Raw genomic sequence first — 47575 nt, forward strand, 5'->3', positions numbered from 1 at the left:
GGCGGCACCACCCCGGCGACCCGGCGCGGCGCCGCGGGATAGCGGGCGACGAGCCCGACGAGGGCGCCCGCCCGGTCCAGCACCGGCGCGCCACCGGAGCCCGGCTGGAGGGCCGAGAGCAGATCGTCCCCGCGCGCCTCGCCGGGGGCGGCCTGGATCCCGTCCGGCCCCGGCGCGAGGGCGATCAGGCCGTCCCCGGCACCGACCGGCTCGGTCCGCGTAGCCGGCCGGAGCGGGGCAGGGGCTCCAGGCCCGTCGAGGAGCGCGAGGCCCGCCGGATCGGTCGCGAGAACCCGCGCCGGCGCCGACCCGACGCGGAGGTTCGCACACCCCTCGATCACGGCCGCGGCGGTCAGCACCCGGCCCGGCGCCACCGTGAGGCCGGCGCCCACTGCGGATGCGGCCGTGAGGGCGGCCGGCCCGGGTTGGGCGGGGGCACGCGGTAATGGGACTTGCGGTACGGAGGCTTGCGGTACAGGGACTTGCGGGCCGGCGGCGCGGAGCGGCGGCGCGGCGGCCGGGCCGGACGGCCCTGGCGCGGCCTGCGCCGCGGCGGGGTCCGGGAACGGCGTGAAGGCGTTCGCCACGGCGATCACGAGCCGGTCGACCTCCGGCGCCAGGGCGCGGTCGTAGCCGAGCAGGAACCCGCGCACGCCCTGCGGGCCGGACGCGTAGCGGATGTAAGACAGGCCCGGCCCGGTCTCCGCGGTGACCACCAGAGTGTCCGGCCGCCTGAGCTTGTAGGTGACCTTGCGGCCGGGGAGCGGCGCGGTGGCCTTCTCGAACAGGGCGTCCAGGGTCTCGGTGCCCGGCGGGAAGGCGCGGGATTCCAGGGTCACACGCCCGTCCGGGCTCTGCCAGCGGGTACCGGCGGGCAGGGCGGTGCGCTTCGTCAGCAGCCGCTCGGGCACCCCCATCACGGCGCCGGTTCCAGGGTCGACGGCACTCCGGAAGCGCGCCGCCGTCCGGGCCGCCGCACCGGCGGCCAGCAGAGCCGCCCGGCCGCGCGCATCGAGGGGATCGGCTCCGCCCGAGCGGTCGCGGTAGGCCTTGAGCGCCTCGAAGGTCCGCCGCCCGAACGCCCCCGACACCACGGCGTTGAAATCGCCGGTCCAGACCAGGGCGTCCTGGACCGCCTTGCGGTCGGCCTCCGGCAGGGACTCGAAGGCCCCCTTGGCGGCGTCGAAGGCAGGATCGGCCGGTGCCGGCCTCGGTGCCGCCCGGGACGGGACCGGCCGCTCCTGGGCAGGGTCCGGCTCCTGGGCGCGGCCGGGGCCTGTGCCGAAGGCGAGCAGGATCGCCAGCAAAGCCGGTCGCCGGGAACGGCCGACCGGTGCGACCGGAGGCCGGCACCGCGACGCGTCACCCGAATCCATCGCCGCCCTCCGACCCCCGACGCCCCGATCCTGGCAGAGGCCGCGGCGACAGGCCAGTTCAATCCGGTCAACCGGCACCGTGCGTCCGGAGCGGCGATGCGCTACAGGGCGAAGATCCGGCCCGGGGCGGCGGCCGGGTCACCGGATCGCAGGTCCGGCCACGCGATGCCGTCATGGTTCGACGCGGAGCCCGGCATGAGCGAGACGAACAACACCTTCAAGAAGGCGCCCAAGCGCAAACCCGTCAAGGGCAAGAGCATCAGCGTCTCCCCGGAGATGCGGCAGGCCTATGCCGACCTGATTCAGGAGCGCGCGGAGAAGCAGGAGGCCTACGGCCGTCACCTGCCGCAGGACGAGACGCGCCGCCGGTAGGGCGCGCGCCCCGGATCCGGCCTTCCGGCCGGTCCCGCTCTCGACCATCTGCACGACGGAGGCTGACCCGCGGGGGCGTTCCGGGCCGCGATCCCGCGCCGCCCCTCTCCCGGGCGCAGGGGGCGCCTGCGCATCGCGCGCTGCCCGGGCTGGAACCGAACCCCCAGGACCATCGGTTCTCCCCCGTCTCCGAACCTGCCGCCATCGGCGCCCTGCGCGCGGTCGCCGGTATCGCCCCCCTTCACGCCGCCCGAGTCCGCGCCCCGGCGCGGATCGCGGCGGCGTCCGAACCACGGAGGTCCCCGCACGTGGCCAGCCCCGTCGCCGTCCTCCCAGTCGGGATCGAGACCCAGGCGCAGCCGGGCGCTCCGGCCCAGCAGAACCGCCTCAGCGCCAGCGAGATCCGGGCGATCGTCTTCGGCCTGATGACCGCGATGCTGCTGGCGGCCCTCGACCAGACCATCGTGGCCACTGCCATGCCGACCATCGGCCTCGACCTCGGCGACGCCGCCAACCTGCCCTGGATCGTCACCGCCTACCTGCTGGCCTCCACGGCGGTGACCCCGCTCTACGGCAAGCTCAGCGACATCCACGGCCGGCGGATCATGCTGCTGATCGCCATCGTGACCTTCGTGCTCGGGTCGCTCGCCTGCGCGCTCGCCCCCACGATGGTGGCGCTGGCGCTCGCCCGGGGCCTGCAGGGCGTCGGCGGCGGCGGGCTTATCGCCCTCGCGCAGACGATCCTCGCCGACATCATGTCGCCCAAGGAGCGGGCGCGCTACCAGGTGGTGATCGCGGGCGTGTTCGTGACCGCCTCGGTGGCGGGACCGCTGCTCGGCGGCTTCTTCGCCCAGCACCTGCACTGGTCGCTGATCTTCTGGATCAACCTGCCGATCGGCGTCCTGGCCTTCGCACTCACCAACGCCAACCTGAAGCGCCTGCCGCGCCACGACCGCCAGCACCGGCTGGACTGGCCCGGGGCGGTGCTGATGGTGGCGGCCTCGATCACCCTGCTGCTGGCCCTGAGCTGGGGCGGCGTGCGCTACCCCTGGGGATCCGCGCCGGTCCTCGGCCTCCTCGCCGCGGCGGCGGTGCTCGGGATCGGCTTCGCGGTGCGGCTCGCCACGGCGGCCGAGCCGCTGATCCCCACGGAGGTGCTGAAGAACCAAGTGGTCTACAGCGCGACGCTGGCCGCCTGCTTCGCCATGGGCACCTTCATCGGGCTCACCATCTACGTGCCGATCTTCCTGGAAGGCGTGATCGGGCTCTCGGCCAGCGAATCCGGCCTGGCCCTGGTGCCGCTGATGGTCGGCACCGTCACGGGCGCCACCCTGTCGGGCCGGTCGATGCTGTACTTCCAGCACTACAAGCGCGTGCCGCTCGCCATGATGTGCGTCAGCCTCATCTGCTGCGCCGTCATCGCCTGGGCGGGACGGGCGCTGCCGTTCTGGCTCATGGAGGTGCTGTTCGCGCTGCTGTCCATGGGAATCGGGACGATCCTGCCCCTCTCCACCATCGCGATCCAGAACGCGGTGGCGCGCCACCAGCTCGGGATCGCCACCGCGTCGATGAACTTCTTCCGGTCCCTGGGGGGCGCCCTGATCGTGGCGGCGTTCGGCACCATCGTGCTCGGCGGCGCCGCGGGCGATGCGGGCCACGACGTGGAGAGCCTGATCCGCGGCGCCGATCCGGCCCGCCTCGCCCTGACCTTCCGGTACGTGTTCCTGGCGGCCTGCCTCGGGCTGCTCGCCGCCTTCACGTTCCTGGCACTCATGGAGGAGCGATCCTTGGGGGAGCGCACGTCGCCGAAGATGGATGGGGGCGCGCCGGACAAGCCGGCCTGAGGCGCGCCTCCCGCCCCATCCTGCGCGATCGGCAGCGGCCGCGGGCCGCGATGCCGACGCCGTCCGGCACGCCTTCCAGCAGCGGGTCGGCACGACCGCGGCGGAACAGCTTCGCCGGCCTGCGGGGGGCCGAGGCAGACGTCGCCCGCATACCGGCGGCCGCGGCCCTGCCCTTGATTCGCCCGGATCACCGCTTACCTCGGCCCCATCGGCTGCGGGCCCCTCTGGCGGGCGCTGCTCAGCGCCCGTGATGTCGGAGCCGATGCTTTCCATTCGGAATCAGCATCAGGTCCCGCACATGATGGACGTTCTCACCATCGCATGGCTCGGCAAGCCATTGTGGATGTGGCTCGGCTTCCACCTCCTGATCGCCTGCCTGCTCGCCTTCGACCTCGGTCTGCTCCACCGCGACAAGGAGCATGAGATCGGCGTCCGGGAGAGCTTGGCGCTCACCGGCTTCTACCTCGCCCTCGGCCTCGCCTTCGGCGGCTGGATCTGGTGGTATCTCGGGCCTCAATCCGGCGAGGAATACGTCACCGGCCTCGTGGTCGAGAAGTCGCTGTCGATGGACAACGTCTTCGTCATCGCCATGATCCTCACGGCGCTGGGCATCCCCCGGGCCGCCCAGCACCGGGTCCTGCTCTGGGGCATCCTGGCGGCCGTCCTGCTGCGGGGCCTGATGATCGGCCTCGGCGCGGCCCTGGTGCACGAGGTGCACTGGGTCCTGTCGCTGTTCGCCGCCTTCCTGATCTATGCCGGCCTGAAGATCCTGCTGTCGGGCGACGAGGAGGAGGGCGACTTCCAGAACAGCGCCGTCGTGCGCTGGTTCAAGACGACCTTCCGGGTCACCCCCGAGTTGCACGGCCAGCGCTTCGCGGTGCGCAAGGCCGATCCGAAGACCGGCCGGGCCGCGCTGTACTTCACCCCACTGGCGCTCGCCCTGGTGCTGGTCAACGGCGCCGACGTGATCTTCGCGGTCGACAGCGTGCCGGCGATCTTCGCGATCACCACCGACACCTTCGTGGTCTACACCTCCAACATCTTCGCGATCCTGGGCCTGCGCGCCCTCTACTTCGCGCTGGCCGCGATGGTCGACCGGTTCGCCTATCTCAAGACCGCGCTCGCCTTCATCCTGATCTTTATCGGCGCCAAGATCGTGGTGGCCGACACGTTCGGCCTCGTGACGGTCCAGCCGTGGGTGTCGCTGGTGGTCACCCTGACGCTCCTGGCGGCGGGCGTCGCCTACAGCCTGTGGCGGACCCGGACCGACGCGCCCGCCCTGGCGGAGCCGGACCCGCACCCGCACGAGGCGCGCGCCCACCGCGCCTGAGGCGGAACCGGCGGCCCGTCAGGCCGCCGGCAGCGCCGCGATCAGGTCGCGCAGGGTGGTGATGGTCGAGGCGTCGGCCACGCCGTCCACCCGCGCCTGGCGGAAATGGCGCTGGAACGCGGCGACCACCGCGTGGGTGCGCGCGTCGAACGAACCGGTCACCGGCAGGTCGTAGCCATACAGCGCGAACATCGCCTGCAGCGCCTCGACGGGCTGGCCCGCATCACCCCGCGCGAAGAAGCGGCCGTCCTGCAGGCGGGCGGGGGGCACGTGGTGGCCGAGTCCCGCCGCCGCGAGGCGGTCCCAGGGGAAGACCTCGCCGGGATCCTCCTTGCGCTCCGGGGCCACGTCGGAATGGGCGAGAACCCGCTCCGGCGGGATCGGCCAGCGGCCGAGGATGTCCCGGGTGAGTGCGATCACCGCGTCGACCTGCGCCTCCGGGTAGGGCGGCAGACCGCCGGCATGACCCGGATGGACGATCTCGATCCCGATCGAACGGGAATTGACGTCCCGCTCCCCCTTCCAGGCGCCGGCACCGGCGTGCCAGGACCTGCGGGTCTCCGGCACCAACTGGACGATGCCGCCATCCTCGAACACGAGGTAGTGCGCCGAGACCTCGCTCAGCGGGTCGCGCAGGCGCGCCAGGGCGGCGGCCCCGCTCTCCATGCCGGTGTAATGGAGGATCAGCATGTCGACAGGCCCCGCGCGGCGGGCGCCGTGGTTCGGCGAGGGCGCGACGCGGCGGGCGAGGGGGCTGTCGGGATCGAGGCTCATCGCAGCCCGCGCTCCTGCGCGATCCGGTCGTAGGCGGCGTTGATCGCGGCGAGCCGCCGCGTGGCGATGGCCACCGCCTCCGTCGGGAGGCCGCGGGCGAGCGCGCGATCCGGATGGTGCTCGGCCACCAGCGCGCGGTGGCGGGCCTTCACGGCGGCGTCGTTCGCCTCCCGGTCGAGCCCGAGGACGCGGTAGGGGTCGTCCGGCAGACGAACGTGCCGGGCGGCGATGCGCTGGAACGCGGCCTCGTCGAAGCCGAAGATGCCCGAGACCGCGCGCAGGTAGCGCTCCTCGGCCTCGTGGAGCGCCCCGTCGGCGCCGGCGATCTGGAACAGGCCGTCGAGCACGTCCTCCAGCAGGGCCGGCTCGTCGCCGAAGGTGGTCGCCAGCTGACGCGCGTAGGCCTCGAAACCGTTCGTGGTCTTCTTGGCGAGGTCGAACAGGCGCTCGACGCCCGGGCGCGCCGCCGGCTCCACCTGCACCACCCGGCCGAAGGCCTCGACCTCGGAGGGCAGCACGACGCCGTCGGACTTGGCCATCTTGGCGGCGAGCGCCACGAGCCCGGTGGTGAACACGACGTCGCGCGGCGTCCGGGCGAAGGGCGCGCCGACCCGGTCCATCAGGAAATGGCCCGCGACACCGCCGATCAGGGCACCGAGGGGACCACCGATCGCCAGGCCCAGGCCGGCGCCGCCGAGCTTGCCCCACACGCCCTGGGATCTGGTCGCCTGATTCATGGGCGGCCCGGTCCCGGTGCGGATCCTCGGCTCGGTGCGGTCATCGGGGACGGCGTCATTCCGGCGCCGGGAGAGCCCCGGCCGAGCGACGAAATAGCCGCTCCGCACGCCGCGAGGAAGGGCCGGGCTGTGCCCGGCCCCTCTCGGCTTTGCTCAGCGGCAGTAGATGTTGCCGTAGGCGTCGCGGTAGGTGCCGTAGGGGCAGCGCGGCGCGGTCGAGGCACCCACGATGGCGCCGCCGGCGCCGCCGATCGCGGCACCCGCCAGGGCGCCCCCCGCACGGCCTGTGGCGGCCGCACCGATCGCGGCACCGGTCAGCGCGCCCAGGCCCGCACCGCCCAGCGCCCGATCCTCCGGGGTGTTGCAGGCGCCGAGCGAGAGGGCGGCGATGGTGGCGAGGGCGGCTGCCGTCAGCTTCTTCATGGTCCCCAGAACTCCCTTGTGCATCCGGTCCGGCCGGTGGCCGTGAACGTGGCGGATCGCGCCGAGCTTAGCAGGAAAGGAATGTCGGCCCTACGGCTAAGGTTCCATCCGCCGCGTCCGGAGTTGCGCCGGGTTCCCGTCTCGCCCTATGCCACCTGGCAGGCGGCGCTCCGGCCGGGGTGCCGCGGCGCCACATCCGAGGGTCCCATGCCGACAGCCACCACGATCGTCCGCCGGGCGGCGGTGCGCGCCGACCGCGTCGCCGACACGGTGATCCTGGACCGCGCGGCCCGGGACGCCGTCTCGGGATCCCTGGTGGCCGAGGGCGGCCTCGGCTTCGACGTGGCGCTCACGAAGGCCGCAGCCCTGGAGGACGGCGACGCCCTGCGCCTCGACGACGGCCGGCTCGTCGCCGTGCGGGCGGCCGCCGAGGCACTCCTGGAGGTGCGCGCCGAGAACCCGGCCCGGCTGCTGCGCCTCGCTTGGCAGCTCGGCGGCAGCCACGTGCCCGCCGAGATCGCCGCGGACACGCTCTACGTCCCGGCGACGCCCGCGGCAGCCGAGCTGGTGCGCGGGCAGGGCTGCGTCGCGACCTCGGTCTCCCGCGCCTTCCGGCCCGAGCGCGCCGCCCACGATCACAGCACCTGCGGCCACGATCACAGCCATGATCACCACGACCACGCGCACCACGACCATGGGCACGGACACGACCACAGCCATCACGACCACGCGCACGGCCATGAGCATCGCCATGGTCACGATCATGACCACGATCATGGTCACGTGCACGGCGCCGGCTGCAGCCACGATCATTAGAGAGGGCGCCAGCCGGCGCACGAAGCCCTCCCTCCGGACAGACCTCCGAGCGGCGGGCCGACCGATCGGGCGCCGCTCCCGTTTCCGGCGGGGTCAGTCCGGACGGCGCCGCCCCGCGACCACCGCACAACTACGTAATCACTTAATATGGAACATGTATAACTCCGTCCTATCGGCCGTAAACCATTCAATTCATCGCAATATAACGATCAATTAAATTATATTCCAATCAAAAACACTCGAATAAATCGCAAGTACGCTTGATAATTTCTGTTGCATCGCGATCACAGACCGAAACGTCAGATCCGGATACCTCGGTTCCGCCATCGAATTCTCGGAACCAACCGACATGAAGAACATCGTGACGTCCGCGGCTGTCCTCGCCGCACTGAGCACTGCCGCCGCGGCCGCGGATCTACCCCGCCGCGCGCTCCCGCCGGCACCGATCGCGCTGCCGGTCTTCACCTGGACGGGCGCCTATTTCGGTATCAACGCCGGCTATATCGGGTCGACCAAGGACGACGTGAACACGGCGGGCGTGATCCGGACGAGAAGCGGACTTCCCCTCGCTGACTATTCGGCCCCCGCGCACCTGCAACGGGACGGTTTCACAGGCGGCGGCCAGGTCGGCTACAATTATCAGTTCACGCCCGGCGCGGGCTTCGTCGTCGGCGTCGAGGCCGATCTGGGCTATACGGGCCTGCGCGGGCGCGAGAACTACAAGAGCATCGTTCTCGGGACCAACAGCTTCCGGCAGTCCAGCGACTACCTCGGGACCGTGCGCGGCCGTGTCGGTTATGCGGTGGACCGCACCCTGTTCTACGCGACGGGCGGTTTTGCCTATGCGGGCGAGACTTACCGCACCAGCCTGTTCCAGACCGGCAACGTGCCGAACTATTACGGCAGCCGTTCGCGCATCGAAACCGGCTACGCGGTCGGTGGCGGCGTGGAGTATGCCCTGCCCACCGATTCCTTCCTGAACGTCCTGCACGCCAACGCGGTGACGGTGAAGGGCGAGGCGCTGTATTACGACCTCGGCAGCCGCACGATCCCGGTCCTGCCGACATTCCGGAACGTCAACGCCTTCGCGTCCCGCTATCCGAACGAGGGCGTCCTCGGCCGCCTGGGCCTGAACTACAAGTTCGGGAGCTACTGAGCGGCACCCCATCGATCCTTCGGCTGAGCATCCCCAGCCCGATCAGACTGGTCGCCCCGTCGAAGGTCGCCCCAGGACTCGCGCCTGGGGCGTTCTGCGTCCGGAGGGAGGCCCCGCTGCAACCGGACGTTCAGGGGCGCTTCGGCACCGGCCGCCGGCAATAGGATCGGGCGTCCTCTGGTGCGAGACCGTCCTGCGTGGCGACGCATTGGTCGAGGGTCAGCCCGATGCTGGTGGCGTAGGGCTCGTTGGGCGACAGGGCTCCGCGCGCGAGACCGGCCAGATAGAGCAGGAACGCGACGGCCGCGAGGATCAGCGTCGCGACCACGGCGCGGTTCAGCAGCATCGCCGACGCCCGCTCATGGGATTCCGACCAGCAGCAGCGCGAGGGCGAGCACGGCGAGCCCCGCGCCGATCAAAGCCAGGGCGGTGTGATCACGTCCGGACCGGCGCATGGGAGAACGACCCGGCCGGGTCATGATCCGCGGCCCGGGGCGAGGCCTTCGGTTCGGCTCACGGCAGCAGGCCACAGAGGCCCGTGGCCAACCCGAAGGTGAGCGAGAGCATCGCCGCACAGAGCAGGGCGCGATCGATCACGCGGGTGGCCCGATCCTCCGGCTGAATGTCGATCATCGCGCGATCTCCCCGGCGCAGAATGGGGGACGCCTGTTGCTGACCTGTGTCGGCTGATCTCGACCGGAAGGCCGTTCGTGCCCGGGTCGGCGATCCAGGCCGGATTTCGACGGGCCGGGCGCGACGTCGGAGCGCCGGAACACCCCCGATGCCCCGCGGTTGGACCGTCATCCCCACCGGAGATGTCGCGTGACCACGGACCCGCTGCACAAGTATCCCCGTCCGCCCTTCCCGGCACAGCCCCAGAGCTTTCCCGGGAAGACCGGCCGCATGGAGCCGGAGCCCGACCACGGCGAGGCCAGCTACAAGGGCTCGGGCAAGCTCACGGGGTTGGCGGCGCTGATCACCGGCGGCGACAGCGGGATCGGCCGCGCCGTCGCCATCGCGTTCGCCCGGGAGGGTGCGGATGTCGCCATCTCCTACCTGCCGGAGGAGCAGGCCGACGCGGAGGCGGTCGGCCAGTGGGTCGAGAAGGCGGGACGCCGCGCGCTGCTCCTGCCGGGCGACCTCAAGGATGCCGCCTACGGGCGCCAGATCGTCGCCCGCACGGTGGAGACGTTCGGGCGCCTCGACGTGCTGGTCAACAACGGCGCGTTCCAGCAGCCGAACCAGGACCTCACGGCGATCGACGACACCGTGTTCGAGGACCATTTCCGCACCAACGTGTTCGGCGCGTTCTACGTGACCAAGGCGGCCCTCGCCCATCTGAAGCCCGGCGCCTCGGTGATCTTCACCTCGTCGGTGAATTCCAAGCACCCGATGCCGTCGCTCATGGCCTACAGCGCCACGAAGGGTGCGCTGAGCAACATGGTGCTGAGCCTCGCCCAGCTGCTCGCCGAGAAGGGCATCCGGGTGAACGGGGTACTGCCGGGGCCGATCTGGACCCCGTTCATCCCCGCGGGGATGCGCGAGGATGCGGTGAAATCCTTCGGCAGCCAGGTGCCGTTCGGCCGCCCGGGCCAGCCCGCGGAACTCGCCTCGGCCTACGTGATGCTGGCCTCGGACGAGAGCAGCTACACATCCGGCGCGCTCGTCACGGTGGCCGGGGCCATGCCGATCCTCTGAACGATCCGGCCGGATGGGGGCGCACCGAGATGCGCGCCCCCGCCGGCCCTGCCACCCCGACCGCGCTCAGGCGGCGCGCATCTCGGCGAGGAAGCGCGTCACCGCGCCCCGCAAGGTCTCGGCGCTGTCACAGATGTCGCCGGCCGCCGCGCCGACCTCGCCGGCCGTGCGGCGCGTATCCTCCGCGGCCGCCGAGGCCGAGACCACGTTCTGGCTCACCGAATCGGTTCCCCGGGACGCCTCGTCGATGTTCTCCGAGATGTGACCCGTGGCAAACCGCTGCTGCTCCACCGCCGCGGCGATCGCGCCGGCGATGGCGTTCATCGTGTCGATCGTCCTGCCGATCGCGTGGACGGCATCGACCGCCTCGGTCGTCTCCCCCTGGATCGCCGCGATCTGCGCCGTGATCTCCTCGGTGGCCCTTGCGGTCTGCCCGGCCAGGCTCTTCACCTCGGCGGCCACCACCGCGAAGCCACGCCCCGACTCGCCGGCCCGCGCCGCCTCGATGGTGGCGTTGAGCGCCAGCAGGTTCGTCTGCTCGGCGATCGCCGAGATGATCCGCACGACCTCCCCGATCTTCTCCGCCGCCCCGGCCAGGCCGCGGATCTGCCGGTCGGTGCGCTCCGCCTCGGTGACCGCCTGTCCGGCGATCTCGGCCGACTTGGCGACCTGGATGCCGATCTCCCCGATCGAGGCCGACAGTTCCTCGGTGGCCGCCGCCACGGTCTGGACGTTGGCCGCCGCCTGCTGCGCGGCGCCGGCCGCCGAGCCGGCCTGCTGCGCCGCCACCGCGGCGGTGTCCGACATGGCCCGGCAGGCCTCGCGCATCCCTGCGGCCGCGCTGTCGACCCGGGTCAGGAKCCGGCTTGCCCCGTCGTCGAAGTCGCGGGTCGCCTCCTCCATCCGGCGGGCGCGCTCCTGTCGGTGCTGCTGCTCGGCGCGCTGCCCGGCCGACAGGGTCTGGGCCTGGATCATGCTGTCCCGGAACACGCCGGCGGCCTCGGCCATCTGGCCGATCTCGTCGCGCCGCCCCCGCCCCGGGATCACGACATCCATCTCGCCGGCCGCGAGCCGGCGCTGGGCCGCCGTGAAGGCGCTCAGGGGCCGGGTGATGCTGCGCGCCAGCAGGACGCCGACAACCCCGATCCCGATCGCGAGCGGGATCAGCCAGAGCAGGATGGTGAGCATCCGCGTCCGGCCCAGGGCCTCGATGTCGTCCACGTACAGCGCGGAGCTGATGACCCACTGCCACGGCTCGTAGGCGAGGGAATAGGCGACCTTCGGAGCGGGCTCGGTCTCGCCGAGGCGTGCCCACCGGTACTCGGTGAAGCCGCCGCCGGCCCGGGCGCGCTGGATCATCGTCCAGACGAAGGTCTTCTTCATGGCCTCGTCGTCGCGGGACCGGGTGCCCTCGATCCTGGGATCGGGATGAACGACGTTGCGGCCGATGTCGCCCGGGGTCGCGCTGTAGACGAAGACATAGTCGCCGCCGTTGTAGCGCATCGCCCGCAGGGCATCGCCGGCGCGCCGCCGCGCCTCTTCGACCGTGAACGCGCCGGCCTCGGCCTGCTGGGCCAGGGTCGTCACGATGTTGTGGGCCGACTGCACCTGGGCGCGGACAGCCTCCTTGCGGCCCTCCATCATCCCGTCGCCGATCAAGGACATCTCCGCGCCCACGATCTCTATAAATGCCAGGAGCATCCCTCCGATCAGCAGAAATACCTTTTTACCGATAGTCATTTCGCCAATTCTCCAAATAACATTATTTGCACTAAAATTATTTATTGGAAAGAATCAGATTTATGCTTCAGATTCTTCGAAAAAATATTTTATCATCGCGGGAGAACATTCCCATGCCATCCGGACATGCGAGACATGCTTCGCCGAGCGCTTCCAGGGCCGGGTGCCTGCGCCGGGGCACCGGCGTTCCGTATCCTCCGGCTGGAAACGTTGCCCTGCGAACACGTCCGACCTTCCGCTCGCCCCTGCATCCTGGAGCGATCAGAGCGTGCGGCTTAACCGTGCCGCGCGAATTCCGCCCGCGAACCAAAGCCTCATGTAAGGGTCACACGAACGCGAAAGTGCTTTGAAACCGCGCGCGTCATGCGGTCCTGCGAATTCTCGGGGAGGGCGATGCGAGGCGAACGGCTCGGCTATATCGATACAATCCGCGGCCTTGCTGCTCTGGCGGTGATCTATTTCCACTTCGCGGAGCATCTGCTGAGAACCGATCAAGTGTCGGGCGCAGTCGAGCGGGGAATATTTATCGTACTAACCCAGTATATGGATCTGGGTAAAGTCGCAGTCATCATATTTTTTTCCGTTTCCGGCTTCGTGATTCCTTATTCGTTCGACGCGCAAAGCCGAACGCCGGTCAGGGATTTTGCGATCAGTCGGTTCTTCCGCCTTTATCCAGCCTACTGGCTTTCGATTCCCTTGGGGATATGCGCCTTCTATGTCCTGCCGGGACGCGCTATTTCGACGACAACGGTGATCGCGAATGTGACGATGCTGCAGCAGTTTTTCGGCATCGATAACATTATCCTGCTGTACTGGACTTTACAGATCGAGCTGGTCTTCTACGCCCTGTGTGTGCTCCTGTTCCGCGCGGGCTCTCTTCAGCGGACGGCCGGCGTCGCGATCTCGGCAGGGGCGATGCTTTTGGCTGCCGTGGCGATGGCCGTGGCGCGCTACCACCTCGGCAAAGCCTTACCGGTCGCACTCCCGTTATCCCTTGCGATCATGTTCTGGGGCGCTGTCTGGCGCGGCTGGCTGATCGAGCAACGGGCCGATGCACGACGTGCCGCCCTGTACCTCCTCGCCCTGATCGCCCTTTCGGTACCGCTCATCTCGGTGCTCGCCTATGGGCGCGATCTCGGTTTTGGTCAGACTTGGTATCGCTACACGGCAACCTATTGGGCCGCTCTGCTCGTCTTCGTCCTGATGACCACGCGATGCAGGATCCATGGGCCTGTCTTCGCTTGGCTCGGTGCGATCAGCTACGGGCTCTACCTGTTCGGTCCCGTCGCGCAGGAGGTGGTGATCGCCGTCACGCGGTCGATGGGGATCGCGTCGCATGGCCATCTCATGATTGCAGCCGCGATGATCGTCGCCATCGCCCTTGCCGCTCCGGTACACCGCTACGTCGAGCGGCCCTGCATGCGCCTCGGTCGCCGCCTGGTGAGAGCCCTCGCGCAGCACAGGGCGAACGCGGAAGCCCTTTCCCTGGATCATCCGCAGCCCGCCTCGGCGCGTTGAGCGAAGAACAGCGAGACCGCGCGCACCTTCGACCCGTTCGGCCCCGCGTCTCACCAGCGCCATTGGGCGGCGGTTCCCGCGAATCGGCCGCCGAGCCCAAGCCGCGATGCGCCTGCCGGAGCACAGGTCGGATACGATGGCGCCGATCAGGGCGGCGCGGCAACAGGGTGGCGAGGGCCTGGCGCGCGGCCGTGGCGCGATTCCAAGGCCGGCCTCGTGACGAGCGACCGCGTGCAGTTGTCGCACAGCCCGCGGGCGCCGATCGGTGCGCTGGACCGGTCCGGCCCGCCGACGGCGGCGATGGACGCCTGCAACGCCCACTGAGGCCGCGGCGTGGGCGGGGCTGGTGGGCCGGGGCGAATGGAGCACGAAGTTCGAGATGCGCACGCCGCGCACCACGACTCAGATCAGCGTATTGCCGGCTACGCACGCACAGGCCGCGCGCCTTCCGGTTTCACGACGGCTTTGCGCAATTTGGTGAGGTCCCGTTTGTTCGGCCGGGCATGGCTCTAACCAAGCGCTGCCGTTCGACGCAGCGCTTTACCGGCATTTGAAAACCTGACCCGTTTTTCGACGGAAAGGACGCCATTGCAGGCATCTGCCGACTCGCGCAGAAGCCTTGTCGGGACTAGGATCGCGGCGCAGCCACAGACACAGACACCAGACTTGGATCATCCGACGATCGATGATGTTTCGATTTTACGCGTTTTTCGATCCAAGAAATTGCATTTTGTCTTTAAATTCATCGCGCGAAATAGGCTTTCTGATCGTTGCGATCGCGATCTCGCGATGCTGATCGGCAATTTGCTCCTGTCCCGTAACAAAGATCGTCGGAATGCCGCGCCCGAGCAGCCAAGCGGCTGCAGAAGGACCCGTACGCCCATCGGCAAGATCGATGTCCACCAGCGCAGCGTCAAATTCCAGACCCGAAAATTCTTCCTTCAGATCGGAAAAACTTTCAAAACCTGCTACGAAAACATATCCCAGATCCTCAAGGAGCTGTTCTATATAAAATATTACAAGAGGACTGTCCTCTAAGCATACTATCCGCATCTGTTTATCCGGATATTTTTCAACGGATGGTCCGCAGTGAACGCTCGATCGGACTACGAGTCGCTGGAGACCCGGGACAAGAGCCCGCGAGCATCACACGCGAGGCCCTCGGGGTTGAAACCGATCGTCGGCTTCTGGCCGAACATTCCCGTCAAAGCCGCTCGCAAGTAGCGGGTTCCATAGCCGACGCGCACGGGGGCCTCGACCGGCGGTCCATCACGCTCGCGCCAACGGATCGAGAATGCGCGCGGTTCTTCATCCGAAACCTGCCATTCGAAACGCACACGGCCTTCGGGGGTGGACAGCGCGCCATACTTGATCGCGTTGGTCGTCAGTTCGTGGAGACAGAGCGCGAGCGTCGTCCCGGCCTCGCGGTGTAGCATGACCGCGGGGCCGGCCGACGAGATGCGATCCTCGCCCGTCAGTCGATAGGGGCCGAAGGTGAGGTCGACGATCTCTTGAACCGCCACGTTTTCCCCGACGGCATGGAAGACGGCGGAATGCACGTTGGCCAGTGCGCCGAGCCGTCCTCTGAAATCCTCTGCAAATCCCTCGAGCGAGGTTGCGCCGCGATGGGTCATCTCGAAGATCGAGACGACGCTGGCGAGGATGTTCTTGACGCGGTGGTTCAACTCGCGACGCAACTCGATTTCGCGCGCGATGTGATCCCTGACTTCGCGTTGCCGAAGTCGGGCCAGCAAGGCGGACTGAACGCCACTGACCAACTCCACGGGACTTACGGGCCGTTGGTAGAAGAGGTGGCGTGCCCGCGGCCAGATCCGGCTCAGTTCGGCGCGCACGCGCATGTGGGGCGAAGCCCGATCGAGCAGCACGATGATCGGTATTTCGGACCAGGCCGGCTGCGAGGCGACATGGCTCGCGACCGCTTCCAGAACGGGTGGCGTCAGTGCCTCATGGGTCGCGACCAAGACTCCCGGCAACGTCGCGAGCCGGCCGGCGAGGTCGTCGATGCCGGTGGAGATCGCGACGCGGATATCGTTCTCCTCCAGTAGACGACCGAGGAAAGACGCGTCCTTGCGGTAGGGTGCCAGGACCAGCACGTGATCCAGCGTGGACAGATCGTCCAAATCCGAAGCGCTCACGCTTCCGGTAGCGGATTGTAGGGCACGACCGTCACCCCGGAACTCTTGATGAAGAGCTCATGGACATCGAGGTCGTGCGGGCCATGCCGCTTCTTAACCACCGTGATGTTGCGCCGCAGCCGGCCGTCATGCTCGGTGATGCGGAGCAGCAGGACGGTATCGCCGAGGAAGCTGACGTCGACATCGATCCCGACGTTCTGGCCCAGGAGGCCATGCTGGGCCACGATCAACATCGTGAGAACACCGGCCCGTGCGAGATATTTCAGAAGCGCCTGGATGTCGCGGACGGCTTTTTCCCGGTGAGGCAGAGAATTGAGATAGCCGGTGAAGCTGTCGATCACCACGACCCGGCTGTTGTCCTCGGTGACGATGCCCTGGACGATCTGTGCGAATTCGCCCGGCGAGATTTCGTTGGGATTGAAATCGCGGATGATCAGCTGACCAGATTCGTAGAACTGGCGCAGATTCATGCCGAGTCCTTCGGAGCGGCGGAAGAAGGTTTCCAAGCGCTCCTCGAACAGGAACAAGGCCACGCTCTCGCCGCGCTTCAACGCGGCTGTCGCGTACAGCGAAGCCATCGTGGACTTGCCGGTCCCGGACTGTCCGATCACGAGGGTTGTCGTTCCCGATTCCTGCCCCCCGCCGAACATCTCGTCGAGCGTGTCGACGCCCGATTTGATCAGTTCCGGGGCGCAGGCTTCGGTGGCCGCTCCCGGTACGATTCGGGGGAACACGACAACCCCCTGACCCTCGCGGATTGCCATGTCATGGTACCCGTCCGCGATCGGCACGCCGCGCATCTTGCTGACTTCGATCCGCCGACGCACGGCGCCGTACTCCTCGAGCGACTTGTCGAACCGGATCACGCCATGCGCGATGCCTTCGACCTCCTCGCCGTTCATCCCCTCACCGTTCTGCGTGTCGAGGAGCAGGGCGACCACGTTGCGCTTGGCCAGAAAAGCCTTGAAGCCGATCAGCTCCCTGCGGAACCGCGGCGTGTCGCCAGTGAGCAGCCTGATCTCCAGCAGCGAGTCGTAGACGAGGCGGCTGGGTTTGTACGCCTCGATCGCTTCTTCGATGGCCTGTCGCGTTTCGTCCAGGCGCAGTTCCGCAGTTTGAAAGATCGTTTGGTCTGAGGCACCACTGACCGCGTCCGAAGCGGACAGTTCCTCGACTCGTATGCCGTCGAGGTCCCAACCGTGCGACACGGCGATCGATCTGAGCTCCGCCGCTGTCTGCGAGAGGCTGACATAGATGCAACGCTCGCCCGCAGCGACGCCGGTCAGCAGAAATTGAAGAGCGGCCGTTGTCTTGCCGGCGCCGGGTGACCCTTGCAGCATGTACAAATTGGACGGCGGCAGTCCGCCGCGCAGAATTTCGTCCAGTCCCTCGATCCCCGTAGGGACGGGCTCTGGTGTTTTGGATTTTACCACTGAGGTCTCCTCGCCGCTGCTCACGAACGGCGCCGGGCCGAATATGGCTGATGTTTCGCTGGCTCGGTCTGAAAACGCAAGTAAACGTGCGAGGGCACCATCAGGAGCGGGCTTCGGAGTCAATCTGGACGGCTGACGCCGTCCGAGAGGGCCAGCACACAGGTCCGTCAAGCCGAAATGCCCGCATGTGCGTCCCGGGTCGTTCCGGCCTCGTTTGCTCTATGGTCCGGCTGTCTGGATCGTTGACCTCCGTGGCGGGTCCGACGCCGAGAGGGCTCGTCTGATCCGATCGGCGCTCGGCGGTCCGTGCCTCGAATCGGCCGGCGCGGGATACGCTTCGAGGCGTAGGCGCAGCATCATCTCGGGCAAGCGGGAGTGCCCCGTCCCTATGACCTGCAAAATGCCCCGCGTCGCGGGCGACGTCCGAAGGTCCGGAACGACGGAGCGTCCGAGCGCCCTTGAATGCCAGGGATGTGTGTACGGCTGCCGGAATGCCGGCGATTCGGACCTGGGTCTTCACCTGAGCGCGGGTACCGGACGCGTCGAAGTCCTTCCCCCGCCTCCGGATCCGGGCCGCGGCCGCCCGCGCGGCGGTCGAAGGTCCGGGCCTCGCGATGGACCGTGCCGTCTCTTTTGACGACGATCCGGGCATGATACCCCGTCGTCCCGTTCTTCCGCGCGCTCGACGATGGTCCCCATCGCGTCCCCCGCGGTGGTTCAGCACGGGGGCGAGCACGTACAGCACAGCTGTGCTGCGCGCAGTCCGAGGCCCGATCGGGCACGCCGGGTCCCGGCGAGGGACAGCACGAGAGCGACAGCAAGTGATTGCCGGACCGGAAAAACTTCAAAATCTCAGTGGATGGCGCTTTTCCGTCGCCCCGATGATGGACTGGACGGATCGTCACTGCCGGGCGTTCCACCGGACCCTCTCGACGCGCGCCCGGCTCTACACCGAGATGGTGACCACCGGCGCGGTCCTGCACGGATCGCGGGAGCGCCTGCTCGGCTTCGCGGAGGTCGAGCACCCGGTGGCGGTCCAGCTCGGCGGCTCGGACCCGGCGGCGCTGGCGCAGGCCGCGCGGATCGCCGCGGATTTCGGCTACGACGAAGTCAATCTCAATGTCGGCTGCCCGTCGGATCGGGTGCAGGAGGGCCGCTTCGGCGCCTGCCTGATGCGCGAGCCGGCCCTGGTCGGCGACTGCGTCGCCGCCATGAAGTCGGCAGTCTCCGTGCCGGTGACGGTGAAGTGCCGGATCGGCGTCGACGACCAAGACCCCGAGGCGGCCCTGGACGCCCTCGCCGATGCCGTGGCGGCGGCGGGCGTCGACGGCCTGATCGTCCACGCCCGCAAGGCCTGGCTCCAGGGTCTCTCACCCAAGGAGAACCGGGACGTGCCGCCCCTCGATTACGGCCGGGCGGCGCGGCTGAAGCAGCGGCTGCCCGGCCTGCCGATCGCGGTCAACGGCGGCCTGCGCGACCTAGACGCCGCGCGGGCGCGGCTCGCCGAGGTCGACGGCGTCATGGTCGGCCGCGCCGCCTACACCGAACCGGCGCTGCTGCTCGGCGTCGATCCCGGGTTGTTCGGCGTGCCGGCGCCGGCGCCCGACGCCTTCGCGGCGGTGGAGGCGTTCGAGCCCTACGTCGCCGCGCTCCTGGCCCGGGGCGAGCGCCTGCACGCGGTCACCCGGCACATGCTCGGGCTGTTCAACGGCCGGCCGGGGGCGCGGGCCTTCCGGCGCCACCTCTCCACCCACGGCATGCGCCCGGAGGCCGACCTCGCGACCCTGCGGGCGGCGGTGGCGCTGGTCTCCCGCGCAGCGCCCGAGGCCCGCGCGGCCTGAGCGCGTCCCACCGCCCCGTCAGGGCCGGCGCAGGATCAGGCGGTCGCCCCGGACCTCGTAGCCCGAGAGCCGCGTCAGGAAGCTCTGGCCGAGGAGGTTCGCGGAGAGCGCCCCGGGCTTGGCCACCATGGCGTTCACCCGCCGCTCGGTGATCGTACCGACGCTGAGCGAGTCGAGCTGGGTCGGCGCCGCGTAGGTGATGCCGTTGGCGGTGGAGACGCGGGCGGTGAAGTCGGCGGGGGCGGGCGTGAGGCCGAGGGCGGCGGCGTTCTCGGCGGTCAGCACGACGCTGCTCGCCCCGGTATCGAACAGGAAGAGCTGCACCCGGCCGTTCACCTCGGCATCGACCCGGAAGTCGCCGTCCGCCCGCCGGGTGATGGTGACGGACCCGTCGCCGCTCGACGTCGCGCTTCCCGGCCGGAGATCGCCGAGCACCCGGGCACCGACCTCCTGGATCCGGTCGCGGTAGCTGTAGCCGATCACCAGGGCGAGGCCGATCAGCGCCCAGGCCAGGAGCGCCTGCAGGTTCGCGCCGAGCCGGGCGGTGAAGGACCGCCAGAACCCGGCCACCACCAGGAGCAGGATCGTGCCGGTCCAGGCCAGGGTGGCCAGCTGGTCGGGTCCGATCACGCCGCCGACGCTGTCGCTGCCGTCGCTGAGGACCAGGGCGAGGACCACCAGTGCGAGGGCGGCGAGGCCGAGATAGATCATGACGGCACGGGTGCTTCCAGGGGCGTGAGGCCGGCCTCCCGCATCCGGGCCTCGAGCCCGGCCATGACCGCGCGGCGCTGCAACTCCGAAAGCGTGCCCCAGGCGGCGATCTCGTCGCGGGTCCGCCCGCAGCCGCAGCACAGGCCGCTCGCGGCGTCGAGCACGCAGACCTTGGTGCAGGGCGAGGAGGGCTTCGGCGCGGGCGGCATCCAAAACCCTTGGCCGGGCGATCGTGGCCGGGTCAAGACGCGGCGCGCATCCTCAATCCGCACCTCCCGCCATCGCCGCCACCAGGGCCAGCAGGGCGGCGATCTCCGAGACCTGCTGGCAGGCGCCGATCACGTCCCCGGTCTGCCCCCCGATCTTGGCGCGCGCCAACCGGGTCACGCCCAAAGCCGCGAGGGCGGCGCACAGGATCATCAGCGCGACGCCGCCGAACGGCAGGCCGAGCGGCACGGCAGCGAGCGCCAGGGCCGCGCCGAGGCCGGACGCGGTGGCGAGGCTCGCCCGATCCGGACGGCCCACCGCGGCGGAGAGGCCGCCCGGCCGCGCCGGCGCCAGCAGCACCATCGGGGCGAGGGCGGCGACCCGCGACAGGGCGGACGCCAGGATCAGGCCGGTCGCGGCCGCGTATCCGGTCCGGTCGAGGAGCGTCGCCAGGGCGCCGATCCGCAGGGCCAGCGCCAGGACCAGGGCCGCGCCCCCGTAGGCGCCGATCCGGCTGTCGCGCATGATCTCCAGGCGGCGCTCCCGGGTGGTGCCGCCGCCGAACCCGTCGGCGACGTCGGCGAGCCCGTCCTCGTGCAGGGCGCCCGTGGCCACCACCAGCACCGCGATGGCGAGCGTCGCGGCCAGGAACGGCCCGAGACCGATCCGCCAGCCGCCGGCCAGGACCAGCGCCGCGGGCAAGGCCAGGATCAGGCCGGCCAGCGGCAGCATTCGGGGCAGGGTGGTGAAGTCGGGGCTGCGGTGCGGGTCCGGCTCGCCGGGCAGTTGCGGCACCGGCAGGCGGGAGTAGAAGCGCAGGCACCCGGCGAGGTCGTAGAGGGCGCCGCGCCCGGGCCAGTCGGCCTCCCCGCCGGTCTGCCTGTCCATCGCGGCCTCTCGCATCCGCCCGCCACCGCGCGCCGGTGGAGCGAGCCCGACCAGTATAGTCGCTCCGATCCGGCCCCGTCTCCCTGTCCGGGAGTGCCCACAGGAAATCATCGCCGCCATGACAGACCCGGTGACAGACCCGATGACCGCTCCCGAACCCGGTCCCTTCGACGACATCCGCAACCTGCTGAAGGCGATGCCCGGCCCTGACGCGGAGGCGAAGGCCGCCGTCGCCGCCCGGGACGCGACCCTGACGAAGCCTGAGGGCTCCCTCGGACGGCTGGAGAGCCTCGTCTCCTGGCTGGCGGCGTGGCAGGGCAAGGCGCCGCCGAGCTTCGACCGGCCGCTGGTCTGCGTCTTCGCCGGCAGCCACGGGGTCACGCGCCGGGGCGTCTCGGCCTTCCCGGACGCGGTCAACCGGCAGATGCTCGACAACTTCGCCGCCGGGGGCGGGGCGATCAACCAGATCTGCGCGGCCTACGGTCTCGGCTTCAAGGTGTTCGACCTCGCCCTCGACATGCCAACCGGCGACATCACGGAAGCGCCGGCCCTCGACGAGCGCGCCACGGTCGCCACCATGGCGTTCGGCATGGAGGCGGTGGCCGCCGGCACCGACTGCCTCGGCATCGGCGAGATGGGGATCGGCAACACCACGGTGGCGGCCGCCCTCTACGCCGCCCTGTTCGGCGGCGAGGCCGCTCACTGGGTCGGGCGCGGAACCGGAATCGACCGGGACGGCCTGTCCCGGAAGGTCGCGGCCGTGGAGGCGGCGCTCGCGCACCATTCCGGGCATCTCGACGATCCGCTCCAAGTGCTGGCGCGCCTCGGCGGCCGGGAGATCGCCGCCATGGCGGGGGCGATCCTGGCCGCCCGGCTGCAGCGCATCCCGGTGGTGATCGACGGCTACGTGGCCACCGCCGCCGCGGCCGTGCTGCACGCCGCCGACCCGGGCGCCCTCGACCATTGCCTGGCCGGCCACGTCTCGGCGGAGGGCGTCCACGCCGAGGTGCTGGAGAGGCTCGGCCTGGTGCCGCTGCTGGCGCTCGGCATGCGCCTCGGCGAGGCCTCCGGCGCCGGCATGGCGATGGGCCTGCTCAAGGGCGCGCTCGCCTGCCACACGGGCATGGCGACCTTCGCGCAGGCTGGGGTTTCCGAGAAGGGCGAAGGCTGAGGCCGCAGGGGCATCCGAGCCCGCTCGTCTTTGCGAGCGGAGCGAAGCAACCCAGGGCAGCGGGACGTCGGCAAGCGTAGCGTCGCTGGATTGCTTCGCTCCGCTCGCAAAGACGGCGAGCCTTCAGGCCGGCCCGGATTCAGCCGGTCTTCTCGATGTTCCAGAAGAACTGCACGGGCGCCATGACCATGCCCTTGAGCTTCGTGCTGACGGCCATCGGCTGCTGCACGAGGCCCGCCGGGGCGTAGGGCACGACCTCGAAAGCGCGCTCCTCGATGCGGGCGGCCAGCGCCTTCTGCTGGGCCTCGTCGCCCGTGGCGATCCACGCGCTGCGCAGGGTCTCCAGGGTCGGGTCGTCCGGCCAGCCGAACCACGCGGCCTGACCGTTGGCCCGGATCAGCGGGTGCAGGGCCGGATTGAGCACGTCCGCCCCGGACCATAGCGTGTGGAACAGCGACCAGCCGCCGGCATCGACCGGTCCGCGGTTGCCGCGGCGGGCGATGAAGCTGCCCCAGTCGGTGGAGACCAGATCGACGTTCATCCCGAGCTGCTTGAGCAGATCCTGGGTCACCAGGGACTGGTTGTAGGCGATCGGCTGGTCGGCCGGGGCCAGCAGCACCACGCGCTCGCCCTTGTAGCCGGCCTTGGCCAGCATCGCCTTGGCCTTGGCGAGGTCCCCCTGCATGGCGGCGGCCCCGCCGGCGCCGGTCGACATCGGCGAGCCCGGCGTGAAGAAGGTCTTGGCCTCCCGGTAGTATTCGGGGCTGCCGACCACCGCCTGCATGTAGTCGTCCTGCTTCATGGCCATCATCACGGCCCGGCGGATCTCGGGATTGTTGAACGGCGGCTGCGTGTGGTTGAACCGCATCAGCAGGATCAGCCCGAGGGGCACGTTGCGGATCTCGATCCCCGGCTTGCCCTTGAGGACCGGGATCAGGTCGATCGCCGGCTGCTCGTACCAGTCGACCGCCCCCTGGATCATCGCGCCCACCGCCGCGGAGGCCTCGGTGATGGCCAGCCACTCGATCCGGTCGACCTTGGCGACCTTGCCGCCCGCCGCCCAGGAGGGCGCCTCCTCGCGGGGGCGGTAGCCGGTGTGGCGGGTGTAGATCGCGTTCTGGCCGGGGATCCATTCCCGCGCCTCGAAGCGCCAGGGGCCGGAGCCCATGGGATCGGCGATGGGCTTGGAGGCATCCTGCAGGGCGATCCGCTCCGGCATGATGAACGGCACGTTGGAGGACAGCTTGCCCAAGGCCGCCGGGAGCAGGGGGAACGGCTGCTTCAGGCTGATGGTGAAGGTCCGGGCGTCCTCCTGGCCGTACCCCTCCACGAAGCCCGCCAGGGTCTGGCCGAAGGCGTCCCGCTTGGACCAGCGCGCCACCGAGGCGATGCAGTCCTTGGCCTCGACGGGGGCGCCGTCGTGGAAGCTGAGGCCATCGCGGAGATGGAAGGTCCAGCGCAGCCCATCGGGCGCGGTCTGCCAGTCGCTGACCATCTGCGGCTGGATCCGGAAATTCTCGTCGGTGGCGAACAACGTGTCGTAGACGAGATAGCCGTGGTTGCGGATGACGTAGCTCGTGGCGACGATCGGATCGAGGGACGGCAGGGGCGTGGACGGGATGAAGCGCAGCACGCTGCCGCCGCCGGGCTGCGCCCGGGCGAGATACGGGCGGCCGATGGTGGCGGCGGCCGCGCAGGCGGTGCCGGCCAGGAGTTGGCGGCGATGGAGCGTCATGGCGGGCAAACCCTCTCCTGATCAGGCCCTGACGCCCGAGTTATTTTATACAATCTCAGCATCGGGGCGGCGCCGTCAAGGGCTCCGTCGCGCGCCCGGGCCTGACGGGGGGACGAGTCGATGATGAAGAACCGGACCCTCGCGGGTTCGATCGGATCCGAGATCCGGCAGCGCATCCTCGACGGGCGCTATCCGGCCGGATCGCAACTCCGTCAGGACGGCCTGGCGGCCGAGTTCGGCGCCAGCCGGATCCCGGTGCGGGAGGCCCTGTTCCAGCTCGAGGCCGAGGGCCTGGTGCGGATCCATCCGCATCGCGGGGCGACGGTGGCCCCGCTCTCGCCCGCCGATGCGGCCGAGGCCCTGGAGCTGAGGGCGGTCCTCGAACCGCGGCTCCTGGCGATGTCGGCTCCCCTGCTGACAGAGGCGGATTTCCGCCGCGCGGACCTTCTCCTCGACGAGTACGCCGCCGCCCTGAGCGCAGGCGCCACGGCGCGCTGGGGCGCCCTCAACACCGACCTGCACCTCCTGCTCTACAGCCGGGCCGACCGCCCGCGTGCCCTCGGCATCGTCGGCGCGCTGCTGGCAGAATGCGACCGCTACACGCGCCTGCAGCTCTCGACGGACGTGGCCGAACTGGAACGGGCCGACCGGGAGCACCGCGAGATCGTCCGGCTGTGCCGGAACGGTCACGTCTCGGCCGCCTGCGCCCTCTTGGTCGACCATGTCTGCCATGTCGCCGACGCCCTGATGGCCTTCCTGGGCGACGGTCGCGCGCTCCACATGCCCCGCGTGATTGTATAAAATCCTTGCCATCATGGACCGCCGCTGGCATGGACAGGCCCGCCCTCCGGTGCGGCTCCGTCGCCGGCCGGGATGACCGCCTCCAGACCGGACGACCCGCCGATGGCCTCAGACCAACAGATCTTCTCCGGCACGATCCCGGCCCTGATGACGCCCTGCCGGCCGGACCGCTCGCCCGATCTCGACGCCCTCGCGCGCAAGGGACGGCAGCTCGTCGATGCCGGGATGTCGGCGGTCGTCTATTGCGGCTCGATGGGCGACTGGCCGCTCCTGACCGACGCGGAGCGCATGGCGGGGGTCGAGCGGCTGCTGGCGGCCGGCGTCCCGGTCATCGTGGGGACCGGCGCCCAGAACCCGAAGCGGGCGGCCGCCCTCGCCGCCCACGCCAAGGCGGCCGGCGCCCACGGCCTGATGATCATCCCACGGGTCCTGTCGCGCGGCAGCGCGGCGGCGGCGCAGGAGGCCCATTTCTCCGGCATCCTCGATGCGGCGGTCGACCTGCCGTCCGTGATCTACAACAGCCCCTATTACGGCTTCGAGACCCGGGCCGACCTGTTCTTCCGCCTGCGCGACCGGTACCCGCACCTCGTCGGGTTCAAGGAGTTCGGCGGCGCGGCCTCACTCACCTACGCGGCCGAGCACATCACCGGCCAATCCCCCGAGATCACCCTAATGGTCGGGGTGGATACGCAGGTGGTGCACGGCTACGTCAATTGCGGCGCCCGGGGCGCGATCACGGGCATCGGCAACGTCCTGCCGCGGGAGGTCCTGCACCTCGTCGCCCTGTGCGAGAAGGCGGCGACCGGCGACGTCCAGGCCCGGCGGCGGGCGATGGAACTCGACTCGGCCCTCGCGATCCTGTCGAGCTTCGACGAGGGCACCGACCTCGTCCTGTACTACAAGTACCTGATGGTGCTGGAGGGGAACCCGGAATACGAACTCCACTTCAACGCCACCGACGCGCTGAGCGCCGGCCAGCGCCACTACGCGGAGAACCAGCTGCGCCTGTTCAAGGCGTGGTACGCGCGGTGGTCGGAGGAGGCCGCCGGGGCCTGATCCGCCGCCGCCGCGGCACGCAGGGCAGCCCGCCTTTGCGCGGGACGGCCCGTCGGCGCTATGGCGGGTGCGAGATCGGCCACAGCCCGCGAAGCCCGCCCATGAAGATCACCCAAGCCTTCACCTTCGAGGCCGCCCACCGGCTGCCGAACGTGCCCGAGACCCATCGCTGCCACCGGATGCACGGGCATTCCTACCGGGTCGAGCTGACGGTCGCCGGCCCGGTCGATCCCCATACCGGCTGGGTGATCGACTTCTACGACATCGAATCGATCTTCGGCCCGCTGCTGGCGCGCCTCGACCACCATTGCCTCAACGAGATCGCGGGGCTGGAGAACCCCACCGCCGAGAACATCGCAGCCTGGATCTGGCAGCGCCTGCAGCCGGATCTGCCGGGCCTCGCGCTGGTGCGGGTCGCCGAGACCCCGATGTCCTGGGCCGAGTACGATGGCGCGTGAGGCGGCGATCCCCGGCGACCGCGCGGCGCTGGTCCTGTTCTCCGGCGGCCAGGATTCGGCCACGTGCCTCGCCTGGGCGCTCGACCGGTTCGACCATGTCGAGACCCTGGGCTTCGATTACGGCCAGCGCCACCGGGTCGAGCTCGACCGGCGCGCGGCACTGCGGGCGGGCACGACGCGCCTCAACCCCGCCTGGGGGTCCCGCCTCGGGGACGACCACACGCTGTCCCTCGACGCCCTCGGGCAGGTCTCGGAGACGGCGCTCACCCGGGAATCCGCGATCGGCTACGAGGCGTCGGGCCTGCCCAACACCTTCGTGCCCGGCCGCAACATCGTGTTCCTGACTTTCGCGGCGGCGCTGGCCTACCGGCGGGGCCTCCGGCACGTGGTCGGCGGCATGTGCGAGACCGACTATTCCGGCTATCCCGACTGCCGGGACGACACGATCAAGGCCCTGCAGGTGGCGCTCAACCTCGGGATGGAGCGACGCTTCGTGCTGCATACGCCGCTGATGTGGCGCGACAAGGCGCAGACCTGGGGTCTCGCCGAGGCCCTGGGCGGGCGGGCGCTGGTCGAGCTGATCGTCGAGGAGAGCCACACCTGCTACCTCGGGGAGCGCGGACAGCGTCATCCCTGGGGCTACGGCTGCGGCACCTGCCCGGCCTGCCGGCTGCGGGCGGACGGCTACGCGCGGTTCATCGCGGCCTGAGCCCCTCCACCAGCACCGCCAGCGTCCCCCGGAAGGCGGCGGGGCTCGCGAACAGCCGCTCCATCAGCAGCGCCCCCTCCAGGGTGGCGACGACGTAGCGGGCGAGCGCCGCCGGATCCGCGCCGTCGCGGACGCTGCCGTCGGCCTGGCCCGCCCGCAGGATCGTCTCCAGCCACGCGAGGTGATCCGTGAAGAAGGCCGCGATGTCCTGGCGCAGTCGTTCGGGCAGGGCCTCGCCCTCGATGGCCAGCGCCGCGCAGAGGCAGCCGAGCCCCTGCTCGACACCGCCGAGGTAGAGCCGGCCATAGGCCTCCACCCGGCCCGGACCGTCGGGTACGTCGCGGCGGATCGCCTCGAGGGCGGCGGCGTAGCGGGCCGCGTAGGCCGCCACCAGGGCGGCCCCGAGATCCACCTTGGTGGGGAAGTGATGGTGGATGCTCGCCTTGCGGATGCCCACCGCCTCCGCGAGGTCGGCGTAGCTGAACCCGGCATAGCCCCGGCCCCGGACCAGAGTCTCGGCCTGCATCAGCAATTCGGCGCGGGTGTCCCTCATCGCGAACCTCGTCTCCCGGAGCGGGTCACGCGAACGTGCGACCCGCCCATGTCCCACCGCCTGTCTGTCACTTGACGGTCCCTGAATCTACCTACTTAATGGTAGACAACAAGATTGGGAGGGTTCGGCATGACGGCCTCCGCCGTCGATCCGTGGGAATCCGCCGTCGCGGGCCGCAGCACCGTGTCGCGGCGCGGCGCATTGTTCGGCGGCCTGTGCCTGTGCTGCCTGCCGACCCTGGGCCGCGCGGCCGAATCCTTCACGATGGAGGAGGTCGGCCCCGGCATCTTCGTGCGGAAAGGGCTCATCGCCGACGCGACGGCCGAGAATGCCGACGCCATCGCCAATGTCGGCTTCATCGTCGGCAAGAACGGCGTGCTGGTGACGGAATCCGGCGGCAGCCTCGCCGACGGCCAGTGGCTGCGCGCCGAGATCGGCAAGCGCACGCAGAAGCCGATCACCCACGTGGTGCTGACCCATGTCCATCCGGACCACGTGTTCGGGGCAGGGGCCTTCATGCAGGACAAGCCGGTCTTCGTCGGACACGCCAAGCTGACCGAGGCGCTGTCCGCCCGGGGCGAGTTCTACCGCAAGCGCCTGATCGACCTCCTCGGCGAGGACCGGACCGGGCCGGTGGTCTACCCGACGCTGTCCGTCGCCGACACGGCCGAGATCGATCTCGGCGACCGCCGCCTGACCTTTACGGCGCACGGGGCCGCCCACACCACCTCGGACCTGTCGATGATCGACTCCGGCAGCGGCCTGCTGTTTCCGGCCGATCTGCTGTTCGTGAACCGGATCCCGTCCCTCGACGGCAGCCTCCGGGGCTGGCTCAAGGAGGCCGAGCGGCTCAAGGGCATGGGCGCGACCCGCGCGGTCCCGGGCCACGGCCCCGTCGCGGTGGACCTCGCCCCGGCGCTCGCCGACCTCACCGGCTACCTGACCGCGCTCCGCGACGGCACACGGGCGGCGATCGCCAAGGACGTCTCCATCGAGAAGGCGGTATCGAGCGTCGCCGCGGATCAGCGGGACAAGTGGGCCCTGTTCGAGACCTACAACGGCCGCAACGTCACCGTGGCCTATCAGGAACTCGAGTGGGAATAGAGTTTCGGATCCCCATATCTGATGACTACGGGAGGCACGCCATGACCCACCGGATCGGAAAGACACTCTCCAACCTCGCACTCGGCGTCGCCCTAGCGGCCACCGCCCTGGCGGGACCCCTCGTCCACGGTGCGCAGGCCGCCGGCGCCTCCGACACCGAGCAGGAGCGGGCGGCCCGGTGGCAGGAGATCGCCAAGTCGATCTTCGGCGACCGCCAGATCGCGCCCACCGACACCCTGGTGAAGATCGACGCGCCGGCCCGGGCGCTGGACGCCGCCCTCGTGCCGATCACCCTGACCATGCCCAAGGACGGGCAGATCAAGGCGGTCTCGCTGATCATCGACGACAACCCGGCGCCCTACGCGGCCAAGTTCGAGTTCGGCCCGGCCGCCGACACGTCGGAGCTGAAGCTGCGCGTGCGGGTGAACAACTACACCGACATGCACGCGGTGGTGGAGACCCAGGACGGCAAGCTCTACGAGGCCAAGCAGTTCGTGAAGGCCTCCGGCGGCTGCTCGGCCCCCATGGGCATGAGCGACGAGGAGGCGATGAAGGGCATGGGCGACATGCGGATGAAGTTCGCCGAGACCGCACCCGGCAAGCCCGTTGAGGCGACCCTGATGGTCCGCCACCCGAACTTCTCCGGCATGCAGATGAACCAGGTCACCCGCGACTTCACGCCGGCCCGCTACATCGACAAGCTCACCGTCTCGGCCGGCGACCAGACGGTGTTCACCATGACGGGCGACATCTCGATCTCCTCGAACCCGGTGATCAACTTCGCGTTCAAGCCGGACGGCAAGCCGATCCAGGTGGCGGCCTCGGACAACCAGGGCGGCCGCTGGCAGCACAGCTTCACCCCGCCGAGCCCGACGAACTGACCATGCGCCGCTTCATCCTGGCCGGCCGGGCCGCGGCGGCCTGTGTCGCACTCCTGTGCCTCGCGGCCGCGCCGGCCGATTCTCCGGTCAACGTGCCGGAGCCCGAGGGGCTCTATGCCGGGCCGCCGAAGGGCTACACGCCGCCGACCCTGAAGGGGGCCGCGGTGATCGACGCCGACGGCCTCGCCGCCCTGATGGCGGGGCCGGACAAGCCGGTGCTGATCGACGTGGCGGCGCCGGACCGCAAGCCGTCGAACTTCCCCGCAGGCCGACTCTGGCTGCCGGTGCATCCCTCGATCCCCGGGGCGGTCTGGATGCCGGAGGCCGGAGCGGAGCCCCTGGCGGCCGAGCGCGAGGCTCTGTTCTACGCGCGGGTCGCGGCGTTGACCGGCGGCGACACGGCCAAGCCCGTCGTGGTGTTCTGCCACGTGGAGTGCTGGGGCAGCTGGAACGCCGGCAAGCGGCTGGTGCTGAAGGGTTATACCGGCGTGCGCTGGTTTCCCGAGGGCGTCGAGGGCTGGCAGGAGACGCATGAGACCGCGAACCTGCGCGTCGATCCGGACTGGAAAGCGGCCACCGAGCCGCAGGCGGGGCGCTGACCGGGAGCGTCGGGCGGTGTAAGGACGGGTGCGGACCGAACGCTTCACACGGAGGCGCCCCCTCGCCCATGCGGGCGAGATCGGGTGAAGGATCGGGTCGATCCGGAGCGCCCATCTCCGTGACCTCGTCCCTCCGCCGCACGGAAGCGGGGATCCGCCCTCCACCGGGGCGCCGAAAGGGATCTGAACCATGTCGCAGGTCGTGCAGTCCCGCCGGCTCCGGGCGATCGATATCGGCAAGCGCAAGGCCGAGGGGCGCAAGATCACCGCGCTCACCGCCTACCATGCCCACACCGCCGGGATCGTCGATCCCTATTGCGACTTCATCCTGGTGGGCGATTCCCTCGGCATGGTCATGCACGGGATGGAATCGACCATTCCCGTGACCCTGGAGATGATGATCCTGCAGGCGCAGGCGGTGATCCGCGGCACCGAGAAGGCGCTGGTCGTCGTCGACATGCCGTTCGGCTCGTACGAGGCAAGCCGGGAGCAGGCCTTCCTCAACGCCTCCCGGGTGCTGAAGGAGACCGGGGCCGGCGCGATCAAGATGGAGGGGGGCGCTCATTACGCCGAGACGGTGGCGTTCCTCGTCCAGCGCGGCGTGCCGGTGATGGGCCATATCGGCCTCACACCGCAGGCGGTGAACACGATGGGCGGCTTCAAGGTGCAGGGCCGGCTGCCCGACGACGAGCGCCGCCTCCTGGAGGACGCCCGCGCGATCTCCGAGGCGGGGGCCTTCGCGATCGTGCTGGAGGGCATCGTCGAGCCGGTGGCCCGCGCCATCGCGACCTCGCCGCGGGTGACGGCCGCCACGATCGGCATCGGCGCCTCGGCGGTGTGCGACGGGCAGATCCTGGTGCTGGAGGACATGCTCGGCCTCTCCGAGCGCACGCCGAAATTCGTCCGCCAGTTCGGGAGCCTGCGAGCCCATATCGAAGAGGCCGTGAAGGCCTACGCGGAGGAGGTCCGGGCCGGTCGGTTCCCGGCCGACGACCACACCTACGGGTAAGGCACGGCGATCCATGAACCGTCCGATCGTGCCGTCGGGTGCTCGCGCCGCGGGCCTTGTCATTGCGGTCGCGGTGTGCGCCGCCATCGCCCCACCCGGACCGGCATACGCGCTGCAAAACCCCGCCTCCGCGTTCTGCGCGACGATGGGCGGACAGTCGGTCCCCGCGACACTGGCGGATGGGAGCGCGATCGGGCTCTGCGCCCTTCCGGGCAGGAAGATCGTCGAGGAATGGACACTGTACCGGATGCTCCGCGGCATGAAGCCGAGGCCTGACACCAACCCGTTCCGCTAGCCCAGCTCCGGCCGGGCGCATCCGAGCCGCGGGCGCTCGGTCCCTGTCGAGGATGCCGGGACGGCAGACGGGGCGCAGTCCGGGCCGGGCGCGGGCCGGCGTGATTGATTTCGCCGGTCGGACAGTGCCACTCTCGTCGCCCGAGCCCTTCCGGACGGGACCGAAGACTCATGCAGCGGGCTCGATCGCGTCGGCTCCTCGCCCGCACATGCCTCGCCCTCGCCGTGCTCACATCCGGGTCCGGGGCCGGATCTGCCCAGACGGTCACGCGGGCGCAGGTCGAGGCGCGGCTGCCGGCGCTCGAAGCGATGGCGCAGCAGGCCGTCGAGGCGGGGGCCGTGCCGGGCCTCGCGATTGCCGTCGTCCACGGCGACGAGACGCTCTTTCTGAAAGGCTTCGGCCTCAGGCAGGCCGGGACGCCCGACACCGTCGACCCCGACACGGTCTTCCAGATCGCGTCCCTGTCCAAGCCCGTGACCGCGACGATCGTGGCGGCCCTGGTAGGCGAGGGGGTCGTCGACTGGGAGTCACGCGTCGCGGATCTCGATCCCGCCTTCCAGCTGCACGAGCCCTATCCGACCGCGCAGGTCACCGTGCGCGATTTCCTCAGCCATCGCAGCGGGCTGCCGGGCATCGCGGGCGACGATCTGGAGGGGATCGGCTTCGGCCGCGACGCGATCCTGCGGCGGCTGCGCCTCGTGCCGCCGGCCTCCAGCTTCCGCGCGGGCTACGCCTACAGCAATTTCGGCTTCACCGAGGGCGCGGACGCCGCCGCGAAGCCCACCGGCCAGCCCTGGGAGACCGTGGCCCGGGAGAAGCTCTTCGACCCTCTGGGGATGAAAGCCACCGGCACGACCCATGCGGCGTTCCTGAGCCGGACCAACCGCGCGGCGCTCCACGTCCGGGCCGACGGCGTCTGGACCGCCGCGGTCGCGCGGAATCCCGACGCGCAGGCGCCCGCCGGCGGCGTCAGCGCGAGCATCCGCGACCTCGCCCAGTGGCTGCGGCTGGTGATCGGCAACGGCCGCTTCGCGGGACGGCAGCAGATCGCGGCAGAGGCGCTGGCGCAGACGCACGCGCCGCTCATGGCCCGCGGCCGCAGTCCCGTCACCGGCGGCGCCACGTTCTACGGGCTTGGCTGGACCATCGCGTACGACCGCCACGGCCTCGTCTGGGGTCATGCGGGCGCCTTCAGCGCCGGCGCGCAGACCCTCGTGTCGATCCATCCGGAGGCCGGCTTCGGCATCCTCGTCCTGACGAACGGCTTCCCGTCCGGCGTGCCGGAGGGGCTCGCCGACAGCTTCGCCGACCTCGTCTTCGACGGCCGGGTCGGCCAGGACTGGGTGAAGGCCTGGGGCGCGGCCTACGAGAGCCTGTTCGCGCCGGGCATCGCGGCCGACACGGCGGCCTACGGCGCGCCGCCGGCCCGGGCCTCGGCGCCCCTTGCCCTCGCGGCCTATACCGGGCGCTATGCCAACGCCTATGTCGGCGACGCCGTGGTCACGGAGGCGGACGGCGTGCTGACGCTGACGCTCGGACCCGACGGCGCGCGCCGCTACCCGCTTCGGCATTTCGACCGCGATCTCTTCCTGAGCTTTCCCGACGCGGAGACGCCCGGCCGGCCCTCCGCCATCCGCTTCGCCATCGGACGCGACGGCCGGGCCGCCGCCATGACGGTGGACGCGCTCGACGCGAACGGCCTCGGGACCCTGGCGCGACGGGCGGATTGATCCCGGTCGTCAGCCCACCCGCCGCGACGGCAGCCGCAACCCCGGGGCGGGCCGCTCCAGGAGAACCTCCCGGCGGAAGCGCACGAGCCGCGCCGGACGGCCGGCGGCGCCGCTGGTGACGCTCTCGGTCTCCTCCACCAGCCCCTGCTGCGCCACGAGACGCCGGAAATTCTGCTTGTGCAGCTGCGTCCCCGACAGGGCTTCGACGGTGCGCTGGAGCTGGAGCAGAGTGAATTCCGGCGGCATCAGCTCGAACACCACCGGGCGGTACTTGATCTTGCCGCGCAGGCGCCCGATCGCGGTGGCGAGCACCCGCCGGTGGTCGAAGGCCATGGGCACGCCGGTGGGGTCGTTCGGCAGCGCCGGGCCGGCATTGCCCCGCGCCTCCGGGATCAGCCCGGCCTCGAACAGCAATTCGTAGCGCTCCAGCACGCGCTCCTCGTTCCAGGTGCCGCCATTCATGCCGAAGGTCAGGCCGAGGCGGTCCAGGCGCCGCGTCCGGGTGGCGCAGTCCTCGGGCTCCTGCGCCCAGGCGGCGAGGCGCGCCGCGATGGCATCGAGCTGGCGCGGGCGCCCCTGCCGGAAATCCTCGTAGGGCAGGTAGCGGTACCAGTTCTGCCACGCGGCCTCGGCGAGCCCGGCCGGCCGCTCCTCGCGGACGAGCGCCAGGTAGGCCACCGAGAGAGAGTGCACCCCCGACAGGGTCGCCGTGCCCGAACGGTCGCGGTCGCCGAAGGTGTAGAGCTGCTCCACGTAGCCGAGGCGCTGGTGCGTCTGCCGTTCCACCCAGGCGCGCAGGCCCCGCTCGAGGGTGGCGTGCTCGGGGACGAGGGGACCGGCCGGCAGGCCGTCGCCGCGACCCGGCGCCTGGTCCGGGACGCGGATCGTCAGGGCGCGCGGCTCCCCCCTGGTCGCGGCGACGATCACCGCGACGAGGCCTACCGAGGAGCGCTCCGGCGGGGCCTGCACCCCGCGGGCGCCCGTCTGCGCCGCGGCACCATCCATCGTCCCTCGACCGCCTCGCCCGGGGCTGCGCCATAACGGATCCTCTATAGGGGTACAGCATCGCGGCTCGTCAACGCCGCCGTATGACGCCCCAACGCCAAGTTGCTTGCCAAGGCCGCAGGCGCTGCCCAAACAGGGCGGGCCGGCGCGGGGCCGGCGGGGGCGGATCGAGCGACGACAGCGATGCCAGCGAGCGCGACTTTCCCCGCGACCCGGGACCGGGCCGTCGACCTCCGACTCTACGGCCTGCTCGACGTCGGCGTCTGTGGCGCCGACGGCGCCCGGCTGGCGCAGCTCGGTGCGGAGGCGGTGGCGGGGGGCTGCACCCTGCTCCAGTACCGCGAGAAGGACATCCCCGATGCCCGCGCCGCCCTGGCGCGGATCCGGGCGATCCTGGACGCCGTGGGCGGCCGGGTGCCGGTCCTCGTCAACGACCGCGTCGACCTCGCCCTCGCTGCCGGGGCGGATGGGGTGCATCTCGGCCAGAGCGACCTCCACCCGGCCGATGCCCGCCGCCTCCTCGGGGAGGGCGCGATCATCGGCCTCACCCTCAAGAAGCCCGCCCAGGCGGACGAGCTGTACCGGCTCCCCGTCGACTACGCCTGCATCGGCGGCGTGTTCGCCACCACCAGCAAGGACAATCCCGACCCGCCGGTGGGTCTCGACGGGTTCGCCAGCATCGCCTTCCGCGCCCGACTCGCCCGCGGGGCCGGCCTGCCCCTCGGCGCCATCGCGGGGATCGGCCTCGACAACGCCGCCTCCGTGATCGCCGCGGGGGCGGACGGCGTCGCGGTGATCACCGCGCTGTTCGGCGCGGAGCCGGTGCGCCAGCGCGCCCGCGACCTGCGGGCGCGGATCGATGCCGCCCTGGCGGAACGGGCGGGCGCGCGATGAGCGCCCCTCCGCCCATCGCGGTGACGATCGCGGGCTCGGATTCCGGCGGCGGCGCCGGCATCCAGGCAGACCTGAAGACCTTCTCGGCGCTGGGCGTCTACGGCGCCAGCGTGATCACGGCCCTGACGGCGCAGAACACGAAGGGCGTCCAGGGCATCCACGACGTGCCGGCGGATTTCGTCGCCCGGCAGATCGACAGCGTGTTCTCCGACCTCGCGGTCGCGGCCGTGAAGATCGGCATGCTGTCCCGGCCGGCGGTGATCGCCGCGGTGGCCGAGGGCCTCGCACGCCACGCCGGGGCGATCCCGATCGTCCTCGATCCCGTGATGGTCGCCACCAGCGGCGACCGGCTGATCACCGACGACGCCGTGGCGACGCTCCGCGAGCGGCTTCTGCCGCGGGCGGACCTGATCACCCCCAACCTGCCGGAGGCGGCGGTGCTGCTCGGCGAGGCCGTCGCCGAAGACGCCGCGACGGTGGTGGCCCAGGCGCGGCGGCTCTTGGCGCTCGGTGCCCGGGCGGTCCTGATCAAGGGCGGCCACGGCGCCGGGCGCGAGAGCATCGACCATCTCGTCACGGCGGACGGAACCCTGCGGACTCTGGCGGCGCCGCGGATCGCGACGGCCAACACCCACGGCACCGGCTGCACGCTCTCGGCCGCGGTGGCGGCGGGGCTCGCCCACGGCCTGAACCTTCCGGAAGCGGTGGCGGACGCCAAGGATTACCTCACGGCCGCCCTCGCCGCGGCGGACCGCCTGTCGATCGGGACCGGGCACGGGCCGGTGCACCACTTCCACGCCGTCTGGCCGTAGACCGACCCGAAGCCGCTGCTTTCCGGTGCGGGAGGCACCCGTCGCCTTGCACCCGGGCAGCGATTGCGTTTGAAGAAGCGTACGATCGTTCGGATAACGGAACGGCGCAGGCGGACCGGTGACGATGCAGGATCAGGCGGAACGGCCCGAAAAGGCGCGCGGGCGCGACCTGCTGACCGGCGCGCAGGTGCTGTCCGGCCAGCTCGGCAAAACCATCCAGCGGTTGCGCAAGGCCTACAATCTCTCGCTCTCAGAACTGGCCGAGCAGTCGGGCGTAGCGAAGTCGATCATCAGTCAGATCGAGCGCAACGAGACCAACCCGACCCTGGCGACGATCTGGCGGCTCTCCCAGGCGCTCGACGTCTCCATCGAGCGGGTGCTGGCGGCGGGCGACGAGGAACCGTTCATCGAGAAGACCTCCCGGGCGGACACGCCGATCCTCGTCTCCGAGGACGGGAAGGTGCGGCTCGCGATCATCGGCTGGCTCAAGACGATCGAGTGGCTGCAATGGTACGAGGTCACCGCGGATTTCGGCGGCGTCCTCGATTCCGACCCGCATCAGCGCGGCTCGGTGGAGTCGCTGTCGGTCACCGAGGGGGCGTTCGAGGTCGAGATCGGCGGTGTCGTGCAGCGGGCGCGGGTCGGCGAGACCCTGCGCTACCGCTGCGACCGGCCCCACCTCGTGCGCTGCACCGACGGGCCAGCCCGCGCCACCATGGTGGTCATTCTGAAGGCCGCCGTGATGGAGTGAGCGGCCTCACGGGCGCGCGGCGCCCGGCGCGGTCGCCAGGAGGGCGCGCTTCGCCAGGAGGGCGCGCTCGCGGTAGTCCCGCGGGCTCAGGCCGTAGCGTGCCTTGAAGCGCCGGGAAAAATGCGGCTGGCTCGCGAAGCCGCAGCCGAAGGCCAGGATGCCGAGCGGCATGTGGAGCAGGCCCGGATCGGCCAAGCGCGTGGCCGCCACCTGCAGCCTGCGGCTCCAGATCCAGTCGGAGACGTGCTGGCCGCGTTCGTGGACAAGGTCCTGAAGCCGCCGCAGCGACACGCCGGCCGCCGCCGCCAGTCGGGTCGGGTCCAGGGCCGGGTCGTGGAGGTTGGCCTCGAGATAGGCCTTCGCGCTCTGGAGCGCGACGCTGCCTTGAGCCGATTGCGGCGTGCCCTGCGCGAGCCGCTCCGCGAGGCTGGCGACGACGAGGTCGAGCCCGGCCGCGACCATGCGCTCGGCCGCCTGCGGCGTCAGCCGATCGGCCTCGCTGAGCAGGCTCCCCAGGAACGACCGGGTCAAGGTCGCGATCGGCAGGTCGCCGCCCACGGTCACGCCGGCGAACCGACTGGCGGAGCCCAACTCGTCCTCGAGCCGCTCCCGCGGGATCCCGACAGCCAGGACCTCGCTGTAGCCGGTGTGTTCGATGGTCCAGGGGGCGTTCGCGTCGCGGATCGAGAAGTCGCCGATCCTGTCCGTGCCCGACCGATCGTATTGGTCGGCCCGCACGGAACCCGTGAGCACCGTGCTCAGGAAGAGATGATCGGTCTTGTTGTTCTCGTGCCGGAGCGTCCGCGGCGTTGTCACCGCACGCAGGTTGCGCAACGCGAACTTCGTGAACAGCAATCCGCCGATACTTGCCCCTTCGATCGTCGCGTCGAACGGTTCGTCGTTCGGACAGTTTTGGGCCATCGGGACGAGACGATCTTCGCAGACTTCTCGCCAAAGGCGAAACCGATCTTTCTCCACTATGCTTTGGGTTGAAAATATCGTCTGCATCACTGCAGAATTATGGGCGCGCCGGATGAGATCTGCAACCGCGGGTGTTCGATAGACGCATGCCCAACCGACGCGGCGCGCGGATCGATTTGTCGAGTCCGTGATGGTCGGCCATCGCCGCGAGTGCCGCAGCGGCCACGACGGATCGTCAGGCGGTGCAACCGGCCGGCGGCCTCGGCGGACGGGGCGCCCGAGAGCTGCGCCCAGTCCTCACCGTCCCGTATTCACCCAGCGCACCACGTCGGCGAGGACGGTCACCAGCGCCTGGTCGAGGGCGCGGGCGCCGCTGCCGGCGTCGATCTTCGACACCGGCACCCGCGCCGTGAAGATCCGGGCCGCGGCCACCTTGCCGGTGCCGTCGGCCACGAGCTTCAACGACAGGTCGACCACCGCCTCGCCGGTCGCCGCCTGGACGTCGAAGGCGCGGATTTCGCTGATCAGCTGATAGTCGGCGGCGATCTTGTCGCCCGGCCGGCTCACCGAGCGCAGCCGCCCGGAATTCTCGAGGCTCTGGATGATGCGCGTCTGGATCAGGCGCGGCAGCCGATCGGCCCACTGGCCGCCGCCCAGGAAGGCGAGGGCACCCCCGGGCTCGCGCACGATGATCCGGTCGGCCTCGAAGGGCTGGATCCCCACCGGCTCCGAGACCACGATCGAGCGCCCGGCCGCGATGGGCCGGCTGCTTGGGGGCAGGGCCGCGAGGTCGAAGGTGAGGGGCACCGCACCGCCGCCGCAGCCGCCCAGGGGGGCGGAGAGCAGCGCGGCGGCGAGGATGTGGGACGACCGGACCATACACATGACCTGAAGGACCCCGCCGACGGACGGCGGAGCTGTAAAAGCTATGCGGTTAAAACTAATCCGCTGCGGCGTCGGTGCCGTGCGCCGGGACACATCGGCCCGGCACTGCACGCTTTCAGCGACCACCGTTGTATTCGGGCAACGACGGCTTGCCGCCGAAGATCACCTGGCTCGGGTCCCGCTCCAGGCTGCGCACCGTGCGGTTGAGGGTGCTAAGGGTCCGCTGCCCATCCCCCGACAGGGCCTCCACCTCCCGGCGGCCGCTGCCGCTGAGGCGGCCGAAATTGGTCGTGATGCTCGCGGTGCGCTTGTCGAGGTTCTCCGACATGGTCCGGAACGCCTTGCCGGCGTCGCGCACCGAGACCGCCGCCGCGCGGATCTCCGCGAAGGTGCTGGAGCCCTCCTGGCCAGAGGCCGAACCCAGGAAGCCCTGGGCGCCGTTGAGCACCGCGTCGATCTTGTCGGCCGAGGCGTTGAGCTTGGCGGCGAGGGTGCGGGCATCGTGCAGACCGGCCTCGATGTCGGGGCTGGCCTTGGACAGGGCCGCGGAGAAGCGGTCGGCGTTGTCGACCACGCGGCCGAGCTTGGCGCCGTCCACCGCCTTGACCAGGGCGGAGATGTTGGGGCCGGCATCGGCCAGCGTCTTCGAGAAGGTCTCGACATTGGTGAGCGAGCGATTGATCGCCCCCTCGTTGGCGGAGACGAGCCGGTCGAGGCGGGCCATCATGTCGTCGGCCCGCTGCGCCACTTGGCGCGCCAGCGCCATCATGTCCTGCATGTCGGAGGAATCGGCGAAGATGGTCGGCGGCTCGCCGTTGGCCATCGGGGTCAGCACCGGCGCGTCGGCGTTGCCGCCCGACAGGGAGATCACCGAGACGCCGGTGAGCATCGCCGAGTCGAGGCGGGCGCGGGTGTCGGCCCGGAGCGGGGTCGCGGGGTCGACCTTGATCGTGGCGAGCACCCGGCGGGGATCCTGCGGGGCGAGGCGGATATCGGTGACCTCGCCGACCTTGATGCCGTTGAAGTTCACGCTCGAGCCGCGCGACAGCCCCCCGACCGAGCCGGAGAAAACGATGCGGACGATCTGGCTGACCTGCCGCGACGAGCCGCCGGAGAGCCACAGCACGGTGCCGAAGCCCGCCAGGATGACAGCGATGGTGAAGGCCCCGATGAGGGCGTAGTTCGCGCGGGTTTCCATGCGCTCAACCTGCGGTTCTGGCCGGCGGAGATCCGGCCGGGCCTGGAGCCCCGGCTCCCGGAAGGGAGCGGGGCGGGATCTGGGTGGGGCGGCGATCGGGCATCGAGGCAGGCATCGGGTCAGGCATGAGCCGAGGCGCCGCCCGTGGCGATGGTCCGGGCGCGCTTGCCGTGGAAGTAGGAACGCAGCCAGGGATGGTTGCTCGCCAGCATCTCGTCGATCGTGCCGGCGGCGATGATCTGGCCGTCGCCGAGCGCCGCGATGCGGTCGCAGGCGGTGTAGAGGCTGTCGAGGTCGTGGGTGACCATGAAGACGGTCAGCCCCAGCGTCTCCTTGAGGGTCGAGACGAGGTCGTCGAACTCGCCCGCGCCGATCGGGTCGAGGCCCGAGGTCGGCTCGTCGAGGAACAGGATCTCGGGATCGAGGGCGAGCGAGCGGGCGAGCGCCGCGCGCTTGATCATGCCGCCCGACAGTTCCGAGGGGAGCTTGTCGGCGGCGTCGGGCTTGAGGCCGACCATCTCGATCTTGAGCCGGGCGAACTCGTCGAGCAGGCGCTCGGACAGGTTCAGGTGCTCGCGCATGGGCACCTGGATATTCTGCTTCACGGTGAGCGCCGAGAACAGGGCGCCCTGCTGGAACAGCACGCCCCAGCGCTGCTCCATCCGCCGCCGCTCCGCGTAGGAGAGTTCGTCGACGTCGCGGCCGAACACCTCGATGGTCCCCGCGCGCTTGGGGTTGAGGCCCAGGATCGTCCGGGTGAGCACCGACTTGCCCTGGCCCGAGGGCCCGACGAAGCCCAGGATCTCGCCGGGGCGGATGTCGAGGCTCAGGCCCTTCAGGATGTTGCGGTCGCGGAAGCCGACCACGAGGTCGCGCACGCGGATGATCGGGGCGGGGGCGGTCATCGGAGCGCCTCAGAAGTCGATCGCGGCGAAGAACACCGCGAACAGGCCATCGAGGACGATGACCATGAAGATGGATTTCACCACCGACGCGGTGACGTGGCGGCCGAGCGATTCCGCCGAGCCCTCGACGGCGAAGCCCTCGATCGTGGCGATCACCCCGATGGTCAGCGCCATGAACGGCGCCTTGATCAGGCCGACCATGACGTGGTGAACGCCCACCGCCGCCTGGAGCCGGACCAGGAACTGGTCGAGGGTCAGGCCGCCGTAGAGCATCGCGGTGAGGCCCCCGCCGGCCAAAGCCGCGATGTCGCCGATCAGCGTCAGCATCGGCAGGCCGATCATCAGGGCGAGGACCCGGGGCACGATCAGGATCTCGACGGGGTCGAGGCCCATGACCCGGAGCGCGTCGACCTCCTCGCGCATCCGCATGGAGCCGATCTCGGCGGTGATCGCCGAGCCCGAGCGGCCCGCGACCATGATCGAGGTGAGCAGCACGCCCATCTCGCGCAGGATCAGCAGGCCGATCAGGTTGACCACGAAGGTCTGGGCGCCGAAGCGCTGGAGCTGGAAGATGCCCTGCTGAGCCACGATGCCGCCCACCAGGAACGAGATCAGCACGATGATCGGCGTGCCGTTGAGCGCCACCTGCTGGATCTGGTTGATCAGGGCGTTGCCGCGAAACGTGCCGGGCCGCAGGGCGACGCGGCCGCAGGCGGCGATCAGCTCGCCCAGGAAGGCGAGGGCGGTGACGAATTCGTGGCCGCCCTGCACGGTCCGGCGCCCGGTGGCGTCGAGCAGGCCGACGACCGGTCCGTGGCGCCGGGGCGGCGGGGCGTCCGGATCGCGCAGGCGAACCTCGCCCAGCAGGGTGCGGTGTTCCGGCCGCGCGTTGAGATAGGTGAGGGTGCCGCCCGCCTGCTCGATCTCGGCGCGGGTCCGCTCCAGCACCCAGGCGCCGAGGGTGTCGAGGCGCTCGATGCCCGACAGGTCGACCGCCACCGGCCCGGCGCGGCCGGCCGCCGCGATGCCGGCGGCCGCAGCCTCGACGGTGGGGGCCTGGTCGGCGGTCCAGCGGCCGTCGAGCGCCAGACGGCCGTCGGCCGACCGCTCCCGCAGCGCGGCGCCGGCCAAGGCGCCGGGAACAGTGCCCTCGCTCAGCAACACCCATACTCCTCGATCGAGGCACCACCCTGCCCGGCGGTTATGACGACATTACGGTTGACGATCCGTGTCCGACGTCACCGACGGCGCGTGGCGGGAGGCCAGGGCGAGGCCCAGCCCCGCGGCGGCGAGCGGCGCCATCAGCAGGAAGGCGAGGGGTCCCCCGGCCCGGTAGGCGAGGCCGCTCCCCAGGGTCGCGACCACCGAGATCCCGGCATTGACGGCGCTGAGCGTGCCCTGAGCCCGGCCCCGGGCGCCGTCGGGGGCATAGGCCGAAACCGCCGCCATGGCACCGAGCTGCGTCGCCCCGAAGGTCAGGCCGTGGAGGCACTGGAGCGGCACCAGCGCCGCGAGGTGGTCGCCGAGGAGGAACAGGCCGATCGCCCGCAGGATCGCCGCGACGGCGCCGGCGCCGAGGAGCCGCACCGGGCTGCGCCAGGCGGCGGGCAGGGCCGGCAGGCCGGCGAACAGCGCGATCTCGGCCAGCACCCCGGTCGCCCAGAGTGCGCCGACCCAGGCCGCCGGGATCCCCTGGCTCGTCCAGTAGATGCTGCCGAACCCGTAGATCGCCCCGTGGCTCGCCTGGATCGCGGCCGCCGCGCCGATGCACAACCACAGCTTCGGCGGAAGCCGCTTCCGGACGGTGCCGTCCGCCGCCTGCGGCAGCGCCGCCACCGCGCGGCTGCGCCACGCCACGAGGGCCGCCCCCAGGGCGAGGCCGGTGAGCAGCAGCGGCACGGCCAGCCGCCCGCCGAGCGTCGAGAGAAGAGCCCCGCCCGCGAGGTTGGCGAGGAGGAAGGCGACCGAGCCCGCCATCCGGATCCGCGAATAGGCGAGGCGGGAATCGTGGCGGACGGCCGCGAGGGTGAGGTAGTCGATGCAGGGCACCAGCGGCGCGCCGGCGACGGCGTTGAGCACGATCAGCCCGGCGAGGATCGGCCACGCGATCCCCGCGGCGGCGGGCATCAGCGCGTAGGTCAGGCTGAGCGCGAGGCTGCCGAGCAGGATCAGCCGCCGGGGGCCGAGGCCGCGGTCGAGGAGGCCCATCAGCGGCGCCGTGGCGGCGATCCGGGTGGCGATCGGCAGGGCGAGGAGGACCCCGATCACCCCGGCATCGAGACCGAGGGCGTCGAGCCAGAGCGGCATGAACGGCATCGCGATGCCGATCTCGGTGAACACCACGGCGTAGAGCAGCGACAGGCGCGCCGGGCCGGACGGGCGGGGCAAGGCGGGTCTCGACGGGAGGGGCGGGGGCGGAGGCCGTCCGTAAGCACCTGTCGATAAGGGGGTGTCAAGGCCTTGAAAACATTCGCTCTCGTTCCCCCGCGTTCTCAAACTCGGTAGCGAATGTGAAGCCAAGCAGGTCAGACAACAAAAACCCTATGGCAGATCGTGCTGATCTGCTTCGTAGGTTTGCACAACCTAGAATAATCAATGGCGATGGCAAGCGGTGACAGACTTAGTGCACCGCGCGGTGCGGTTGCCTTCGATCAGGTGACCCAAATTTGGCGCATGGTACCCGCGGCGGAGCGTTGCTGCCGACCCTTCGCAGCCCCTCGGAATGTCCGCTTCCGGGCAACTCGGCTGACCGTCGCCTGCGACCGGGATGGGTGGAATATAGCCGGTCTGCTTCTGGGTAAGACAGGCGCTGAACCGGTCGTCCGGCGTGGATCAGATTTGGCGAAGGCAACCAAACTCGAAACTGCCGGATACGAAGTTCGACTATTTTGGGAGTAATCCCATTCGTTGGTAGCTTTCGATCAAATCGTCGAACAATTTCACGTTTGAACGGCTTCGCGCGATGATCTGAGCCCCGGCGACAGCAGCATAAATGGCGCGGGCCCTCAACTCACCCTCGGCTGGCGAGGCGAGTTTGGCGGCGATCAAGTGTTCGCATAGCCAAGCGGTGTTCACGTCGGCGAAAGTTTGCACCTCCTTCAACACTGGCTCGGGCAACTCGTCATGTTCCGTCGCCATGAAGCTGCTCAGACACATGCGATTGTCGCGCTCCAGGGATAGCCGGAAGATGCTCGGGTATCGCTGCAACGCTTCGGTTGGGCTTCGGGCATTCGTCGAGATGGCTTCGAGGTCGCGGGCGATGTCTTCCCAGTAGCGTCGTGCGACCGCCTCGCCGAGGATAGCTTTGGTGGCGAAGTGGTAGTTGATGCTGGCAGCCTTGATGCCGACGGTTTCCGCGAGGTCGCGGAAGTTGAGGCCGCCGTAGCCATAGGCCATCGCCGCCTCCTTGGCGGCCACAAGGATGGCCTCCCTCACATTCCCCTTTGACGTCGCTGCCATGTCCAACCTCTATCTGTCATATGGCAGGCAGGGGTTGACGGCGCAAGATCTTGGACATAGCTTACAGCCTGTCATCTGACAGACAGACTGATTGCTTCGAAAGCGAGAAGACGATGTCCGACAAGCTCAAGCTCTTTACCTCCCCCTCGGCCTTCCCCAACCCGCAGCGCCTGCGGATTTTCATGCACGAAAAGGGCATCGCTGATCGCTTCGACGAGACGATCTACGATATGTCGCCGGTTGGCGAGCAGCGGGGTTGGAAGCACCTGAAGATGAACGCCTGGGGCGAGACACCGACCCTTGCACTCACCGATGGTTCTTACCTCAGCGAGACCTCCGCCATCGCTCGCTATCTCGACGACACGTTCGAGGGCCGCAAGATTATGGGGGCGACGGCGCATGAGCGCGGTCTCGATCAGATGTGGGACAGCCGGGTGTGGGTGCACATCCTCTACCCGATCGTCACCGCCTTCCACGTTCTGCGCCAGGGATTGGGCCCGAAGCTCGAACTGACCAGCAACCCAGCCTGGGGCGAGCATTCACGTAAGGTGGCGCTGGCGCATGCCGGTCTCGTCGACCAGCATCTGGCGGATGGCCGCGATTGGCTGCTGGATGGCGATCAGCCGACGTTCTCCGACATAACGCTGGCGACGGCGATTGCGTTTTCCAAGTTTCCCGTCAACGCCACTCCGCTCGATGAGCGGTTCGAACATCTCGATGCCTTCTGGCGGCGCTGGCAGGCTCGACCGACCTTCATCGCCGCGTATGCTGACCGTAACAGCGGTGTGCCGGAGATCGACAATCGCACATGAGCGTTCGGCGGTCGGGCTGGCAACCGCCCGACCGCAATTCCGCTTTCACAGACCTTGAGCGGAGATCTGCGATGGCCGCTTTGGAGAAGCGCCGACGGCGGTCCAGTCGGCTGGGTTGGGTCGACAGCGGGACGTCTGCTTTGAGGCGAACGGCTAAGGTCTGCTTGCCACCCGCTGCAGACCCGCGAGTGGGTACCGAGCGTCAAATTCGGACCACCAGCTCAGGTCAAGCAATCCGCGCAGCTGCAGTATGCAGATAGGGGTCACTGACCGGTCGCCATACCTTATATGAACGCAGCGCGGCGACAATTTTCCGAACCCGTCGTCAACGATTTCAGGCCCGGCCCTTCGTTCGCGAGGATCGAATGGTAAATTGATCAATAATTTAGCGTTTAGCGCCCGTTAAAGGGACTCTGTCAAATTGTCGGGATCGGGCGCACCCGGGCGGGCCGCCGCCGCGCCCGCCGCCAGCGTCCGGAGAGGCCCATGTTCGGTTCCGTCATCCCGAGCGCGAATGCGTCGGCCGAGTACGAGGCGATCGAGGCGACCATCGGCGCGAGCGAGCGCGGCCGCTGGTTCCTCGCCGAGTACGCCCGGCGCAACCGGGGCGCCGAGACCGAGGTGCTGCTCGGGGCGATCGCCCGGCTGGAGCGGAGCGTCACCGCGGACCGCGGGCAGGAGGCCTTCGGTCACCTGCGCGGCAACCTCCTCGACATGGCCGACGCGATCAGCCGGACCAAGGGCGAGATCGCGGCGATCAGCGCCGCGAACAGCGAGGAGACCCGCCTGACCCAGGCCTCCCTCGCCCTGGACGCCATCGTGCGCGAGACCGAGCAGGCGACCTCCGACATCCTCGGGGCCGCCGAAGCGATCCAGGAGGCGGCCTGGACCCTGCGCGAACGCGGGGCCGACGCACAGGCCTGCGACGCCCTCGATCGCCACGCCACCGCGATCTACACGGCCTGCTCCTTTCAGGACCTGACCGCGCAGCGCACGGCCCGGATCGTCTACACGCTCCGCTACCTGGAGGACCGGGTCTCGGCGATGATCGCGATCTGGGGCGAGGAGGCGGTGCGGGTGCCGCCGCATCGGGGCGCCCGGCCGGCCGGCGAGCCGTCCGACCTGAACCAGAGCGACATCGACCGCTACATCGCCATGGACGTGCCGGCCGTCACGGCGGCCGCCCTCGTGGCTCGCCCCGGCAGCCCGGCGCTCCACGAGGATCTGGTGTTCCTGCCGGTCTCGGACGCGGCGGACGCGGCCGCCGAGGCAGCGACCGGGGCGGAGCCGGCCGTGGGCATCCTCAAGGAGCCGGCCGTCGAACCGGTCCTGAAGACGGCCCCGGAGATCCCCTCGGAGACCGAGGGGGACGCCGACGGGGGTTCCGCCGGGACGCGGCCCGTCGCCGACGCCGCCTTCGGCGAGTCGGCGATCGACCTCGCCTGGGACGACGCCGTCGCGACGCCCCCCGAGCCCGCCCTGCCGCCGGAGGAGCCGGTCATGAGCTTCGCAGAGATCGACGCCCTGACGCCGGAGCAGCGGCTGGCGCTGTTCGCCTGACGGGTCGCCCGGCAGGCGCGTCCGGGTCCGGACCCTGCTATCAGGGGCGCCCCGACAATCCCGAGACTGCGCGACCGTGGCCCTGCACCTGATCAAGCTCTGCGTCGGCCCCGCCACCATCGCCGATCTCGAAGCGCGGCAGGCCCGGTTCCGGGACGAGGCGCAGCGGGAGGGCCGGCCGGCGGACCCGTTCCACGTCACCCGGACCCTGCCCAAGCGCCACCGGGAGATCACCGGACGCGGCTCGATCTACTGGGTGATCCGTGGGACCCTGTCCTGCCGGCAGGCGATCACCGCGATCGAGCCGTTGACCGGTGCGGACGGCATCCCGCGCTGCCGCCTGGTCTTCGATCCGCGCCTCGTCCCGGTGGCGCCCCGACCCTGCCGGCCGTTCCAGGGCTGGCGCTACCTCACGGCGCGTGACGCGCCGGCCGATCTCGGAGCCGAGGCCTCGGGGGACCTCGCGGAGATGCCCGAGGCCCTGCGGCGCGAGCTGGTCGGTCTCGGCCTGCTGTGACCTTCGGCCCGCCCTGACCGAGGCTCTCCGCTCTGCGCCTGGGATCCCGAGGTGCCAGAGCGTGGCGGGGACCTCGCAGGAGCCGCCCTGCGGCACACGCCGAAGAGCCGGCCCGTCAGGCCGAGGGGGAGGGCGGGGCGCGGTTCGTCGTCCGTCCGTGCCCTGCCGGAACCGGTCTCGGCCCCGGCGGGATCCGCCCTACGCCCCGTCGAAGCGTCCGCTGGCATGGGCCAGCATCGTGTAGACCTTGCCGGTCTCGGAGGTGAGATAGGCGTCGGTCCGCTTGGCGTCGCTGTCGTTCTTGATCACGTCGCCGAGCAGACGCTCGAACTCGCTGACGTAGCGGTCGACGCTGCGGCGGAACTCCGCATCCGACCGGTACCGGCGCTGGATCTCCGCGAAGGTCGCCCGACCCTGCGGCGTGTAGATCCGCGGGTCGAACAGGTTGGGCTCGCCGCGGCGGTACCGCTCCCAGAGGTCGACCGCGGTCCGATGCTCGATCATCTTGGCGATGTCGGTCGAGATCGTGTCGAGGGCGATCCGTCCGGTCTCGGCGGCCGCCACCGCGGGCCGCCGGGCCGGCTGTGCGGGCGCTGGCGCGTCGGTGGCCGGCACCTCCTCGTCGTCGTCCAGCGAGGCGCGGGTCAGCAGGTCGGACAGCCAGCCGCGCTTGTCGCCGGCCTGCGCCGGACGGGCGGTCGCGGAGGGACGCGGCGCCTCGATCCGGGCCGCAGC

At 70.2% G+C, this 47575-nt stretch carries 48 protein-coding genes; 25 read left to right on the forward strand and 23 right to left on the reverse strand.

Annotated features, from left to right (window positions below; all coding sequences use genetic code 11):
• Positions 1 to 1376: serine protease (locus tag ACXJKQ_RS22455; RefSeq protein ID WP_457107911.1), on the reverse strand; the 1376-nt coding region annotated here is incomplete at its 3' end.
• A gap of 195 nt (positions 1377 to 1571) precedes the next feature.
• Between ACXJKQ_RS22455 and ACXJKQ_RS22460 the strand changes: the two genes are divergently transcribed.
• The 3 genes from ACXJKQ_RS22460 (at position 1572) to ACXJKQ_RS22470 (ending at position 4922) form a co-directional block, all read left to right on the forward strand.
• Positions 1572 to 1748, forward strand: a complete 177-nt coding sequence (locus ACXJKQ_RS22460) for a hypothetical protein (RefSeq protein WP_457107912.1) — start codon at positions 1572 to 1574, stop codon at positions 1746 to 1748.
• 308 nt (positions 1749 to 2056) lie between these two features.
• On the forward strand, positions 2057 to 3592 hold the full coding sequence (locus tag ACXJKQ_RS22465) for an MDR family MFS transporter (RefSeq protein ID WP_457107913.1): 1536 nt from the start codon (positions 2057 to 2059) through the stop codon (positions 3590 to 3592).
• A gap of 298 nt (positions 3593 to 3890) precedes the next feature.
• Complete coding sequence (locus ACXJKQ_RS22470; protein WP_457107914.1) at positions 3891 to 4922, forward strand: TerC family protein; 1032 nt, start codon at positions 3891 to 3893, stop codon at positions 4920 to 4922.
• Positions 4923 to 4940: 18 nt separating this feature from the next.
• Here the strand turns inward: ACXJKQ_RS22470 and ACXJKQ_RS22475 are convergent, their stop codons facing one another.
• From ACXJKQ_RS22475 to ACXJKQ_RS22485, 3 genes are all read right to left on the reverse strand, one after another.
• On the reverse strand, positions 4941 to 5696 hold the full coding sequence (locus ACXJKQ_RS22475; protein ID WP_457107915.1) for an N-acetylmuramoyl-L-alanine amidase: 756 nt from the start codon (positions 5694 to 5696) through the stop codon (positions 4941 to 4943).
• Complete coding sequence (locus tag ACXJKQ_RS22480) at positions 5693 to 6433, reverse strand: TerB family tellurite resistance protein (RefSeq protein WP_457107916.1); 741 nt, start codon at positions 6431 to 6433, stop codon at positions 5693 to 5695. Before ACXJKQ_RS22480 ends, ACXJKQ_RS22475 begins: the two co-directional genes overlap by 4 nt.
• 153 nt (positions 6434 to 6586) lie before the next feature.
• Complete coding sequence (locus ACXJKQ_RS22485; RefSeq protein ID WP_007560631.1) at positions 6587 to 6856, reverse strand: hypothetical protein; 270 nt, start codon at positions 6854 to 6856, stop codon at positions 6587 to 6589.
• A 207-nt stretch (positions 6857 to 7063) separates the two neighbouring features.
• On the opposite strand from ACXJKQ_RS22485, the gene ACXJKQ_RS22490 reads away from it, so the two are divergent.
• Positions 7064 to 7672: an urease accessory protein UreE gene (locus tag ACXJKQ_RS22490; protein WP_457107917.1), complete on the forward strand. Its 609-nt coding sequence runs from the start codon at positions 7064 to 7066 to the stop codon at positions 7670 to 7672.
• Positions 7673 to 8021: 349 nt separating this feature from the next.
• Entirely contained in the window at positions 8022 to 8828 is an 807-nt protein-coding gene (locus ACXJKQ_RS22495) for an outer membrane protein (protein ID WP_457107918.1), read from the forward strand.
• A 130-nt stretch (positions 8829 to 8958) separates the two neighbouring features.
• Here the strand turns inward: ACXJKQ_RS22495 and ACXJKQ_RS22500 are convergent, their stop codons facing one another.
• Positions 8959 to 9174, reverse strand: a complete 216-nt coding sequence (locus tag ACXJKQ_RS22500) for a hypothetical protein (protein WP_457107919.1) — start codon at positions 9172 to 9174, stop codon at positions 8959 to 8961.
• A 476-nt stretch (positions 9175 to 9650) separates the two neighbouring features.
• Here ACXJKQ_RS22500 and ACXJKQ_RS22505 point away from each other — a divergent pair, with 476 nt between their 5' ends.
• The gene (locus ACXJKQ_RS22505) at positions 9651 to 10526 is read left to right on the forward strand and encodes an SDR family oxidoreductase (protein ID WP_457107920.1); all 876 of its coding nucleotides are present in this window, start codon (positions 9651 to 9653) and stop codon (positions 10524 to 10526) included.
• Between the two features lie 66 nt (positions 10527 to 10592).
• Here the strand turns inward: ACXJKQ_RS22505 and ACXJKQ_RS22510 are convergent, their stop codons facing one another.
• Complete coding sequence (locus ACXJKQ_RS22510) at positions 10593 to 12266, reverse strand: methyl-accepting chemotaxis protein (RefSeq protein WP_457107921.1); 1674 nt, start codon at positions 12264 to 12266, stop codon at positions 10593 to 10595.
• A 393-nt stretch (positions 12267 to 12659) separates the two neighbouring features.
• Here ACXJKQ_RS22510 and ACXJKQ_RS22515 point away from each other — a divergent pair, with 393 nt between their 5' ends.
• Entirely contained in the window at positions 12660 to 13784 is a 1125-nt protein-coding gene (locus ACXJKQ_RS22515; protein WP_457107922.1) for an acyltransferase family protein, read from the forward strand.
• Between the two features lie 699 nt (positions 13785 to 14483).
• Here the strand turns inward: ACXJKQ_RS22515 and ACXJKQ_RS22520 are convergent.
• From ACXJKQ_RS22520 to ACXJKQ_RS22530, 3 genes are read right to left on the reverse strand one after another with little or no spacing between them, the layout of a single operon-like run.
• On the reverse strand, positions 14484 to 14837 hold the full coding sequence (locus tag ACXJKQ_RS22520; RefSeq protein ID WP_457107923.1) for a response regulator: 354 nt from the start codon (positions 14835 to 14837) through the stop codon (positions 14484 to 14486).
• A 53-nt stretch (positions 14838 to 14890) separates the two neighbouring features.
• A complete protein-coding gene (locus tag ACXJKQ_RS22525) occupies positions 14891 to 15925 on the reverse strand; it encodes an HWE histidine kinase domain-containing protein (RefSeq protein WP_457107924.1) in 1035 nt (344 codons plus the stop codon).
• Positions 15926 to 15936: 11 nt separating this feature from the next.
• Positions 15937 to 17373, reverse strand: coding sequence for an ATPase domain-containing protein (locus ACXJKQ_RS22530; RefSeq protein ID WP_457107956.1), 1437 nt, complete (start codon positions 17371 to 17373; stop codon positions 15937 to 15939).
• 821 nt (positions 17374 to 18194) lie between these two features.
• On the opposite strand from ACXJKQ_RS22530, the gene dusA reads away from it, so the two are divergent.
• Positions 18195 to 19214, forward strand: coding sequence for a tRNA dihydrouridine(20/20a) synthase DusA (gene dusA / locus ACXJKQ_RS22535; RefSeq protein ID WP_457107925.1), 1020 nt, complete (start codon positions 18195 to 18197; stop codon positions 19212 to 19214).
• Between the two features lie 18 nt (positions 19215 to 19232).
• Here dusA and ACXJKQ_RS22540 read toward each other — a convergent pair whose 3' ends face one another.
• From ACXJKQ_RS22540 to cobS, 3 genes are read right to left on the reverse strand one after another with little or no spacing between them, the layout of a single operon-like run.
• Positions 19233 to 19925 carry a retropepsin-like aspartic protease family protein gene (locus ACXJKQ_RS22540; protein WP_457107926.1) on the reverse strand — a complete coding sequence of 231 codons (693 nt, stop codon included), beginning with the start codon at positions 19923 to 19925 and terminating at the stop codon, positions 19233 to 19235.
• The gene (locus ACXJKQ_RS22545; RefSeq protein ID WP_457107927.1) at positions 19922 to 20134 is read right to left on the reverse strand and encodes a DUF1289 domain-containing protein; all 213 of its coding nucleotides are present in this window, start codon (positions 20132 to 20134) and stop codon (positions 19922 to 19924) included. Before ACXJKQ_RS22545 ends, ACXJKQ_RS22540 begins: the two co-directional genes overlap by 4 nt.
• Positions 20135 to 20186: 52 nt before the next feature.
• The gene (cobS, locus tag ACXJKQ_RS22550) at positions 20187 to 21020 is read right to left on the reverse strand and encodes an adenosylcobinamide-GDP ribazoletransferase (RefSeq protein WP_457107928.1); all 834 of its coding nucleotides are present in this window, start codon (positions 21018 to 21020) and stop codon (positions 20187 to 20189) included.
• Positions 21021 to 21162: 142 nt separating this feature from the next.
• On the opposite strand from cobS, the gene cobT reads away from it, so the two are divergent.
• Positions 21163 to 22191, forward strand: coding sequence for a nicotinate-nucleotide--dimethylbenzimidazole phosphoribosyltransferase (gene cobT / locus ACXJKQ_RS22555; protein ID WP_457107929.1), 1029 nt, complete (start codon positions 21163 to 21165; stop codon positions 22189 to 22191).
• 139 nt (positions 22192 to 22330) lie between these two features.
• On the opposite strand, the gene ACXJKQ_RS22560 is transcribed toward cobT, so the two are convergent.
• On the reverse strand, positions 22331 to 23926 hold the full coding sequence (locus ACXJKQ_RS22560; protein ID WP_457107930.1) for an ABC transporter substrate-binding protein: 1596 nt from the start codon (positions 23924 to 23926) through the stop codon (positions 22331 to 22333).
• A 123-nt stretch (positions 23927 to 24049) separates the two neighbouring features.
• Between ACXJKQ_RS22560 and ACXJKQ_RS22565 the strand changes: the two genes are divergently transcribed.
• The 4 genes from ACXJKQ_RS22565 to queC all read left to right on the forward strand — a co-directional run bounded on the left by ACXJKQ_RS22565 (position 24050) and on the right by queC (position 26950).
• Entirely contained in the window at positions 24050 to 24727 is a 678-nt protein-coding gene (locus tag ACXJKQ_RS22565; protein WP_457107957.1) for a GntR family transcriptional regulator, read from the forward strand.
• 102 nt (positions 24728 to 24829) lie between these two features.
• Complete coding sequence (locus ACXJKQ_RS22570; protein WP_457107931.1) at positions 24830 to 25783, forward strand: dihydrodipicolinate synthase family protein; 954 nt, start codon at positions 24830 to 24832, stop codon at positions 25781 to 25783.
• 101 nt (positions 25784 to 25884) lie between these two features.
• Positions 25885 to 26241 (forward strand): 6-carboxytetrahydropterin synthase QueD, encoded by a 357-nt coding sequence (queD, locus tag ACXJKQ_RS22575; RefSeq protein ID WP_457107932.1) that lies wholly within the window; start codon positions 25885 to 25887, stop codon positions 26239 to 26241.
• On the forward strand, positions 26231 to 26950 hold the full coding sequence (gene queC, locus ACXJKQ_RS22580; RefSeq protein WP_457107933.1) for a 7-cyano-7-deazaguanine synthase QueC: 720 nt from the start codon (positions 26231 to 26233) through the stop codon (positions 26948 to 26950). Before queD ends, queC begins: the two co-directional genes overlap by 11 nt.
• Here queC and ACXJKQ_RS22585 read toward each other — a convergent pair.
• On the reverse strand, positions 26937 to 27503 hold the full coding sequence (locus tag ACXJKQ_RS22585; RefSeq protein ID WP_457107934.1) for a TetR/AcrR family transcriptional regulator: 567 nt from the start codon (positions 27501 to 27503) through the stop codon (positions 26937 to 26939). The two genes, queC and ACXJKQ_RS22585, sit on opposite strands and share 14 nt — an antisense overlap.
• 129 nt (positions 27504 to 27632) lie before the next feature.
• On the opposite strand from ACXJKQ_RS22585, the gene ACXJKQ_RS22590 reads away from it, so the two are divergent.
• The 6 genes from ACXJKQ_RS22590 (at position 27633) to ACXJKQ_RS22615 (ending at position 33121) form a co-directional block, all read left to right on the forward strand.
• Entirely contained in the window at positions 27633 to 28607 is a 975-nt protein-coding gene (locus tag ACXJKQ_RS22590) for a quinoprotein relay system zinc metallohydrolase 2 (protein WP_457107935.1), read from the forward strand.
• A gap of 41 nt (positions 28608 to 28648) precedes the next feature.
• Positions 28649 to 29488, forward strand: coding sequence for a quinoprotein dehydrogenase-associated SoxYZ-like carrier (locus tag ACXJKQ_RS22595; RefSeq protein ID WP_457107936.1), 840 nt, complete (start codon positions 28649 to 28651; stop codon positions 29486 to 29488).
• A 2-nt stretch (positions 29489 to 29490) separates the two neighbouring features.
• The gene (locus ACXJKQ_RS22600; RefSeq protein ID WP_457107937.1) at positions 29491 to 30087 is read left to right on the forward strand and encodes a rhodanese-like domain-containing protein; all 597 of its coding nucleotides are present in this window, start codon (positions 29491 to 29493) and stop codon (positions 30085 to 30087) included.
• A 190-nt stretch (positions 30088 to 30277) separates the two neighbouring features.
• Positions 30278 to 31096, forward strand: a complete 819-nt coding sequence (gene panB / locus ACXJKQ_RS22605; RefSeq protein WP_457107938.1) for a 3-methyl-2-oxobutanoate hydroxymethyltransferase — start codon at positions 30278 to 30280, stop codon at positions 31094 to 31096.
• 13 nt (positions 31097 to 31109) lie between these two features.
• Entirely contained in the window at positions 31110 to 31391 is a 282-nt protein-coding gene (locus ACXJKQ_RS22610) for a DUF333 domain-containing protein (protein ID WP_457107939.1), read from the forward strand.
• Positions 31392 to 31561: 170 nt separating this feature from the next.
• Positions 31562 to 33121, forward strand: a complete 1560-nt coding sequence (locus tag ACXJKQ_RS22615; protein WP_457107940.1) for a serine hydrolase — start codon at positions 31562 to 31564, stop codon at positions 33119 to 33121.
• A gap of 9 nt (positions 33122 to 33130) precedes the next feature.
• On the opposite strand, the gene ACXJKQ_RS22620 is transcribed toward ACXJKQ_RS22615, so the two are convergent.
• Positions 33131 to 34126 (reverse strand): NUDIX hydrolase, encoded by a 996-nt coding sequence (locus tag ACXJKQ_RS22620; protein WP_457107941.1) that lies wholly within the window; start codon positions 34124 to 34126, stop codon positions 33131 to 33133.
• Between the two features lie 183 nt (positions 34127 to 34309).
• On the opposite strand from ACXJKQ_RS22620, the gene thiE reads away from it, so the two are divergent.
• From thiE to ACXJKQ_RS22635, 3 genes are all read left to right on the forward strand, one after another.
• Positions 34310 to 35020: a thiamine phosphate synthase gene (thiE, locus tag ACXJKQ_RS22625; RefSeq protein ID WP_457107942.1), complete on the forward strand. Its 711-nt coding sequence runs from the start codon at positions 34310 to 34312 to the stop codon at positions 35018 to 35020.
• On the forward strand, positions 35017 to 35832 hold the full coding sequence (gene thiD / locus ACXJKQ_RS22630) for a bifunctional hydroxymethylpyrimidine kinase/phosphomethylpyrimidine kinase (protein WP_457107943.1): 816 nt from the start codon (positions 35017 to 35019) through the stop codon (positions 35830 to 35832). Before thiE ends, thiD begins: the two co-directional genes overlap by 4 nt.
• A gap of 124 nt (positions 35833 to 35956) precedes the next feature.
• Positions 35957 to 36583, forward strand: a complete 627-nt coding sequence (locus ACXJKQ_RS22635) for a helix-turn-helix domain-containing protein (RefSeq protein ID WP_457107944.1) — start codon at positions 35957 to 35959, stop codon at positions 36581 to 36583.
• A 6-nt stretch (positions 36584 to 36589) separates the two neighbouring features.
• Here the strand turns inward: ACXJKQ_RS22635 and ACXJKQ_RS22640 are convergent, their stop codons facing one another.
• The 7 genes from ACXJKQ_RS22640 to ACXJKQ_RS22670 form a co-directional block, all read right to left on the reverse strand.
• Positions 36590 to 37591, reverse strand: a complete 1002-nt coding sequence (locus ACXJKQ_RS22640; RefSeq protein WP_457107945.1) for a helix-turn-helix domain-containing protein — start codon at positions 37589 to 37591, stop codon at positions 36590 to 36592.
• Between the two features lie 210 nt (positions 37592 to 37801).
• Positions 37802 to 38383, reverse strand: a complete 582-nt coding sequence (locus ACXJKQ_RS22645; protein WP_457107946.1) for an ABC-type transport auxiliary lipoprotein family protein — start codon at positions 38381 to 38383, stop codon at positions 37802 to 37804.
• Between the two features lie 121 nt (positions 38384 to 38504).
• Positions 38505 to 39587, reverse strand: a complete 1083-nt coding sequence (locus ACXJKQ_RS22650) for an MlaD family protein (RefSeq protein ID WP_457107947.1) — start codon at positions 39585 to 39587, stop codon at positions 38505 to 38507.
• Positions 39588 to 39706: 119 nt separating this feature from the next.
• The gene (locus tag ACXJKQ_RS22655) at positions 39707 to 40492 is read right to left on the reverse strand and encodes an ABC transporter ATP-binding protein (protein WP_457107948.1); all 786 of its coding nucleotides are present in this window, start codon (positions 40490 to 40492) and stop codon (positions 39707 to 39709) included.
• 9 nt (positions 40493 to 40501) lie between these two features.
• Positions 40502 to 41656: an ABC transporter permease gene (locus tag ACXJKQ_RS22660; RefSeq protein ID WP_457107949.1), complete on the reverse strand. Its 1155-nt coding sequence runs from the start codon at positions 41654 to 41656 to the stop codon at positions 40502 to 40504.
• Positions 41657 to 41704: 48 nt separating this feature from the next.
• Complete coding sequence (locus ACXJKQ_RS22665; RefSeq protein WP_457107950.1) at positions 41705 to 42880, reverse strand: MFS transporter; 1176 nt, start codon at positions 42878 to 42880, stop codon at positions 41705 to 41707.
• 495 nt (positions 42881 to 43375) lie between these two features.
• On the reverse strand, positions 43376 to 43951 hold the full coding sequence (locus ACXJKQ_RS22670) for a TetR/AcrR family transcriptional regulator (RefSeq protein WP_457107951.1): 576 nt from the start codon (positions 43949 to 43951) through the stop codon (positions 43376 to 43378).
• A gap of 113 nt (positions 43952 to 44064) precedes the next feature.
• Between ACXJKQ_RS22670 and ACXJKQ_RS22675 the strand changes: the two genes are divergently transcribed.
• The 3 genes from ACXJKQ_RS22675 (at position 44065) to ACXJKQ_RS22685 (ending at position 46840) form a co-directional block, all read left to right on the forward strand.
• On the forward strand, positions 44065 to 44763 hold the full coding sequence (locus ACXJKQ_RS22675) for a glutathione S-transferase family protein (protein WP_457107952.1): 699 nt from the start codon (positions 44065 to 44067) through the stop codon (positions 44761 to 44763).
• A gap of 486 nt (positions 44764 to 45249) precedes the next feature.
• Positions 45250 to 46323 (forward strand): hypothetical protein, encoded by a 1074-nt coding sequence (locus tag ACXJKQ_RS22680; RefSeq protein WP_457107953.1) that lies wholly within the window; start codon positions 45250 to 45252, stop codon positions 46321 to 46323.
• A gap of 76 nt (positions 46324 to 46399) precedes the next feature.
• Positions 46400 to 46840 (forward strand): DUF1489 family protein, encoded by a 441-nt coding sequence (locus ACXJKQ_RS22685; RefSeq protein ID WP_457107954.1) that lies wholly within the window; start codon positions 46400 to 46402, stop codon positions 46838 to 46840.
• 198 nt (positions 46841 to 47038) lie between these two features.
• On the opposite strand, the gene ACXJKQ_RS22690 is transcribed toward ACXJKQ_RS22685, so the two are convergent.
• Positions 47039 to 47575 (reverse strand): hypothetical protein (locus tag ACXJKQ_RS22690; RefSeq protein ID WP_457107955.1); only part of this gene is annotated, 537 nt, incomplete at its 5' end.

The sequence above is a fragment of the Methylobacterium sp. P5_C11 genome (assembly GCF_054049775.1).

Coding starts and splice junctions, on each gene's coding strand:
- ACXJKQ_RS22610 (WP_457107939.1), top strand. CDS start 31,110: ATGAACCGTCCGATCGTGCCGTCGGGTGCTCGCGCCGCGGGCCTTGTC.
- ACXJKQ_RS22565 (WP_457107957.1), top strand. CDS start 24,050: ATGAAGAACCGGACCCTCGCGGGTTCGATCGGATCCGAGATCCGGCAG.
- cobS (WP_457107928.1), bottom strand. CDS start 21,020: ATGGACAGGCAGACCGGCGGGGAGGCCGACTGGCCCGGGCGCGGCGCC.
- ACXJKQ_RS22615 (WP_457107940.1), top strand. CDS start 31,562: ATGCAGCGGGCTCGATCGCGTCGGCTCCTCGCCCGCACATGCCTCGCC.
- ACXJKQ_RS22485 (WP_007560631.1), bottom strand. CDS start 6,856: ATGAAGAAGCTGACGGCAGCCGCCCTCGCCACCATCGCCGCCCTCTCG.
- ACXJKQ_RS22495 (WP_457107918.1), top strand. CDS start 8,022: ATGAAGAACATCGTGACGTCCGCGGCTGTCCTCGCCGCACTGAGCACT.
- ACXJKQ_RS22635 (WP_457107944.1), top strand. CDS start 35,957: ATGCAGGATCAGGCGGAACGGCCCGAAAAGGCGCGCGGGCGCGACCTG.
- panB (WP_457107938.1), top strand. CDS start 30,278: ATGTCGCAGGTCGTGCAGTCCCGCCGGCTCCGGGCGATCGATATCGGC.
- ACXJKQ_RS22470 (WP_457107914.1), top strand. CDS start 3,891: ATGATGGACGTTCTCACCATCGCATGGCTCGGCAAGCCATTGTGGATG.
- ACXJKQ_RS22675 (WP_457107952.1), top strand. CDS start 44,065: ATGTCCGACAAGCTCAAGCTCTTTACCTCCCCCTCGGCCTTCCCCAAC.
- ACXJKQ_RS22600 (WP_457107937.1), top strand. CDS start 29,491: ATGCGCCGCTTCATCCTGGCCGGCCGGGCCGCGGCGGCCTGTGTCGCA.
- ACXJKQ_RS22460 (WP_457107912.1), top strand. CDS start 1,572: ATGAGCGAGACGAACAACACCTTCAAGAAGGCGCCCAAGCGCAAACCC.
- ACXJKQ_RS22570 (WP_457107931.1), top strand. CDS start 24,830: ATGGCCTCAGACCAACAGATCTTCTCCGGCACGATCCCGGCCCTGATG.
- ACXJKQ_RS22475 (WP_457107915.1), bottom strand. CDS start 5,696: ATGAGCCTCGATCCCGACAGCCCCCTCGCCCGCCGCGTCGCGCCCTCG.
- cobT (WP_457107929.1), top strand. CDS start 21,163: ATGACCGCTCCCGAACCCGGTCCCTTCGACGACATCCGCAACCTGCTG.
- thiD (WP_457107943.1), top strand. CDS start 35,017: ATGAGCGCCCCTCCGCCCATCGCGGTGACGATCGCGGGCTCGGATTCC.
- ACXJKQ_RS22515 (WP_457107922.1), top strand. CDS start 12,660: ATGCGAGGCGAACGGCTCGGCTATATCGATACAATCCGCGGCCTTGCT.
- thiE (WP_457107942.1), top strand. CDS start 34,310: ATGCCAGCGAGCGCGACTTTCCCCGCGACCCGGGACCGGGCCGTCGAC.
- ACXJKQ_RS22645 (WP_457107946.1), bottom strand. CDS start 38,383: ATGGTCCGGTCGTCCCACATCCTCGCCGCCGCGCTGCTCTCCGCCCCC.
- ACXJKQ_RS22655 (WP_457107948.1), bottom strand. CDS start 40,492: ATGACCGCCCCCGCCCCGATCATCCGCGTGCGCGACCTCGTGGTCGGC.
- ACXJKQ_RS22545 (WP_457107927.1), bottom strand. CDS start 20,134: ATGCCGCCCGCGCCGAAGCCCTCCTCGCCCTGCACCAAGGTCTGCGTG.
- ACXJKQ_RS22620 (WP_457107941.1), bottom strand. CDS start 34,126: ATGGATGGTGCCGCGGCGCAGACGGGCGCCCGCGGGGTGCAGGCCCCG.
- ACXJKQ_RS22650 (WP_457107947.1), bottom strand. CDS start 39,587: ATGGAAACCCGCGCGAACTACGCCCTCATCGGGGCCTTCACCATCGCT.
- ACXJKQ_RS22680 (WP_457107953.1), top strand. CDS start 45,250: ATGTTCGGTTCCGTCATCCCGAGCGCGAATGCGTCGGCCGAGTACGAG.
- ACXJKQ_RS22590 (WP_457107935.1), top strand. CDS start 27,633: ATGACGGCCTCCGCCGTCGATCCGTGGGAATCCGCCGTCGCGGGCCGC.
- ACXJKQ_RS22480 (WP_457107916.1), bottom strand. CDS start 6,433: ATGAATCAGGCGACCAGATCCCAGGGCGTGTGGGGCAAGCTCGGCGGC.
- ACXJKQ_RS22595 (WP_457107936.1), top strand. CDS start 28,649: ATGACCCACCGGATCGGAAAGACACTCTCCAACCTCGCACTCGGCGTC.
- ACXJKQ_RS22490 (WP_457107917.1), top strand. CDS start 7,064: ATGCCGACAGCCACCACGATCGTCCGCCGGGCGGCGGTGCGCGCCGAC.
- ACXJKQ_RS22540 (WP_457107926.1), bottom strand. CDS start 19,925: ATGATCTATCTCGGCCTCGCCGCCCTCGCACTGGTGGTCCTCGCCCTG.
- queC (WP_457107933.1), top strand. CDS start 26,231: ATGGCGCGTGAGGCGGCGATCCCCGGCGACCGCGCGGCGCTGGTCCTG.
- ACXJKQ_RS22640 (WP_457107945.1), bottom strand. CDS start 37,591: ATGCAGACGATATTTTCAACCCAAAGCATAGTGGAGAAAGATCGGTTT.
- ACXJKQ_RS22500 (WP_457107919.1), bottom strand. CDS start 9,174: ATGCTGCTGAACCGCGCCGTGGTCGCGACGCTGATCCTCGCGGCCGTC.
- ACXJKQ_RS22520 (WP_457107923.1), bottom strand. CDS start 14,837: ATGCGGATAGTATGCTTAGAGGACAGTCCTCTTGTAATATTTTATATA.
- queD (WP_457107932.1), top strand. CDS start 25,885: ATGAAGATCACCCAAGCCTTCACCTTCGAGGCCGCCCACCGGCTGCCG.
- ACXJKQ_RS22560 (WP_457107930.1), bottom strand. CDS start 23,926: ATGACGCTCCATCGCCGCCAACTCCTGGCCGGCACCGCCTGCGCGGCC.
- ACXJKQ_RS22585 (WP_457107934.1), bottom strand. CDS start 27,503: ATGAGGGACACCCGCGCCGAATTGCTGATGCAGGCCGAGACTCTGGTC.
- ACXJKQ_RS22670 (WP_457107951.1), bottom strand. CDS start 43,951: ATGGCAGCGACGTCAAAGGGGAATGTGAGGGAGGCCATCCTTGTGGCC.